This is a genomic window from Nocardia asteroides (genome assembly GCF_021183625.1).
Lineage (GTDB): Bacteria > Actinomycetota > Actinomycetes > Mycobacteriales > Mycobacteriaceae > Nocardia > Nocardia asteroides_A.
In genome coordinates, this window is the sequence record NZ_CP089214.1 from 6,838,579 (window position 1) to 6,891,241 (window position 52,663).

Consider the following 52,663-nt stretch of genomic DNA (forward strand, 5'->3'; position numbering starts at 1 on the left):
GATCTCGGCCTGCTCGCCGACCGCGATCGGCTCCAGCCGCTGCACCAACCCCGTTGTCGCGGTCAGCAAGCGGCTCAGCGCGGCCTGGCGGGCATTGATCTGCTGGAGCAGGGTGCGGCCCTCGCCGACGACGGCGGCGAGATCGGCCTGCTGCCGGTCGATGACCGCCCCGACCTCGCCGGTGCTGGTGAGCAGCGCGCCGATCTGGTCGCGGCGCTGGGCGATGATGCCGGAGAGCGCGCGGACGTCGCGCAGCACGCCGGGGATCAGCGCGGGCACGCCGTCGAGTTCGCGGGAGAGCGTCGTCATGGACTCGGCGATCCGGTCGGCGTCGATGCCGTCGAAGGTGGTGGTGACGTCCTGCAGCGCGGTCTCCAGGTCGTAGGGGACGGTGGTCTGCGACACCGGGATCCGGTTGCCGGGCAGCGTGCCCGCGCCGGAGGAGGTGAGCTCGAGGTAGCGGGAGCCGAGCAGGGTGGTGAGCTTGATCGCGGCGTGCGTGTCGGCGCCGAGGGCAACGGCGTCGTCCTCGATCTGGATCGTCACCTCGACGTGGTCGCCTGCCAGCCGGGTGTCGGTGACCGTGCCCACCGGGATGCCCGCCCAGGTCACGGCGTCACCGGCGCTGATCCCGGCGGCCTGGGCGAAGTCGGCGCGGTAGGTGCGGGCGCCGATGTGCAGCGTGCCGAGTACCACCAGCGCGGTGAGCGCCACAGCCAGCGCCGCGACGGCGATGATCCCGACCCGCAGCGGGGAGTCGATCTCGGGGCGTGAGCTTTTCATGGTTCACCTACAGATCGGGGAGTGCTGGGGGCGGCCGGTGGGTGAGGAGCCGGCCAGGACCTGGGCGATCACCGGGTCGATGCCGGGTATCAGGCTGAAGCCGATGTCGCAGACGTAGGCGTTGACGAAGGCGCCGCTGTCGACGGCGCGCACCATGGCCTGCAGCAGCGGCGGGAGGTTGTAGCCGAGGTAGGCGAAGCGGTCGCTGCCCTCGACGAAGTGGTGCGCGAATCCCGGTTCGCGGCCGACGAACTCGGTCAGCGCGGGGGCGGCGCCCTCGACGACGGTGGCGGCGTCGGCGACAACGGTGGCGATCCGGTCGGTCTGGTCGAGCAGGGCGTCGCGGTGCGCGGCGAGGCCGTCGAGCAGGGCGCGGGTCTGGGCGAGGGTGTCCTGCAGGTTGGTGCTCTGGGCGGCCAGGGTGGTCATCACCGACGCGAGGTTGTCGATCAGGGTGCCGAGGATCTGGTCCGGGCCGGCGAAGGTCTGGGCGAGGGCGGCGGTCCTGGCGATCAGGGCGGTGACGGCGCCGTCGTCGCCCTGCAGCGCGCGGATCAGCGCGGAGGTCAGGTTGTCGACGTCGGCGGGGTCGAGCGTGCTGAACAGCGGCTGGAAGCCGTTCAGCAGCCCGGAGATGTCGAAGGAGGGCTGGGTGTGCTCGCGCGGGATGCGGGCGCCGGGGGCGAGCGGTGCGGGGTCGCCGAAGTCGGCGCGGCTCAGCCCGAGGTAGCGCTGGCCGATCAGGTTCTGGTAGGTGACCGAGGCGAGGGTGTCGCCGTGCAGGGTCTGGTCGCGGTGCACCCGGAAGGTGACCTCGGCCTCCCGGCCGTGCACGGCGATGGCGTCCACCCGGCCCACCTGCACCCCGGCCACCCGGACGTCGTCGCCGACGCGCAGCCCGGAGACGTCGCTGAAGAGCGCCGAGTAGGTGTCGGTCTCGCCGGTGACGTCGCGCTGCAGGGTGACGTGCACCATCCAGGTCAGCACGGCGGCGACGAGCAGGAACGCGGTCAGCCCGATCAGGTCGCGGCGGTGGGTCATCGTGGCTCCTCCGGGGACGGTGCGACACCCAACAGCTCGGCGAGCGCGCCGGATTCGGGGGGGAGGCCGAGCAGCTCGGTGCGTTCGAGCCGCTGCTCGGGGCTGTCGAGGGAGTCGATCACCGAGGGGCCGGCGGCGGGGCCCGCGGTGCAGCTCGGGGCGGTCAGCTCGCCGTAGCGGGGACAGTCGGTGCGGGTGTACTCCTTGTGCGGGGTGAGCTCCACGATCACCTTGGCGGTGCCGCTCTGGTCCTCGGCGTTCCAGAACTCGTTCGTGAAGACGTGCGCGACCCGGGTCTGCGAGGTGGTCATCTGCACGAAGTTGCCGCTGCCCGCGGCCAGCAGCTGCAACACCGGCCCCATCCGGCTGTTCATCCCGATGAGGGTGTCGCCGTGGTTGATCAGCGCGGTGCCGAGGGTGGAGGTGGTGGTGCCCGCACCGGTCAGCAGGGCGGTCAGGTCGGTGCGCTTCGCCGCGACGGTCTGCAGCGGGACGACCGCCTCGTGCAGGGCGGTGAGCAGATCGGGCGACGACTGCTGCAGCCCGGTCACCGCCTCCAGAAGCGCTGCCAGATAGGGGGGTCGCCCGGGTGCGGTCGCCTCGGCCTGATAGGTGCGCACGATCCGTTCCAGCTGGCTCGCGGCGGCGAGCGCCTCGTCGCCGCGGCCGCGGGTGGCGCGCTCCACGGTCTCCAGGATGCCGACGGTGGGGTCGTTGCCCGGCCGCCCGACGGCGGCGGCGAGCTCGCTGAGCGCGGTGAGCGAGGTCTGCAGCTGCACGCCCGCCCGGCTGTGGTCCTCCGGAATCCGTGCGCCCCCGGTCAGCGCGGGGCCCGGGCCGTTGTCGATGAGCTGCACCGAAGGGACGGCGAAGACATTGCTCGGGACGACGCGGGCGGTCACCGTCGCCGGGATCCCGCCCGCGTGCGCGGGGAGCAGGTCGATACGCACCGCGTTGCCCGCGTCCGCCCGCACCACCTCCCGGACGCTGCCGACCAGCACGCCGCGGTACTTGACGTCGGAGCGGGCGGGCAGCCCGTCGCCGACATCGCTCAGCACCGCGGTGACCTCGACGGTGCGCGCGAAGGCCCCCTCGGAGCGGGCGATCATCGCGGTGGCCGTGGCGGCGATGACGGCGAGCACGGCGAGGCCGCGCACGAAGAGCCCGGCATTGGAGAGATTCCGGTCGTCGGATTCGAAAACGATCGCCATGTGTCTACCCACTGATCCTGGAGCCGGCGTCGAAACCCCACAGCGCCAGCGTCATGAGCAGGTTCACCGTGATCATCACGGTGATGCTCGCGCGCATCGCGCGCCCGGCCGCGATGCCGACGCCCTGGGGCCCGCCGCGCGCGTAGTAGCCGTAGTAGCACTGGATGGTGGTCGTGACGATGACGAAGACGATGGCCTTGAGCAGCGAGTAGACGATGTCGGTTCCGCTCAGCACCAGGTCGAAGTAGTGGTCGTAGGTGCCGAAGGACTGGCCGCCCGCGATCCCGACGAAGAGCTTCACCGCCAGGTAGTCGGCGGCGAGCGCGGCCAGGAAGAGGGGGATCATCGCCACCACGGCGGCGACCAGCCTGGTGGTGACGAGGAAGGGCACCGGGCGGATCGCGATCGAGTCGAGCGCGTCGATCTCCTCGGCGATCCGCATGGCGCCGAGCTGCGCGGTGAACCGGCAGCCCGCCTGCGCGGCGAAGGCGATCGAGGCCATGATCGGGGCCAGCTCGCGGGTGGCGGCGGTGGCCGCGATCATGCCGGTGGCGGGCTGCATGCCGAGCAGTTTCAGCGCGTTGAACCCCTCGATGCCGACGATGCCACCCGCCGCCGCGCCCAGGATGATCATGATCCCCGCGGTGCCGCCGCCGACGATGAGCGAGCCGTTGCCCCAGGTGACGTCGGAGATGATGCGCAGCGTCTCGCGCCGGTAGTGCCGCAGCGTCAGCGGGATCGCCAGCACCGCGCGGGTGAAGAAGGTGACCATGTGCCCGAGCCGGATGATCCCCTGCGACGGCGGCCCGGCCACCGCGACCACCGTGCGCACGCCCGGCGGGCGGTAGACGCTGGCCATTACAGCGTCGTCCTCGGGAAGAGCATGGTGTAGAGCTGGGTGAAGCCCAGGTTCACCACCATGAGCACGACGATCGAGGCGACAACGGCCGCGTTCACCGAGTTCGCCACCCCGCCAGGCCCGCCCTTCGTGTTCAGCCCCTTCTCGCAGGCGACCACCACCACGATCACCCCGAACACGGCGCCCTTCACCATCGCCAGGTACAGGTCGCCCGAGGTCGCGAAGGAGGAGAAGGTGGCCAGGTAGCTGCCGGGCGTCCCGTCCTGGACGTAGACGTTGAACAGGTAGCCGGCCAGGAACCCGACGAAGCAGCTCACCCCCGTCAGCGCCATGGCGACGATGACGCCCGCCGCCAGCCGCGGCACCACGAGCCTGCGCAGCACCGAGATGCCCATGACCTCCAGCGCGTCGATCTCGTCCCGGATCTTGCGCGAGCCGAGATCGGCGCAGAGCGCGGAGCCCACCGCCGCCGCGAGCAGGATCGCGGTGACCAGCGGCGCGGACTGCCGGATCACGGCGAGCCCGCTCGCCGCCCCGGCCAGCGCGGTCGCGCCGACCTGGCCGGCGAGCAGCCCGAACTGGATCGACAGCGTCGCGCTGATCGGCAGCGCGACCGCCACCGTCGGCAGCAGCGAGGTCTTGACCATGAAGGCCGCCTGCGCGATGAACTCGGCGAACGGGAACCGCCGGGTGGCGATATCGGTGACGAGGTGCCGGACGGCGCGCTGCCCGAGCGTGACCTGCCTGCCGACGGTCTGCAGCGCGGCGACGGGGTGCCTGCGGGCGTACCCGCGGGCCCAGTCGGTGATCTCGGTGGCGGGGGAAATCGGGACCGGATCGGTGGTCATTCCGGGCCTCCCTTGTCGTTGGTCGGTCAGCGGGAGACGGCGAGTTCGCGGAGCGCGGAGAGGAACAGTTCGTCCATGCGCGGGCTGAGCTCGCCCAGGGTGGTGGCACTGGCGTGCCCGGCCGAGCCGAAGACCCGCGCGAGGGCGTCGTCGGTGGTCGTCGCGCCGATGGTCAGGCAGAGGCAGGCGACGCCGTCGGCGCGCAGCTCCTCCAGCGCCTTGTGCGCGTCGGCCTCGGCGTAGCGGCCCTCGTACCCCTCGTCGTAGGGGTGCCCGTCGGAGAGCACCACCAGCAGCCGGTTCTGCGTTCCGGCCTGGTTCTTCAGGATGTCGCCCGCACCGCGGATGCCCGCCCCCAGCCGGGTGTAGCTGGCGGGCTGGAGCTGGTTGAGCCTGGCCCGCCCGGCCGCGCCGAAGCGCTGGTCGAAGGTCTTGATCGCGGGCAGGTGCACGGCGTGGCGGCCCTGGGAGCGGAAGGCGTAGACGGCGACCCGGTCGCCGAGCTCCTCCAGCGTGTGCGCCATGGTGGCGGCCGCGCGGCGCTGGTGGTCGTGCACCGCGAGGCCGTCGGTGTCGGTGTCGGTGGCCGAGCCGGAGGCGTCGAGCAGGATCAGCACCCCGAGGTTGCGCTCCAGTTTGCGGCGTTCGAGGTAGATGTTCTCCGCGGGGGAGTGGCCGGAGCGCAGGTCGATGACGAGGTCGATCAGCGCCTCGAGGTCGAGCTCGTCGCCCTCGGGGCGGCTGCGCAGCACCTTGGGGCCGAGCCCGATCCGGGAGAGGCGGCGGCGCAGGACGTCGTCGTCGGCGACGCCGGAGGCGGCGATGTCGGCGTCGATCGTCAGCGGGAAGTCGAGCACCCGGCACCAGTCCGGCTTGTACCGCTGGCCGTGCACGTCCCACTCCGGGTGCAGCGCGCCGCCGATCCCGAGCGCCGCGCCCGGCTTCCCGTCGTCGGTGAACTGGATCCTGGTCGGCAGCGGCTGCGCGTTGGCGCCCACCCGCTGCACCTTGCGCACCGCGCGCACCTGCATCTCCGCCCCCGCGGGGCCGTCGCCTGCCGAGCGCGAGTTGCCGAAGAGCTTGCGCAGCTGGTCGGAGAGGGCGCGGGAGTTGAAGAGCGGGTTCTCGAACAGCTTCAGGATCTTGCTGCCGCCGACCTGGTCGCCGCCGTCGTCGTCGTCCTCCTCGCCCTCTGGCATGTCGATCGGGTCGAATTCGAGCCGCAGCTCCTTGGCGGTCGCCTTCCCGCCCGCCCCCGGCTGCCGGGTCAGCAGCTTGGACGGTTTGATCGCGCCGAACCACTCCGGCGGGTCGGGCACCGGCTCCCGGCCGGTGGCGAGCGCGAGCGACGCCGCGGTGCTGGCGGTGCTCGCCCCGGTGGCCAGCCCGGCGGCGAGCGGCAGCGACTCGCCGAGCGCGGCGAGCACCCGGCGCCCCTCCAGCGCCAGGTAGCGCCGCGCCACCGCGGGCCGGGCCCGGAGCGGGCGCACGGCATCGGGGTCGAGGCTGCCCGCGCCGAGCAGCGCGGCCTGCACCAGCACCTCCCTGCGCTGCTCGGCCGCGGTCCGGCCGGCCGAGACGAAGATCGCGCGGCCGTCGGTGAACGCCGCCTCGCCCGCCGGGGCCGAAGCGACCTCGACGCTCCGGCCCGCGACGAACGACGCCAGCAGCCGGAAGCGGTCGGTGCCGGTCATGACCGGGGCAGCACGGCGTCGACGAGTTCGCCGAGCGCCCGCACGACGTCCGCGTCGTCGGAGAGCGTCCGCACCACGGCCGACTGCACGGCGGCGCGCAGCGGCAGCCCCTCGGCGACCAGCCCACCGGCCAGGATCAGCAGCCGGGTGGAGGCCGCCTCGCGCAGCGGCGACCCCTCGATGCGGCGGATGGCCTGGCCGAGCCGCACCAGCGTGGCCGCCGTCTCGGCGTCGATCCCCGCCTCGTAGGCGACCACGTCGGTCTCGATCTCGGCAGGCGGGAAGTCCAGCTCGATGGCGACGAAGCGCTGCCTGGTCGACTCCTTGAGGCTCTTCAGGACGCTCTGGTAGCCGGGGTTGTAGGAGATCACCAGCTGGAAGCCGGGGGCGGCGGGGACGCTGGTGCCGAGCCGATCGATCGGGAGTTCGCGCCGGTGGTCGGCGAGCGGATGGATCACCACCGTGGTGTCCTGCCTGGCCTCCACCACCTCGTCCAGGTAGAAGATCGCGCCCGAGCGCACCGCGCGGGTCAGCGGGCCGTCGACCCAGACCGTCTCCCCGCCCTGCAGCAGGAACCGGCCGACCAGGTCGGCCGCGGTCATGTCCTCGTGCCCGGCGGCGGTGATCAGCTCGCGGCCCAGCTCGTGCGCCATGGCCTCCACGAAGCGGGTCTTGCCGCAGCCGGTCGGGCCCTTGAGCAGGACCGGGGAGCCGCGGCGCGCGGCGGCGCGGAAGACCTCGGTCTCGTCGCCGACCGAGCGGTAGAACGGGGTGCGGGTGATACGCGGTTCGGTGGTCAGGGTCATCTCAGTTACCTCGCTCGTGGGGGACGATCTTCGGCAGCTCGACGCCGTCGGGGAGGACGAGCTTGCCGTCGGGGTCGATGTAGGCGGTGTCCCGGCCGGGGATGGGCAGCGCCGGGTCGGGGCAGAGCCTGCCGGTGCCGTCGCCGCAGACGCCCATGTCGAAGTAGGAGCGCTTCTGGATGTCCTCCGGCCACGGGTCGGCGTTCATCGCGAACCACTGCGCGGGCAGGTTGTAGCAGACGAAGAAGAAGATGCTGCACGCGGCGAAGATGGCGAGGAACCTGGTGCCCTGCTGCCGGACGAAGCCGCCGCCGGTGCGCTCCAGCCCGCGCTCGACGAAGGTGCGGCCGCGGTCGTCGGTGAAGTAGCGCAGCGCGCAGAGCCCCGCCTGCACCCCGCCCCACATGAGCCCCTCGTAGATCGGCCACTGGTAGTAGGTGCCCGCGTTGATCGAGAGCGACTGGATGGCGCCGGGGTAGGTGAAGAGCCCCATCGGCATCAGGAACAGCCCCTCGATGACCAGGTCGAAGAAGAACGTCCAGGCGATCAGGATGCCGATCAGCCCGTAGTTGTTGATGCTCGGCCACTTCTTCTTCGCCTGCCGCATGATGAAGCAGCCGAGGATGGTGCAGAGCAGCACGCCGTAGGAGTAGCCCGCCGCGTTCATCAGCAGCGGCTCGGCCATCATGGCGCCCGGCTCGGCGTAGGAGCGCCAGCCCGGGATCTCCGCGACCCAGGAGCCGCGGTTGAACATCCAGGTGTTGTAGGTGCTCCACGTATTGAAGTAGTTGAGCAGCGGATCCTGGAAGAACAGCAGCCCGCAGGCGACCAGGAGCATGCCGTCCAGGGTGATCCGGCGCTCGCGGCGCCACGGCCGGACGATGAACCACCAGACGCCGACCGGCCAGCCGGCCAGGATGACGGTGGTCCAGGTGCCCAGGATGATCTTCATCCAGGTGGGCGGGTCGCTGGGCCCGGTCGGTACCCGCTCGAAGTGCGGCCCGATGGCCCAGCTGGCCCAGATGTAGATCTGGAAGGCGAGGATCAGCCCGCCGATGATCGCCCAGATCACCACCGGTCTGGACGCGGATGGTGCTTTCGATCCCAGATCCGCTGTCGCGCCGACTGATTCGGTGACAGTGGTGGGTTTCTTGTTCTCTGCTGGTGCGCTCATCGCAGGACCCCTAAGTTGGTGACTCAGCAGTTCTCAAGATACCAATGAGTATCTGGATAGGGGAAGAGTTTCTGAGATCCGATGGCATACTCGCTGCTATGGCGGAACGATGGACCAGGGAGCGGCGGCTCGAGCACACGCGCGGTCTGCTGCTGGAGGCCGCCCAGGAGGTCTTCGCCGAGAAAGGCTTCACCGCCGCGACCCTCGACGACATCGCCTATGCCGCCGGATACACGAAAGGCGCCATCTACAAGCACTTCTCGACCAAGGAGGAGCTCTTCCTCGCGGTCAACGAGTGGTACTGGCAGCGCTACTTCGACACCTTCACCGAGGTGGTGTCGGCGGCTCAGGTCGGCGCGCACGAGCTGGACCGGATCGCGGAGCTCTGGCAGCGGCTCAGCGACGACCGGGGCGCCGAGCACGCCGCGCTCGGCATGGAGTTCACGCTGTACCTGCTGCGGAATCCGGAGGCGAGGGAGCGGGTGGCGGCCAGGCGGGAGCAAGTGGTCGAGGCGCTGGCCCGCTTCATCACCGAAGGCATGGCGCAGGTCGGCGCGACCCTGACCATCCCGCCGCTGACCTTCGCGCGAATCCTGGTGCACACCACCGACTCGGTGGTGCTCGGCACCAAGCTCGATGACGTCGACCTTCATCGGCCGGTGCTGGAGATGTACATGTCGGTGATCAAGCTGCCCTGAGCGTCATCGCCGGGGCAGCCCGAGCACGCGCTGGGCGATGATGGTGCGCTGGATCTCCGAGGTGCCGCCGGCGATGGTGTGCGCGAAGGTCCTGGTGTAGCGCTCGAACCAGCCGCTGGCGAAGTGGCCGATGGTGTGCGCGCCCGGGGGTGCGCTGAGCGCGGGGTGGATCAGGCCGTCGGCGCCCATGCTGGACAGGGCCTGCTCGGTGCCCGCCTGCACCGCCTCGGAGCCCATCACCTTGAGCACGGAGAGCGCGGCGACGTCCGGTTCGCCGCGCGCGGCGCGGGCAAGGGCGGCGGAGCCGAGGAGTTTCAGGGCGTGCAGGTCCATGACGCTGGTGGCGTAGGCGTCGCGGTCGTGCTCGGTCTGCGGGGTGAAGTCGCGGACGAGGTCGGCCAGGCGGTCGGCGTGGCTGAGCCACAGCAGGTTCCGCTCGTGGCCGAGGGAGCCGTTGGCGACCGTCCAGCCACCGTTCTCCGGCCCGATCCGGTTCGCGGCGGGGACGCGGACACCCTCGAAGTAGACCTCGTTGAAGTCCAGGTCGTCCGGGGCGCAGATCGAGGGGAAGGGGCGGCGGGTGACGCCGGGGCTGTCGGTCGGAATCAGCAGGACGCTGATGCCCTTGTGCTTCGGGGCGGCGGGGTCGGTGCGGACGAAGGTGAGCAGGACGTCGGCGTCGTGCGCGCCTGAGGTCCAGACCTTCTGGCCGTCCACCACGTACTCGTCGCCCTCGCGGACCGCCCTCGTGCGCAGTCCGGCCAGGTCCGAGCCCGCGCCCGGTTCGCTCATGCCGAGCGACGCGGTGATCTCGGCCCGCAGGATCGGCACCGCCCACCGGTGCTTCTGCTCCTCGGTGCCGAAGGAGAGCAGCGAGGCGGCGATGATGCCGACGCCCTGCGGGTTGAAGGAGTGGTAGATCCGCCGCTTGGACAGCTCTTCCAGGTGCACATATTGCTGGAGCACCGAGGCGTTGCGGCCGCCGAACTCCGGCGGGTTGGCAGGTAGCAGCCAGCCGTTGTCGAAGAGCAGCCGCTGCCAGCGCCGGGCCCACTCGGGGACGTCCGCACTGGACTTCGAGCGCTCCTCCGGCGCCTCGGGCAGGTTCGCGTCCAGGAAGGCCGCGAACTCGGCGCGGAAGGCCTCCACCTCGGGGCCGAACGACAACTGCACAGTGTCTCCTCTAGATTCCGGACACGGATTTGGTGGTGAGGTAGCCGGCCAGCCCCTCGCGGCCGAACTCGCGGCCGATCCCGCTGGCCTTGACGCCGCCGAAGGGGGCGACCGGATCCATGCTGTAGGCGGCGTTGATCCCGACGGTGCCGCTGCGGATCCGGCGTGCCACCGCCAGCGCCCGCTGCGGGTCGGCCGACCAGACCGAGCCGGAGAGGCCGTACTCGGTGGCATCGGCCAGTGCGACGGCGTCGTCGTCGCCGTCGTGCGCGAGCACGGTGATCACCGGGCCGAAGATCTCCTCGGTCGCGATCCGCATCCCGGGCTCGACCTCGGTGAAGAGCGTCGGCCGGACGTACCAGCCGCGCTCGCAGCCGGGCGGCGCGCCGGTTCCGCCGACCACGGCCTTGGCGCCCTCGCGGAGCCCGGCCTCGAGGTAGCCGTGCACGCGGTCGCGCTGCCTGGCCGAGACCAGCGGGCCGATGTCGGTGGCCTCGTCGGCCGGGTCGCCGACGCGCAGCTTCCAGACCATCTCGCTCAGCGCCTCGACGTGTTCGCGGTAGCGGTGGCGCGGCACCAGGATCCGGGTCTGCGCGACGCAGGCCTGGCCGCCGTTCATCAGCGCGGCCACCTGGGCGCCGGTGGCGACCTGCTCGGGGTCGGCGTCGTCGAGCACCACCGCGGCGGATTTGCCGCCCAGCTCCAGGCTCACCTTGCGCAGTGCGGGGGCGCAGGCCGCGGCCACCCTTCGGCCCGCCGCGGTGGAGCCGGTGAACGACACCTTGTCCACGCCGGGGTGCGCCACCAGGTGGGCGCCGAGTTCGCCGTCGCCGGGCAGGATGGAGACGACGCCGGGCGGAATCCGGCTGTCCGACAGCAGCTCCGCCATGAGGTAGGCGTCGAGCGGGGTCTCCGGTGACGGCTTGAGGACGACGCTGCACCCCGCGAGCAGCGCCGGGATCAGCTTGGCGACGGTGAGGAAGACCGGCATGTTCCACGGGACGACGGCGGCGACCACCCCGACCGGCTCGTGCGTGACCAGCACGTCGGCGCCGAGGTAGCCGGGGCGGGTCTCCTCCCACGGGAAGGTCGCCGCCACGTCGGCCAGCGCGCGCATCATGAACCCGGGCAGTTTGGCGTGCGCGGAGCGGGCGAAGCGGGTGGGCGCGCCCATCTCCGCGGTGACCACGCCGGCGATCTCCGCTTCGCGGGCCGTGTAGCGGTCGGCCAGATCACGGATTGCCGCGACCCGCTCGGCGACCGGGGTGTGCCGCCACGGGCCGTGGTCGAAGGACTCGCGGGCGGCGAGCACGGCGGCGTCGACATCGTCGAACCCGGGCGCGGCGAGCCGGGCGATCACCGCCTCGGTGTGCGGCGAGACGACCTCGATGACGCCGTCGCCGGTGGGCGGCCGCCACCGCCCGCCGATGTACAGCCGGTCGTGGAAGGTCCCGGTATCCTGCTGACCGGAGTGCCGGGAGTACCCCGGCCGCTCAGGGTGCTCCGCGTGCGCGGGTTGCCCGGGGGTCGGCGATTGCACGGCCACCTCAGGGCCGGAAGGAGGCGATGTCGCGGAGCAGCCGGACGGTCGGCGGCGGGTCGGTGCGCAGCCCCACCGGCGGCGACATCTGCCCGGAGCGCGACGCGGCGCCGAGCCCGGCGCGCACGGCGTCCAGGTCGTCGGCCTCGATCTCGTAGAGCGCCACGAAGCTGTCCTCGCCGACCACGGCGAGCCTGCGCGCGGCGACCACGCCGTCCAGCTTGCACATCTCGGCCAGGTGCGTGTTCTCGTACCAGTCGTGGTAGGCGGCGGCCTCGTCCGCGGACTTGGGGCTGGACTCGACGAAGAGGATTCCGGTCGGCATGGTGACTCCTGTCAGGCGGTGGTGTTCTTGTGCACCACGCCGCCCTTCATGACGAAGGCGACGTGCTGGGTGCGGGTGATGTCGGTGGTGGGGTCGCCGGGCACGGCGATGATGTCGGCGAGCAGCCCGGGCTCGAGCTTCCCGCGGTCGGTGACGCCGAGCAGCTCGGCGCTCACCACGGTGGCCGCGCGCAGCGCCTGCGCGGGGGTCATCCCGCGGTCGACCAGCGCCCACAGCTCCTTGGCGTTGTCGCCGTGCGGGACGGCGGGCGCGTCGGTGCCGCAGGCGATCTTCACCCCGGCCGCGATCGCCTTCCCGAGCATCCGCCTGGCCTGCGGGAAGACCACGGCGGCCTTCTCCTGCAGGGCCGGTGGCGCCTTCGACACGTCGAGCCCCTCGGAGAGGTAGCTGGTCGGCACCAGGTAGGTGCCGTGCTCGACCATCATGGCGATGGTGTCGTCGCTGGCCAGTGAGCCGTGCTCGATGCAGTCGACCCCGGCGCGGATGCAGGCGCGGATCCCGGCGTCGCCGTGCGCGTGCGCGGCCACGTGCAGCCCGGCCCGGTGCGCCTCGTCCACGATGGCGGCCAGCTCCTCGTCCGAGTACTGCTGGATGCCGGGCGCGGTGCTGTGCGACATCACCCCGCCCGAGGCGGAGACCTTGATCAGCTGCGCGCCGTACTTGATCTGGTAGCGCACCGCGTGCCGCACCTGGTCGACGCCGTTGGCGATCCCCTCCTCCACCGCCAGCGGCATGATGTGCGGGGCGAGGCGCTGGAACATGGTGGGGTCCAGGTGCCCGCCGGTGGGGGTGATGGCGTGGCCGGCGGAGTGGATGCGCGGGCCGGGGAACCAGCCCTGCTCGATGGCGCGGTGCAGGTCGACATCGAGCAGGTAGCCGCCGGTCTTCACCATCAGCCCGAGGTTGCGGACCGTGGTGAAACCGGCCTCCAGCGTGATCCGCGCGTTCACGGTGGCGCGCAGCGTGCGGTAGACCGGGTCGTCCTGCACGCCGTGCATGGGCAGCGGCAGCCCGGTCGGGGTCTCCGGGCCGCCGATGAGCAGGTTGATCTCCATGTCCATCAACCCGGGCAGCAGCGTGACGTCACCGAGGTCGTGCACCACCGCGCCGTCCGGGACGACGTCGGGGTCCACCGCCGCGATGTGCTCGCCGCGCACCACGAGCACGGCGGGCGAGTGCAGCTCCCCGGTCTCCACGTCCAGCCACCGGGCGGCGCGCAGAACGACCGTCACGAGCGCGGCTCCAGCACGCAGTGCAGCGCGGCCGCACCGGAATCCGGCACCCGCGGCTGGCTCCACACCTCGACCGGGAAGGAGACCATGATCATCGAGTGCAGCAGCCACATCAGCCTGCGGGCATCGTCGGGCAGGTCGTCGAGGGTGTACCGGTCCAGGTAGGTCAGGGCGGCCTCGGAGCGCGGGGTGATCGCGTCGTAGAAGCCCTGCATCTCCGGCATCGAACTGGCCATCCGGCGGTCGTAGCGCTCGGGTTCGGTCGCCAGGGACCAGGTCTCGGCCCACGGCTCCAGGTCGGCGAACTCGGCGGGCAGCAGCGCGCTCATCGGACCGCCTCGCTCCGGTACTCGCCGACCCACTCGCCGGCGACCTTGTGCAGGTGCCGCAGCAGGATCTCCTGGTCGTTGAGCGGGAAGCGCCGCACCGCACGGGATTCCAGCGAGATCTGGGTGGCCTCCAGGGTGTTGGAGTCCTGCAGCGCGTACTCCTTGAAGGTCACCGCCGCCATCTCCAGCGCCACCCGCTCGCGCGGGGTCTTGGCCGGGACGAAGTACAGGTTGCCCTCGAAGATGTGCCGGTTGTAGGCGGTCGGCCAGTAGTGGTAGGTCAGGTACCAGCCCGCGGACCAGATCAGGATGGTGAAGTTCGGGAAGAGCTGGAACGAATCCAGCCCCCACGGGTCGCACTTCGCCGGGTTCAGCCCGCTCGGCATCTCGCCGAGCTCCGGCTGCTGCCACGGGCCGAAGAGCCCGCTGCGGGTGATGTCCTCCATCGGCTTGCGCATGCTGGGGTCGAGCTCCCAGGTCACCACGCCCGAGGTGCTGACCAGCCGGTGCGGCCCCTCCAGCTGGTAGTGCGGCGCCTCGAAACCGGCCGTCTGGGCGGCGGTGGCGTAGTTGTCCGGCGACTGGCTCGCGTGCAGTACCGGCGCGTGGTAGAACTCCTGGAACGCGTCCATGTAGAGCTTCCAGTTCGCGCCGACCTCGGCCCGGTAGGTGAAGCGGTCGGTCATCCGGTCGAAGGGGTAGCCCTCCAGATCGGTGACCATCGGGCCGAGGAATTCGCGCAGCGTCTGCGCCGGTTCGGCGGCGAGATTGATGAAGATGAACCCGGACCAGACCTCGCAGTGCACCGGCGCCAGCCCGTAGGCGCTCTTGTCCAGGTCGAAGAACTCGCCCTCCTGCTGGACGAAGTTCAGCCCGCCGTCCAGGCCGTAGCGCCAGCCGTGGTACTTGCAGGTGAACTGGCGGCAGGTGCCGGAGGTCTCTTCGCGCGGGAACTCGTTCCACACCAGCTTGTTGCCGCGGTGGCGGCAGACATTGTGGAAGGCGCGGACCTGCTTCTCCCGGTCCCGCACGATGATCACCGAGCTGCGCGCGGCGTCGATCTCCTTGGTGTAGTAGCTGCCCACCTTCGGCAGCTGCTCCACCCGGCCGACATTGAGCCAGGCCCGCTCGAAGATGGCCTTGCGCTCCAGCTCGTAGAACTCGGGGGAGATGGAGTCCTCGTAGGACATGGGGTCGGTACCGAGGTCCGAGTAGTGCTCGGTCCAGCTGCCCTCGGGGGGCTTGGGCCAACGCGGCATGGTCGTACTCCTTACTGAATCGGTTCGTCGCCGAGCACGGTGGTGCGCAACATCTCGCGCGGCGACCCGGCGTCGTAGGGGGCTGCCCGGTGGATGACGCCGCGGTTGTCCCAGATCACGGTGTCGCCGACGGTCCACTCGTGCCGGTACACCCGCTCCGGCGTGGTGCTGCGCTCCAGCAGCCCGTCGAGCAGGGCCCGGCTCTGCTCGGCATCCAGCCCGACCACCTCGCCCGCCGAGGCGCCGAGCACCAGCGAGCGCCGCCCGGAGCGGTGCGTCCAGACGATCGGGTGCTCGCGCACCGGCCGCCGCCGCCAGGCCGCGAGCTGCTCCGGGGTCGGGTCGGGGGTGAGCCGGCGCTGCGAGGCCTCCAGCGAGTGCACCACCCGCAGCCCGGCCAGGTGCCGCTGCTCGGCGGGGTCGAGATCGTCGTAGGCCGAATACGTGCTGGCGAATTCGGTCTCGCCGCCGGACTCGGCCACCGCCTTGGCGGAGAGCATGGTCGCCATCTGCGGGTAGGCGTCGTCCTCGGGCGTGCAGCCGTCGATATGCCAGTCGAAGGTCGCCCGCAGGTAGCTCGCCGAGGAGTTCTTGGCGGTGTCCAGGCTGACCCGGTAGATGCCATCGACCGGGTGGTGGCCGGGGGAGGTGTCGATCGGGCCCAGGGTGCGGCAGAACTCCACCTGGGTCTCCGGGTCCAGGTGCAGGCCGCGGAAGACCAGTACCCCGTTGTCCTCCAGCGCCTGCCGGATCGCCGCGGGTACGCCGGGGTCACCGAGCAGCCGCTCCGGGGTGAGCCCGATGATCTCGGCGCCGACCTCGCGGCCCAGCTTCTCGACGGTGAGTGTCGTCATGGTCGTCTCCGTTCAGGGGGTCGGCTCGCCGACCCGGTCGAGATAGGCGTCGGCGCTGTCCACCGGGGCGGGCTGGGAGAAGATCTCCACCGCCATCGCGGCCTGGACCAGCGAGTACACGAGGTACAGCAGGTTCAGCGCGTCGTCGGGCAGGTCGTCGAGCGGGAACTTGTCGCAGTAGACGATGGCGTCGTCCAGCCGCGGGAAGAAGGCGTCGTAGAAGTCGGTCAGCTCGGCCATGGTGCTGGCCAGGCGCTTGTTCCAGCGCTCGGACTCGGTGGGCAGGCACCAGATCGGCGCGAAGCGCTCGAACTCGGCGAAGGCCGCGGGCAGCATCGGCATCAGCGCGCCGCCGCCCCGTGGAAGGCGCCGACCCAGTCCGCGACGGCCCGGTGGAAGTGGCGCACCAGGATCTCCTGGTCGTTCACCGGGTAGTCGGTGATCCCGGCGGTGCGGTACGCCTGCTCCAGCGCGGTCTGGGTGCCGGTGAGCATGCCGGCGTCCTGCAGCGCGAACTCCTTGAACACCACCGAGGAGACCTCGTGCTCGACCCGCTTGCGCACCGAGTCGGCCGGCTGGTAGCAGAGCGTGCCCTCGAAGGTGTGCGTGTTGTGCGAGGTCGGCCAGTAGCGGTAGATCAGGTACCAGCCGCGGTAGAAGAGGATCTCGACGTTCGGGAAGATCTGGAAGTTGTCGATGCCCCACGGCTCGATGCGGCCGGGGTTGATGCCGGGCGGCAGCTCCCCGATGTCCGGCGATTCCCACGGCCCGACCAGGCCGCTGCGGGTGACCCGCTCGATCGGGTACATGAACTCCGGCGGCAGCGTCCAGCGGCGCGCGCCGCCGGTGCTCACCATCCGGTGCGGGCCGTCCAATTGGTAATGGGCGCAGGTGAATCCGGAGTCCGGCTGGCGCACAGCGCCCGGCACCTGCTGCGAGTGCAGCCCCGGCACGTGGTAGTACTCCTGGAAGGCGTCGGCGAAGAGCTTCCAGTTGCTCGCGTTCTCCGCCTTGAAGTCGTAGCGCTCGGTCATCCGGTCGAACGGGTAGTCGGCGAGCGCGCCGACCATCGGGCCGAGGAACTCGGTGAGCGTCTGCGGCGGCTCCGGCGCCAGGTTGATGTAGACGAACCCGGCCCAGATCTCGCAGTGCACCGGGACCAGCCCGAACTCGCCCTTGTCCAGCCCGAAGAACTCGCCCTCCTGCTGCACGAAGTTCAAGCCGCCGTCCAGGCCGTAGCGCCAGCCGTGGTACTTGCAGGTGAACTGGCGGCAGGTGCCGGAGACCTCCTCGCGCGGGAACTCGCTCCACACCAGCTTGTTGCCGCGGTGGCGGCAGACATTGTGGAACGCCCGCACCTCCTGGTCACGCCCGCGCACCACCAGGATCGAGGTGCGCGCGATGGCGATCTCCTTGGTGAAGTAGCTGCCGACGCGCGGCAGCTGCTCCACCCGGCCGATATTGAGCCAGGCGCGTTCGAAGATCGCGGTGCGCTCGAGTTCGTAGAACTCCGGGGAGACCGAGTCCTCGAAGGACATCGGCCCGGTCCCCAGGTCCGGGTAGTGCTCGGTCCAGCTGCCCGCCGCGGGCTTGGGCCAATCGGTCATCGCGGTACTCCTTCGTCGGGTCAGATGACGGTGCCGCCGTTGACGCCGACCACCTGGCCGGTGATGTAGCGGGCATCGTCGGAGCAGAGGAACGCACAGGCCGCGGCGATGTCGTCGCCGGTGCCGAGGAAGCCGACCGGGATCGCGTTCGCCATCGTGGCGCTGTCCGGTAGATGGCCCGCGGCCTGCGAGGAGCGCGACATCGGGGTGTCGATCCCGGACGGCGGAATGGTGTTCACCGTGATGCCGCGCGCGGCGTACTCGCGCGCCAGCCCCTTGGTCATGGCGATCACCGCGCCCTTCGAGGCGGTGTAGTGCACCATGCCCGGCGAGCCGCGCTGCGCGCTGGAGGAGGAGATCGTGACGATCCGGCCCCAGCTCTGAGCCAGCATGTCCGGCAGCACCGCCTGCACGCAGTGGAACGTGCCGGTGAGGTTCACCGCGAGCACCCGGTTCCAGGACTCGAGCGAGATCTCGGTGAAGGGCTGGAAGGCGACCAGCCCGGCGCTGGTGACCAGGATGTCGACCGGGCCGTAGGTCTCGCGGGTCGCGGCCAGCGCGGCGTCGACGGCGGCGCGGTCGGTGACGTCGGCGGCGAAACCCGCCGCGGTGTCACCCTTGTCGCGGATCTCGGCGGCGGCGCGCTCGGCGCCGGCGCCGTCCAGGTCCAGGATCGCCACCCGGTCGCCGCGGGCGGCGAGGCGCTGCGCGATGGCCAGCCCCATGCCGGAGGCGCCGCCGGTGACGACGGCGGTGTGGGATGAGGGCATCGGTTGGCTCCTAATCGTCGTAGTCGACCCGCAGCAGCGGGGTCGTCGGCACGGCCTGGCAGGTGAGCACCCAGCCCTCGGCCACCTCGTCCTCGGTCAGCGCGTCGTTGACGCGCATGACCGCGCTGCCCTCCGTCACCCGCGCGATGCAGGTGGCGCAGTTGCCCATCTCACAGGAGGAGGGCGGGTTCAGCCCGAGGATGCGGGCGATCTGCAGCACCGTGTTGCCGTCCCGGTGCTCGCCGGTGGCGGTGCGCCTGCCGCAGCGGACGGTCACCGTGGCCGGTAGGTCGGATGCCATGGCGTCCTCCGATCGGCGAGAGAGTTTGAGCACCCGGTTAAATTGATCGGGTGGTTAAAGTTATAAGGTGGGCCCGATCCCGATGTCAAGGGCCGATGGAGGTGGCGATGAAGACCGAGCGGGCGAGCAGGGCCGATGGCGCGGCCACCCGGGTCGCGCTGCTGGACGCGGCCGAGCAGATCATGCTCGACGAGGGCTACGCGGCGGTGAGTTCGCGGCGCCTCGCCGCGCGGGCCGGGGTGAACCCGGGGCTGGTGTACTACTACTACGACACCATGGACAACCTCTTCGTCGAGCTGTTCCGGCGCGGCGCCGAGCGCAGCTACCAGCACCAGCGCGAGGTGTTCGAGGACGCGCAGCCGCTGTGGGGGCTGTGGGAGGCCGTGCACGGGCAGTCGCAGACCGCGCTCACCATGGAGTTCATCTCGATGGCCGTGCACCGCAGGACTGTTCGCGCCGAGATCGCGGAGTCCTCCCGGCGCTTCCGCGAGCTGCAGCTCGAGGAGGTCGGGCGGATCCTGGCCGGCTACCGCGACGTGCCGCCGCCGTGGACCGCGACCACCGTGGTCATGCTCATGTCGAGCGTCTCCCGGCTGCTGCGGATGGAGGAGTTCTTCGACATCGACACCGGGCACGCCGAGACGGTGGCGGTGATCGAGGAATTCCTGCGCACGGTCGAGGGGGAGCGGGTGACGCTTCCCGCGGACCGGCCTCTGCCGCTACGCTGAGCGGGTGCACAGCGAGCCACGGCTGCCCCCGCTGCCGATCGAGAAGTGGGACGACGACGCCCGCGAACTGTTCCGCGGCAAGGTCGGCATGGCCGACCGCTACCTCTCCGGCGCCCCGGATGCCCCGCCGTTGCCGAACATCCTCGGCGTGCTCGGCCACCACCCCGAGCTCGCCGCCGCCTGGCTCGGCTACAACGGGCTGCTGCTCGAGCGCGGCACCATCGAGCCGCGCGCCCGCGAGCTGCTGATTCTGCGCGTGGCCTGGCGCACCGGCTGCCGCTACGAGTGGGAGCAGCACGTGCGAATCGCGTTGCGGCACGGCTTTCCCCCCGAGGAGGTGGCCGCCGTGCGGCACGGCCCGGACGCGGCGCTCTGGCCGCGCGAGGAGAGCCTGCTGCTGCGCGCCGCCGACGAGCTGCTCGCCGGGCACCGGGTCCGCGACGACACCTGGCGCGAGCTCGCCGCGCACCGCAGCGCCGCCGAGTTGCTGGAGCTGCTCTTCGTGGCCGGCTCCTATCTCTGCCTCGCCCTCGTCGCCAACAGCGCCGACCTGCGCCCCGACCCCGCCGCCGAGCCGCTGCCCGCCGGGCTGGAGTTCGACGGGCCGGAGTTCGACGGCGGATGAAGCCGCGCGCCCGGCTGATCAGCCCGAGGTGATGTCGCCTGCGAGCGGCGCGACCGCCGCGATGATCTCCTCGGTCAGCTCCCGCGACACCCCGGCGTCGGTGAGCGCGTCCGCGAGGTAGCCGGCCACCAGCCCGAAGTGGGCGAGCGTGATGCCGCGCCCCTGGTGCACCTGCTTCATCGGCGCGCCGGTGTACGGGTCGGGGCCGCCGAGCGCGGTGGCGAAGAACTCGACCTGTCTGCCGCGCAGCCGATTCAGGTTCACGCCGGTGAAGAACCCGGCCAGCCGGTCGTCGGCGAGCACCCGGATATAGAAGTCGGCGACGACTGCCTCTAGTGCCTCGTAACCGCCGATCCGGTCGAAGATGTTGTCGGGAGATCCGATGGAAGCTGGCATGAGAACATGCTCCGATCACGAAGAACAGGTCGAAAATCTGGGTAATAAGTTACCGTTGATTCTGCCTCGACGTCGAGAGTGGAGAACTGATGTACCCGAGCCGCTTCCCGTTCGTCAGCTTTCCGCACTGCTCGGGCAGGCACGTGTCGACGCTGCCGCAGGCCTTCCAGGCCACCGCCGCGATGCGCCCGGAGGCGGTCGCGCTGCGCGGGCTTGACCCGGCCCGCAGCTACACCTGGGCGCAGTACCGCACGGCCGTGCGCGCGATCGCGGGCGGGCTGGCCGCGCTGCGGGTGGCGCGCGGCGAGACCATCGCGCTGCTGCTCGCCAACCGCCCGGAGTTCCACCTGGTCGACACCGCCGCGCTGCACCTGGGCGCGGTGCCGTTCTCGCTCTACAACACCGCGGCGCCGGAGCAGATCGCCGAGGTCTGCGGCAATGCGGGCAACCGCGTGGTGATCACCGAGCGCGCGCTGCTGCCCCGGCTGACCCGCACCGGGCTGCACTTCGCCGCCGTCGTCTGCGTCGACGAGCCGGGGCCTGGCGCGATCTCGCTGGCGCAGCTGATCGAGAACGGCGACCCGGACTTCGACTTCGACACCCGCTGGCAGCAGGTGCGCCCGGACGACCTGGCAACCCTCACCTACACCGCGGGCACCACCGGCTCACCCAAGGGCGTCGAGCTGACGCACTCCAACATCCTGGCCCAGCTGGTCGCGCTCGGCGAGCACCTGCCCGCCGACTTCGACGACCGCATCGTCTCCTACCTGCCGGCCGCGCACATCGCCGACCGGATCACCGCGCACTACGCGGGCATGACCCGCGGCATCCAGGTGACCTCGCTGGCCGACCCGGCCCGGATGGGCGAGGTGCTGACCGAGGTGCGGCCGACCGTGCTCTTCGGCGTGCCCCGGGTGTGGCAGAAGGCGCGGGCCGGGATCGAGAGCGCCATCGAGGCCGAGCCGCGCCGGGCGAAGCGCGCGGTGGCGGGATGGGCGCTGCGCACCGGCAGCGCGCACGCCAGGGTCGAGCTGGCGGGCGGGCGGCCGGGCCCGGTGCTGCGGCTGCGGCTGCGGATCGCGGACCGGCTGGTGCTGCGCACGATCCGCGCCGGGATCGGGCTCGACCACATCCGCTTCGCGGCCTCCGGCGCGGCGCCCATCGCGGCGGAGGTGCTGGCGTACTTCCACGGCCTCGGCATCCGGCTCACCGAGGTCTGGGGGCTCTCCGAGGCGGCCGGGGTCACGACGACGACCACCGCCGACAACCCCGGGCTCGGCACCGTCGGCGCGCCGCTGCGCGGAGCCGAGGTGCGGCTGGCCGCCGACGGCGAGCTGCTGGTGCGCGGCCCGATGGTGATGCGCGGCTACCACCGCGACCCGGACCGCACCCGCCGCGCCTTCTACCGCGGCGACTGGCTGCGCACCGGCGACCTCGGCGAGCGCGACGAGGCCGGCAACTACCGCATCGTCGGCCGCCGCAGCGACATGATCATCAACGACTCCGGCAAGAACATCGCGCCGTCCCGGATCGAGAACGCGGTGCGCGCGGCCTCGTTCCTGGTCGGCAACGTGGTGGTCTTCGGTGAGCAGCAGCCGTTCCTGACCGCGCTGATCACCCTGGACACCAGCGCCATCGCCGCGGACGCCGCGAGCAACGGGGTGGTGGCGGCCGACGTCGCGATCCTGGCCGGGCGCCCCGCCATCCGGCAGCGGATCACCGAGGCGGTGCGCGAGGGCAATGCCAGGGTGTCGCGGCCGGAGCAGATCAAGCGCTTCGTCCTGCTCGACCACGTCTGGGAGCCGGGCAGCCCCGAGCTCACCCCGAAGCTCACCGTGCGCCGCGACGTGGTGGCGAAGCGCTACGCCGAGCTGCTGGAATCGCTCTACACCGAGGCGCCGGACCGGCACCTGGTGACCGAGGTCCCCGCCCCGGCGGAGCCGCGCCCGCGACGCTCCGGCATCCGGCGGCTGCCGCGCTCGGCGTGACTACGGCTCCGGCGTGTCGCGGGCGCGCGCCCACCGCAGCCGGTGGCTGGCCGCCGGCTCCGGATCCGGTTGCGCGGCCGTGGGTTCGGTGTCGTATCCGGGGTGGTCACCGCAGGGGTCGACGCGGCCGACCAGGATCATCGGAATCTCCAGTGCTGTGCTCATCGGGTTCAGCACAACACATTTCGAGCCGCGCCGTTGCGCGCTTCGCAGCCTTCGCAGCAAATCCTTTTGTCGCGCCGACTGGTCGGTCCGAACTGTGCAAATGCACTTACATCCGAAATCCGGCAATTTCCTAGCGATGTTCGGTGGGCGCCCGCTCGGGCGGCCGTGCCGAGGCCGAGCCCCCGCGGTCAGCCGCCCCACGGCCCCTCGGTCTGCACGCAGCGCAGCCCCTGTACGTCATCGGGCAGCCGTACCACGCCCTCCTTGCAGGTGAAAACGGTGCGCGCGGCCGGAAACTCGAGCCGCAGTGGCTGCCGGACCGACCCCGACGGCGCGCCGTCGGAGGCGCTGCAGTTCTCCCGGCCGGTGGTGACCCCGGTGATGTTCTGGTCGAGTAGCCGGCAGCTGTAGGTCGGCACGATCAGTGGCTCGGCCCCCGCGGGCGCCACCACCAGCCCGCCGCCGATCACGGCCCCGAACACCAACGCCGCCGCTCGATCGCGCCACCACATCGCCACCACCTCCCGGGACGGAAACACCCGCCCGCATACTCGTCGTTACCGGGTACCCCGTGCGCCGGTCCGGTAAGCGGTGACCCCGCTCTCGCCGAACCCGGACCCGGCTCCGAGGTTCGCTCTCGGCCCGGCGGTAACCCGTTGACCAGGCGGAAGACCTTTCGCAGACTACGCAGATTCACCGAATCGCCTCCGCAAAATACGCGCTGTGCGACGTATTCTCCGGTACCGCCTCCGCTTGTAGCGTTCGGCTCGAAGCGATTTTCCCGCGACGACCGGAGGCATCGGCCCGTGCAGAATCATCTCGTCCGCACCCACCCTTCCGCGGCGGACTTCCCCCGCGAACAGCACCTGGCGTGGCGGATCGCGGAGGTAGCCGCCGACCCCGTCGCGGTCGCCCCGGAGACCGAGGAGATGATCGTCAACCGGATCATCGACAACGCCGCGGTCTCGGTGGCGGCGCTCACCCGGCGCCCGGTCGCCAACGCCCGCGCCCAGGCGCTGGCGCACCCCTACTCCCCGGGCGCGACCGTCTTCGGCGCGGACGGCCGCTACTCCCCGGAGTGGGCGGCCTGGGCCAACGGCGTCGCGGTGCGCGAGCTCGACTTCCACGACACCTTCCTGGCCGCCGAGTACTCGCACCCCGGCGACAACATCCCGCCGATCCTGGCGGTGGCCCAGCACGCGGGGCGCTCCGGCCGCGACCTGATCCGCGGCCTCGCCACCGGCTACGAGATCCAGATCGACCTGGTCCGCGCCATCTGCCTGCACCGGCACAAGATCGACCATGTGGCGCACCTGGGTCCATCGGCGGCGGCGGGCATCGGCACGCTGCTCGGGCTGGACACCGCGACGATCCACCAGGCCATCGGCCAGGCGCTGCACACCACCACCGCCACGCGCCAGTCGCGCAAGGGCGAGATCTCCAGCTGGAAGGCGTACGCCCCCGCCTTCGCCGGGAAGATGGCGGTCGAGGCGGTGGACCGGGCGCTGCGCGGCGAGGGCGCCCCCGCCCCGATCTGGGAGGGCGAGGACGGCGTGATCGCCCGGCTGCTCGGCGGCCCGGACATCGAGTACTCGGTGCCGCTGCCCGGCCCCGGCGAGCCCAAGCGCGCGATCCTGGACTCCTACACCAAGGAGCACTCCGCCGAGTACCAGAGCCAGGCCCCGATCGACCTGGCCAGGCGCATGCGCGGGCGGATCGGCGACCTGGACCGGATCGCCTCGATCGTGCTGCACACCAGCCACCACACGCACGTGGTGATCGGCACTGGCTCCGGCGACCCGCAGAAGTTCGACCCGACCGCCTCGCGCGAGACCCTCGACCACTCGGTGCCCTACATCTTCGCGGTCGCGCTGGAGGACGGCACCTGGCACCACGAGCACTCCTACACCCCCGAGCGCGCGCAACGCCCGTCCACGGTCGACCTCTGGCACAAGATCTCCACCGCCGAGGACCCGGAGTGGACCCGCCGGTACCACTCGACCGACCCGGCCGAGAAGGCGTTCGGCGCGCGCGCCGAAATCACGCTGACGAGCGGCGAGGTGCTCACCGACGAGCTCGCGGTCGCCGACGCGCACCCGCTCGGTGCCAGGCCCTTCGCCCGCGAGCAGTACATCGCCAAGTTCCGCACCCTTGCCGATGGGGTGGTGGAGCCCGCCGAGCAGGATCGTTTCCTCGAGGTGGCGCAGCGCACGGGCGAGCTCGCCGCGAGCGAGCTGTCGGAGCTCACCTTCACCGTCTCGGCGGATGTGCTCGCCCGCGCGCCCCGCTCCCCGAAGGGCCTCTTCCGATGACGGGGCTGCCGGTAGCGGCCACCTCGGCCGCCGACAAGCGGATCGCGTTCCGCACCGGGCTGACCTCCGGGACGATCCAGCGGCTCCCCGGCGCCTTCAACCCGCTGGTGGCGAAGCTGATCCAGGAGATCGGGTTCGAGGGCGTCTACGTCTCCGGCGCCGTGCTCGCCGCGGAGCTCGGGCTGCCCGACATCGGGCTCACCACGCTCACCGAGGTGGCCGGGCGCGGGCAGCAGGTGGCCGGGGTCACCGACCTGCCGGTGCTCATCGACGCCGACACCGGCTTCGGCGAGCCCATGAGCGCCGCCCGCACGGTCACCGTGCTCGAGGACGCCGGTATCGCCGGGCTGCACCTGGAGGACCAGGTCAACCCCAAGCGCTGCGGGCACCTGGACGGCAAGGCGGTCGTCCCGGTCGAGGAGATGCTGCGCCGGCTCACCGCCGCGGTCTCCGCCCGCCGGGACCCGAACTTCGTGATCTGCGCGCGCACCGACGCCGCCGGGATCGAGGGCGTCGATGCCGCCATCGATCGTGCGAAGGCATACGCCGAGGCGGGCGCGGACCTGATCTTCACCGAGGCGCTGCACACCGTCGCCGATTTCGAGAAGTTCCGGGCGGCGGTCGGAATCCCGCTGCTGGCGAACATGACCGAGTTCGGCAAATCCGAGCTGATCCCGGCCCCGGTGCTGGAGCGGATCGGCTACAACGCGGTCATCTACCCGGTGACCACGCTGCGGCTGGCCATGTTCGCCGCCGAGCGGGGGTTGCGCGAGATCTTCGCCGAGGGAACGCAATCGGGGCTGCTCGACCGCATGCAGCACCGCTCCCGGCTCTACGAACTGCTGCAGTACGAGCGCTACAACGAATTCGACTCCGCCATCGTCGACTTCACTCTCGGAAGGAACCCCTGATGCCGGATATTCACAAGGGCCTGGCGGGCGTCGTCGTCGACACCACCGCCATCTCCAAGGTGGTGCCCGAGACCAACTCGCTGACCTACCGCGGCTACGCCGTGCAGGAGCTGGCCGCCACCTGCTCCTTCGAAGAGGTCGCCTACCTGCTCTGGAACGGCGAACTCCCCGGCCACGCCGAACTGGAACGCTTCCAGCAGCAGGAGCGCGCCGCCCGCCGGGTCGACCGCTCGCTGCTCTCGCTGGTCACGAAGATGCCCGACACCTGCCACCCGATGGACGTGGTCCGCACCGCCATCAGCTACCTCGGCGCGGAAGACACCGCCGCCGAGGACAACTCGCCGCGGGCCAACCGGGCCAAGGCGCTGCGCATGTTCGCCGTGCTGCCCACCATCGTCGCCGCCGACCACCGGCGCCGCCACGGCCGGGACCCGATCGCCCCGCACTCGCATCTGGGGTACGCGGAGAACTTCCTGAACATGTGCTTCGGGAAGGTCCCCGCGCGGGAGCTGGTCGCGGCGTTCGAGGTCTCGCTGATCCTCTACGCCGAGCACAGCTTCAACGCCTCGACCTTCGCCGCGCGGGTGGTCACCTCGACGCTGTCGGACATCTACAGCGCGGTCACCGCGGGGATCGGCGCACTGAAGGGCCCCCTGCACGGCGGGGCGAACGAGGCCGTCATGCACCACATGCTCGAGATCGACGACCCGGCCCGCGCCGCGGAGTGGCTGCGCGCCAAACTCGCCCACAAGGAGAAGGTGATGGGCTTCGGCCACCGGGTCTACAAGAACGGCGACTCCCGGGTGCCGACCATGAAGCGGGCGTTCCTCGATATCGCCGCCGCGACCGACGGGCAGAAGTGGGTGCGCATGTACGACATCCTCGAACGCGCCATGGGCGAGGCCACCGGGATCGAGCCGAACCTCGACTTCCCGACCGGCCCCGCCTACTACCTGCTCGGCTTCGACATCGAGATCTTCACCCCGATCTTCGTCATGAGCCGGATCACCGGCTGGACCGCGCACATCATCGAGCAGGGCGAGTCCAACGCGCTCATCCGGCCGCTGAGCGAATATATCGGCGTGCCGCAGCGCCCGGTCGTGGCGTAGTCAGCGCAACCGGTGCCTCGCCAGCAGTTCGTAGTCCCCGAGCACGTCGCCGATCGCCCCGTCGGCGACGATCCTGCCCCCGTCCAGGATCACCGCGCGGGAGCAGACCCGCTCGGCGTACGGCAGGTCGTGGGTGACCAGCAGCAGCGTGGCCGGCAGCGTCGCCAGGATCTCGGCGAGCTCGCGGCGCGCGACCGGGTCGAGGTTGGCGGCCGGCTCGTCGAGGACGAGCACCTCGGGGCGGCAGGCGAGCACGGTGGCCAGCGCGGCGCGGCGGCGCTCGCCGAGTGAGAGCCGGGTGGGGGAGCGGTCGGCGCGGCCGGTCATGCCGACGGCCCGCAGCGCGAATTCGACCGCTTCGGCGAGTTCGGTGCCGCGGACGCCGAAGTTGTGCGGCCCGAAGGCGACGTCCTGGGCGACGGTCGGCATGAAGAGCTGGTCGTCCGGGTCCTGGAACACCACCCCGACCCGCCTGCGGAGCTCCCGCACGGTCCCGCGCTCCAGCCGGGTGCCGCCGATCACGACCTCGCCCGCGCTCGCCGTGAGCACCCCGTTCAGGTGCAGCATGAGCGTGGACTTCCCGGCCCCGTTCGGGCCGAGCACAGCGACCCGCTCGCCCGCCCGCACGGTGAGCGAGAGCCCGTCCAACGCCCGGGTGCCGTCCGGGTAGGCGAAGGTCAGGCCGGTGAGGCGTACCGCGGGTTCGGTGCTCACCGGGCCAACCACGCGCAGGCGCAGACACCGGCGGCGGCCAGCACCAGCGCGCCCGCCGCCAGCCAGTCGCGCGGCGCGGCGGGCCGGGCGCCGAGCGCGGGGACGCTGCCGGTGAAGCCACGCGAGAGCATGGCCAGGTGCACCCGCTCGCCGCGCTCGTAGGAGCGCAGGAACAGCGCCCCGACGCCGCGCGCGGTCGCCGCGACCTGGGCGAGCGAGCGCGGGTCGTCGCCGCGCGAGATCCGGGCCAGCCGCATGCGGGCTGCCTCGTCCGCGATCACGTCGACGTAGCGCAGCATGAGCACCACGATGGTCACGATCAGCCCGGGCACCCGCAGCCTGGTCAGCCCGCCCGGCAGCTCGCGCACCGCGGTCGTGGCCGCCAGCGTCAGCGAGATGCCGACGCCGAGCGTCCCTTTCGCCACGATGCCCCAGCCGGCCCAGAGCCCGGCCGTGGAGAGCGACAGCCCGAGCAGCGCGGTCCGCGGCTCCCCGGCGGCGAAGGGCAGCAGCAGCGCCAGCACCAGGAACGGCAGCTCGATCAGCATCCGCGGCGCGATCCAGCGCAGCGGGATGCGCGCCGCCGCCCACAGCGCGAGCAGCCCGGCCGCGAAGAGGGCGTACGGCCAGACCGTCTCGCGCGGCGTCGCCACCACGGCCACCACCAGCAGCACCGCCCCGGCGATCTTCACCTCGGCGGGCGCCAGGTGCAGCGCGGAGGCGCCGGGCAGGTAGAGCCGGTCCGCCCTCACCCGGCCCGGCTCCGGCTCGGCCGCGCCGCGAGCAGGACCCGGACCAGCGCGAACAGCGCGGCGAAGGTGGCCGCCGCCCCGAGGATTCCGGCGAGGCCGGTCAGCGTGGAGTCACCCCCGATGGTGTAGTCGGCCAGCGGGGAGCCGGCGAGCCCGTGGTCCTCGGCGCGCTGCGCGATGCACTCGCCCTCCAGCTGCTCGGCGACCACCGTGCAGCCGCGCTGGGTGGTGGCGTCCAGCCCGTCCGGCTGCGAGCTGGCCAGGTACGACAGCGCCCCGGCCACCAGCACGGCGGCCGCGGCGAAGCCGAACAGGAAGGCGTTCAGCGAGACCCTGGGCGCGCTCGTGCTGCGCAGCAGGTACACCAGATCCGGCCTGGCCTTCGCCACCGCGACCACCGTGACCGCGGTGATCAGCCCCTCCCCGATACCGATGAGCGCATGCGTGACCAGCATGTATCCGGTGACCGCGCCGAGCGTCGACCCGGCGGCCCCGCCGATCGCGTACTCCAGCACGAAGCCGAGCGCCGCGCACAGCGTTCCGGCGAGCGCCGCGACGAACGCGACCACCCCGATACCCCCGCGCCGCGCGAACACCGGCAGCAGCCCGCGCGCCACCAGGTACCCGGCACCCACCCCGATCAGCGCCATATTGGTGATGTTGGTGCCGAGCGCGCTGAGCCCGCCGTCGGCGAAGAGCAGCGCCTGCACCACCAGCACGATCGCCACGCAGAGCGCGCCGACGCAGGGGCCGGCCAGGATGGCGGCGAGCGCGCCGCCGAGCAGGTGCCCGCTCACCCCCGGCAGGATCGGGAAGTTCACCATCTGCACCGCGAAGATGAAGGCGGCCACCAGCCCCGCCATCGGCGCGGCGCGCTCGTCCAGCTCCGCCCGCGCCCGCCGGGCCGCGAAGCCGAGCCCGGCGACGGCGAGCACGGCGAAGACCGCGGAGGTGGGGGCGTCGACGATGCCATCGCTCATGTGCATGGCGGAGGTGCTGACGTTCACCCGCCGGAACATTACTCGGAATATCTGAACATGCAGACCGATATTTGGAGCGGGCTGGCCTCGCCGCCCCCTGACCGGCAGAGTGGAGCCGTGCCCGCCCCCACCTCGCTCGGCCACGAGCCCGCCGTCCCCGGCCTCGACGTCACCGGGATCGCGGGCTGGGCGCAGCGCTTCGAGCTGCTGGCCGACGCCAACCGGCTGCGGCTGCTGGTGTGCCTGCACCACACCCCGGACCAGAACGTCACCGAGCTCGCCGCCGCCGTCGGCATGAGCGCCACCGCCGCCTCGCATGCCCTGCGCATCCTGCGGCACCAGGGCTGGGTGACCTCGACCAGGACCGGGCGGATCGTGCGCTACCGGCTCACCGACGAGATCATCCACCGGTTGCTGCACTGGATCGGCGCCCCGCACGCCCCCGCCCCGCGCCCGGACTGAACCGGCGAGGCTTCCCCCTCCGCCCCGGATCACACCTCGGTTCTCGTCACGACATGGCCGGGTGCACCGCGGGTAGTGCGCGCAGCGATTCATCCGCAACCAGCGCGTAACGAGGTCGAGCACATGACGGGTACCACCACACCGCAGCAGGTCATCGCCTCCTTCAACGACTACCCCCCGGCGCAGGAGCTGGTCGAGCGGCTCGCCGACGGCGGCTTCCCGGCCGAGCAGGCGCAGATCGTCGGGAAGGGGCTGCGCACCGTCGAACAGGTCACCGGCCGGACGACCGCCGCCCGCGCGACCGGCGCCGGCGCGGCGGCCGGGGCCTGGATCGGGGTGCTGCTCGCGCTGCTGACCGTGGCCTTCGCCGCGGCCCCCGCCTGGCAGGCGCTCGCCCTCGCGGTGCCGGCCGCCGCGCTGTGGGGCGCGATCGCCGGCGCCGTCGGGTACCGCGCCACCAGGAACCGCCGCGAGCTGACCGGCGTGCACACCCTGGTCGCGCACAGCTACGACGTCCGCGTCCCCGAGGAGCGCGCCGACGAGGTGACGCGCAGCCTGCGATCGGGCGGCCGATGAATTCGTTTCGCCGGGGCCCGCACGGGTAGCGCGGGTCCGACCCCGACCCCGATGAGGAGAGCCATGCGAGCGATGGTGTACCGCGGTCCCTACAAGGTCCGCGTCGAAGAGAAGGACATGCCCGCGATCGAACACCCCAACGACGCGATCGTGCGGGTGCAGCGCGCCGCCATCTGCGGCTCGGACCTGCACCTCTACCACGGGATGATGCCGGACACCAGGGTCGGCACCACCTTCGGCCACGAGTTCATCGGCGTGGTCGAGCAGGTCGGCGGCTCGGTCCGCTCGCTGGTCCCCGGCGACCGGGTGATGGTCCCGTTCAACATCTACTGCGGCTCGTGCTGGTTCTGCGCGAACGGGCTGTACTCCAACTGCCACAACGTCAACCCGAACGCCACCGCGGTCGGCGGCATCTACGGCTACTCGCACACCTGCGGTGGCTACGACGGCGGGCAGGCCGAGTTCGTGCGGGTGCCCTTCGCCGACGTCGGCCCGTCAAAAATCCCGGACTGGCTCGACGACGAGGACGCGCTGCTGTGCACCGACGCCCTCGCCACCGGCTACTTCGGCGCGCAGCTCGGCGACATCCGCGAGGGCGACGTGGTCGCGGTCTTCGGCGCGGGCCCGGTCGGGCTCTTCGCGGCGCAGTCGGCCTGGCTGATGGGGGCGGGCCGGGTGATCGTCGTCGACCACCTCGAGTACCGGCTGGAGAAGGCGAAGCAGATGGCGCACGCGGAGGTCGTCAACATCGCCGACTGCGCCGACGTCGTGGTCGAGATGAAGCGCAGCACCGGGTATCTCGGCGCCGACGTCGCCATCGACGCGGTCGGCGCCGAGGCCGACGGCAACCTGCTCATGCACGTCACCTCGGCGAAGCTGAAGCTGCAGGGCGGCTCCCCGGTCGCGCTGAACTGGGCCATCGACTCGGTGCGCAAGGGCGGCACGGTCTCGGTGATGGGCGCCTACGGCCCGATCTTCAGCGCGGTGAAGTTCGGCGACGCCATGAACAAGGGGCTCACCATCAACACCAACCAGTGCCCGGTGAAACGGCAGTGGCCGCGGCTCTTCTCCCACATCCGCAACGGCTACCTGAACCCGAAGGAGATCATCACCCACCGCATCCCGCTGGAGCACATCGCCGAGGGATACCACATCTTCTCCGCCAAACTCGACAACTGCCTCAAGCCGGTCATCGTGCCCGACGCCGCCTGAAGGAGCCCCCCGTGACCTACACCAGCGAGCACCCACCCGTCCCGAGCGCCGACGAACTGCGCGCCCGCATCCCCGGCTGGGGCGCCGACCTCGACCCGGGAGATCGGCCTGCCGTGCCCAAACTGCGCACCGAGGACACCGGCGCGCACTGGGACTTCCCGGAGCGCCAGCCCGAGACCACCCCGCGCGAACGCTCCATCGAGCACGCCTTCCTCACCCCGGTCTTCGGCACCTCGGCGCCGCTGCGCGGGCTCTCCGGGCAGCTCCGGCGGCACGCCTACCGGCGCTACAGCGAGGGGAGGGCCGCGCACTGGCTGCTGCTCGTCCTCGCCGACCGGGTCGACGCCTGGGAGAGCCACCTGCGCTCGTTCGCCACCGCCCGCCCCGACAACCCCGTCACCGAGACCGGCATCCGCGCCGAGTTCACCCACGGTGGCGTGCGCTCGCGCACCGGCACCTCCCGCATCGACCGCAACCACCAGTGGCTGGATCCGATCCTGGTCGCCGGGCCGTGGATCGCGGGCGGGGTGGTCGCCGCGCGCACCGCCCGCGCGGTCGGGCGGCGGGTCCGGTTGAGAAAGTGATCCGGGGGTACTGCACGGAAGCGCCCGGGCCGCGGTGAAGTACGTCGATATCACGATCGTCCGGACGTGGTGCGTCGTCCGTGGGCGGGTCCAGCAGCGCGGCTCGTCTCGGGCGGCGCTCGCGCACGTCACGGCGCGGCCGCGCTACGGCCGCGAGTCGCCCGCGGCCTCGGCGGCGATCCGCGGGAACTCCGCGCCCATCCGCACCGGCTCGAGCGCGGCCGGGCTGGTGAACACCACGTCGTCGAGCAGTTCTTCGATGGCGGCGGTGTCGCGGGCTTCGACGGCCGCGCGGAATGGGTGCATCGGACCTCCTCGTTTGGGTCGGTCGAGGGTAGACACAAAGTACGGCAGCGGCGCCGTTGACTACGTTTACGCCCCTTAAACTATATTAAGGGGCGCGCTGTTCGCGTTTGTGTCGGTCGAGAGGAGGCGCCGTGAGCTGGCCGCCGCACCGCACCGAGACCAGGGAGTGGAACCCGCGCACCCGGCAGGGCTCGCGCGCCGACCGGACGCTGAAGACCGTGGAGGTCTCCGTTCCGCCGCTGATCGGCGCCCTGCCTGTGGATCTCACCCGCGGAGTCGCCCGCGTGCACGAGGAGGCGATCATCGCCGTCGTCCGCCTGGAAGCGGGCTGCGGCGAGCACCTGGCGCCGCTCTCCGACTTCCTGCTGCGCAGCGAATCGGTCGCCTCCTCGAAGATCGAGCACATCGACGCGGGCTGGCGGGCATTCGGCAGGGCGCTGGCCGGTGGGAAGGCCAGCGACGAGGCCAGGTCCCAGCTCGCCGCCGTGCAGGCGCTGATCGCGATGGTCGACGCGGCGGGCGACGGCGCCATCGAACTCGGCGCACTTCTCGAGGCGCACCGCTTGCTCATGGCCCCGGATTTCTACACCGCCCGTGCTTCCGGCACCTTCCGGGAGGTGCAGAATTGGATCGGCGGCAGCGACTACACCCCGATCGACGCGCTCTACGTGCCCCCGCCACCGGAATCCGTCGACGAGCTGATGACGGACCTGCTGACCTTCGCGAACCGCACCGACCTGCCCGTCCTCGCCCAGGCCGCGATCGCGCACGCCCAGTTCGAGTCCATCCACCCGTTCACCGACGGCAACGGCCGCATCGGCCGGGCACTGATCAGCGCGATCCTGCGTCGCCGCGGCCTGACGCGGCGCGTCACCGTTCCGATGGCCTCGGTCATGCTCGCCGACGTCCGCCGCTACTTCGACCGGCTGACCCGGTACCGGGCCGGTGACGCGGAGGGGTTCGTCGACTACGTCGCGCGCGCCGCGATCGTCTCCAGCGAGGCCGCGCGCGACTCCGCCGGTGCGCTGGCGGAGCTCCCCGGCCGCTGGCGCGAGATGGCGCGGCCGCGGGGGAATTCCGCGGATGAGAAGATCATCGACGCCCTGCTCGACACGCCGATCCTGAATGCCGACACAGCTCAGCGGATCACCGCGACCAGCGATGCCAGCGTTTATCGGGCGCTGGACAGGCTCGTGGAGGCGCGGGTGCTCGAACCGCTCTCGGCGAGTAAGCGCGATCGGATCTGGGCCGCCACCGACGTGCTCGCGGAGCTCGACGCGCTGAGCGCGGCCATCGGTAAGCGCACGGCCGAGCATCTCTGATCCCGGATCAGCCCCGCTCCACCGTGGACAGCCGGTGCACCCCGTCGAACCCCTTCAGCGCGACCTCCCGCGTCCCGGTCACCGCGATTCCGGGCAGCGCCGCCACCTCGTCCCGCACGGCGGCGCTGACCAGCACCTCCGCCCCGCCCGCTGCTCCGGCGACCCGCGCGGCCATCGCCACGTTGCGGCCGAAGAGGTCGTCGCCGCGGCGCACCGAGCGGCCGGTGTGGATGCCGATCCGGACCCGGACCCGCTCCTCGGCCTCGGTGCCGCGGGCGAGCGCGGCCTGGATGTCGAGCCCGCAGCGCACCGCCTGCCCGGCCTCGGCGAAGGCGATCATGAAGCCGTCGCCCTGGCTCTTGATCACGTGCCCGCCGTGCGCGGCGACCTGCTTGCCGACCAGCCGCTCGTGCCTGGCGAGCAGCCGCACGAAGGCGCGGTCGCCGAGCCGTTCGTTGAGCGCGGTCGAGCCCTCGATGTCGGAGAAGGCGATGGCGACGTGGCCGTCCGGGGCGAGCGTCGCCAGATCCGGCCGCTCGACCTGCGCCCACCCGGCCAGATCCTCGATCGAGCTGAGCAGCGCGCCACGGAAACCCTTGCGGCGCAGCAGGCTCGCCGCACTCCAGACCGTCTTCACGGCCTCGCGCCCGCCGCTCACCCACGCCTGCCTGGCATCGACCCGCCGCCGCGCCTCCGCGAGCTCGCGGCGGGTGCGGGCCAGCGCGACGCCGAGCGCGATCAGCCCGGCCGCCTCCAGGGCGGCGATCAGCACGAGCAGGAGTTCGAGCGACACGGGCAACCGCCGAGGGGTCGAGGTGGGCGCGGACCTCACCGACCCTAGCGGCGATTCCCTGCGCTCCCCGCCTCCGGCAGACCGGCCCGGCCAAGAGCCCCGTTTTCCCGCCGTTTCGGGTCCGCGGTTGGTGACGACCGTGTGCAATGGGGGGCATGAGCAGAGTGGCAGTCGTCCTCGGTGCGTGTGTCTTCGCGACGGTGTCGGTGGTGGTCGCGCCAACGGCGCAGGCCGCCCCGGTCTGCGCGGGCGCCGGCCAGCCGACGCTGCCCGCCGCCTCGATCGCCGGCGCGCTGGAGGGGCTCACCGTCGACGCCCGCGGGCGCGCCTTCACCACCGATATCGCGACCGGCCGGGTCTTCCGGATCGATGCGCCCGGCGCCGCCCCCGTCCCCATCGGCACCGTGCCGAGCGGTGGCGGCGGCGCGCTGGCCTGGACCCCGGACGGCGGGCTGCTCGTCGGCTACGGCGCCGACGCCAGGGCGCTCGCCGGTGACGTGCTGCGCGCCGCGGGCATCGTCCGCATGGACCCCGACACCGGCGCCACCACCCCGGTCGCCGCCGGGCTCAGCGCCGCCAACGGCCTGGCGGTCGCCGGCGACGGAACCATCTACGCCACCAACGATTTCGGCAGCCTCGTCGGCCGCGTGGCCCCCGGCGGCGCCGTGCAGGCGGACTGGGCGAGCCTGCCGAGCGCGAACGGCGCCGTCCTCGACCGCGCGGACGAATACCTCTACGTCGGCCGCACGTTCAGCAACCCCGGTGTGAGCCGCATCCCGCTGGCGAACCCGGGCGCCCCGCAGTCCCTGCTCGACCTCGGCGGCGCCGACGCGCTCGCCGCGCCCGACGGGCTGACCCTGGACTCCGCGCAGCGCCCGATCGTCCCGTTCAACACCGCGGGCCAGGTGGTCCGGGTCGACGCACCCCAGCGGTACTGCGTGCTGAGCAGCGGAAACCCGTCCACCAGCGTCGTCACCTACGGTCGCGGAGCGAGCGGCTTCGCGGCGGGCAGGCTCTTCGCCGCGACCTTCACCGGCTCGATCTACGAGATCCCCGGCGGCTTCGACCCGGCCGCCACCACCGCCGCGCCCTGATCCGGGTCCGGCCGGCCGCGACGCCGCTCGGCGGTGGTGCGCCCGTGCTTCTCGAGCGCGGCGGGGCAGTGCCCGCAGGTCCGGACCGCTACCGAGGAGCATCCGGCGGCTCGAACCCCAACTGCTCGGCGTAGCGCGCGCTGAGCTCGGCCCAGCCGTGCTCGAGCGCCGCCGGGCCCGTGATCGGCCCGACCGGGGTGCCCGCGAGCAGCAGCTCGACCACGTCGAGGCAGACGTGCCAGCCCGCGGCCACCATGGGCGACGTCGCCCGGTCGGTGAGCCGGTGCGTGAGCCGCAGCCGGGTGCCGTCGCCCGCGGCGGTGAGCTCCCAGCGCAGGACGTCGGTGTCCCAGGTGAACTCGAGCAGCGCGGGCGGGTCGGCGGCGGTGATCTCGCCGGGCATCTCCCGTTCTTCGCCGTCGTCGATGGCGATCAGGGTGACCGGGCCGGTGGCGGTGAGCGGGCGGTCGGCGGTGTAGGGGGCCCACTGCCGCAGCTCGTCCGGGTCGGTCAGCGCCGCCCAGACCGCGGCGGGCGGCTGCGGGAAGTCACGGGTGAAGACCAGTGCCCACCTGTCACCGCTGCGGGTGACCTCGGCGTGCCGGAGCGGGCCTGGCTGGTAGGAATTCGTGGTCACGGTGGCGGGTCCTTCCGGTCGAGATGCCGGGCGAGGGCATCGAGGTGGTTGTCCCAGAGCCGCAGATACGGCGTCAGCCAGCCCTCGAACTGCTGGAAGGGGGCGGCGGCGAGCCGGTAGATCCGCCGCTGCCCGGCCACCTCGACGGTGACGAAGCCGGAATCGCGCAGCACGCGCAGGTGTTTCGAGACCGCGGGTTGCGGCAGCTCCAGGTGTTCGACGAGCTCGCCGACGGTCGCCTCGCCCGTCCGCAGCCGCTCCAGGATGCGGCGGCGCTGGGGTTCGGCCACCACCGAGAACGGGTCACTCGTCACCGCTCAAACATACCTCTAGAGGCATATGCCTGGCAAGGCATATATAGCCGTTGGGCGTGGCTGGTGGTTGTGCTGGTCGCCGCGCCGGTGGGCATTGCCCCGGTGCGACGCTGGACGCAGCCGAGAGCGGCCCGGCTCGATGCGAGCCGGGCCGCTGCGGACCGTCTGCGGGGGTGAACTACTGGCTGGGCTGCGGGACGTCGATATCGCAGTCCGCCTTCGGGTTCGCGCCGAGGTAGTTCAGCGGGCCCGCGATGATGGTGAGCGCGATGGTGCCGGTGCTGGCGCAGTTGGTCGGCGCGCTGTCGTAGTAGTTGCGCTGCGCTCCGGCGATCACACCGATGAGCAGCCAGACCAGCACGATCACACCGATCAGGCTGGTATTGCGGGTAGCGGGGCGGCGGCGGGCGAAGGTGGGCATCTCGACTCCTGAGCTGGGGTGGACTGATTCGGCAATGCCCGATCCGCGCCGCGGGAAACGCTGTCCCGCCGGAGTTTCCGCCGCGGTCGGTGCCCACACCCGGGTGGTCGGCGGCGACGACGTCAGTAGGAGTTCTTGATGACGAAGTAGGAGCCGCGGATCGTCCCCGCCAGCTTCGACTTCTGCCGCGCGAACTTGAACGCGCCGAGCTCGTCCGGGATCTCCATCCCGTCCGAGAGCTTGAACCCCACCGCGCGCTTCCCGCCCTCCGCCAGCGTGTACAGCACGTTGACCGCCAGCCCGTCCGCGTAGAAGACGTAGGTGAACCGGATGCCTGCCACCTCGAACGCGGTGGCCTGCAGCGGCGGGGCGGCGATGGTGATCCCGCGCTCCTCGGCCAGGATCCGGCGCACGTACTCGACGGCCGCGCGCGCCTCGGCCGCCGGTTCGACGGTGAAGACGTGGTCGTACTTGTTCCGGAAGTAGCGGGCCTCGTTGGCGCGCAACCCGGCGAGCGCCGCCGCGACCGGCGAGCTCTCCAGCCCCGCGGTCGAGACGGTGCCGAAATCAACGGTGTCGGCCATGGTGAACTCCTCGATCCCTCGGCGAAGTCACTGCGCACCGGACTCTAACAGCGGAGCGGCCGCCGACCCGGGGGATCGGCGGCCGCTCCGATGGATGTCAGGAGATCTTGCGGCGGTAGGTGCGCATGGCGAACAGGTAGGCCAGCGCGAGGATGCCGAGGCACCAGCCCAGCGCGATCCAGATATCGGTGCCGACCGGCTGCTCGGCGAAGAGCGCCCGGACCGCGTCGATGATCGAGGTGACCGGCTGGTGGTCGGCGAAGGCGCGCAGCGGCGCCGGCATGGTGTCGGTGGGTACGAAGGCCGAGCTGATGAAGGGCAGGAAGATCAGCGGGTAGGAGAAGGCGCTCGCCCCGTCCGCGGTCTTGGCCGAGAGCCCCGGAATGACCGCCACCCAGGTGAGCGCCAGGGTGAACAGGGTCAGGATGCCGAGCACCGCGAGCCAGGCCAGCGGGCTCGCCCCCGACCGGAACCCCATGAGCAGCGCAACCAGCACCACCACCGTGAGCGAGATGAGGTTCGCGACCAGCGAGGTCAGCACGTGCGCCCACAGCACCGACGAGCGCGCGATCGGCATGGACTGGAAGCGCTCGAAGATGCCGCTCTTCATGTCGAGGAAGAGCCGGAACGCGGTGTAGGCGATGCCGGAGGCGACCGTGATGAGCAGGATGCCGGGCAGCAGGTACTGCACGTAGGAGTCCGACCCCGACTCGATCGCGCCGCCGAAGACGTAGACGAACAGCAGCATGAAGGCGATCGGCAGCACCGTCGTGGTGACCACGGTGTCGACGCTGCGCGCGATGTGCCGCAGCGAGCGCCCGAGCAGCAGGGCGGTGTCGGCGAAGAAATACCTGGTCATCACTTGTCCTCGGAGATGGTTTCGGTGCCGACGAGTGCGAAGAAGACGTCCTCGAGGCTGGGTTGTTTCTCGACGTACTCGATCTCGGCGGGCGGCAGCAGCGCCTTCAGCTCGGTGAGCGTGCCGTCGACGATGATCTCGCCGCGGTGCAGGATCGCGATCCGGTCGGCGAGCTGCTCGGCCTCCTCCAGGTACTGGGTGGTGAGCAGCACCGTGGTGCCGCCCGCGGCGAGCTCCTTGACGGCATCCCAAACCTCGATGCGGGCCTGCGGGTCGAGCCCGGTGGTCGGCTCGTCCAGGAAGATGACCGGCGGGTTCCCGATCAGGCTCATGGCTATGTCCAGGCGGCGGCGCATGCCGCCGGAGCAGGTCGCCACCCGGCGCGCCCCGGCGTCGGTGAGCGAGAACCGCGCGAGCAGGTCGTCGGCGATTTCGGCGGCGCCCTTCAGGTGGCGCAGCTTCGCGATCAGCACCAGGTTCTCCCGGCCGGTCAGGATCTCGTCGACGGCCGCGAACTGGCCGGTGAGGCTGATGGATTCGCGCACCTCGGCGGGGTCGGCGGCGGCGTCGAAGCCGTTGACGCTCGCGGTGCCCGCGTCGGCGCGGAGCAGGGTGGAGAGGATCTTCACGACCGTGGTCTTGCCCGCGCCGTTCGAGCCGAGCAGGGCGAAGATGCTGCCGCGGGCGACCTCGAAGTCCACGCCGCGCAGGACCTCCAGCTCTCCGTAGGACTTGCGCAGGCCGTGGACCCGGATGGCCGGGGGGTGTTGTGTCGTCATAGGACGCTCCGCTTTCCCGAAGTGATTCTATAAGTAGATGTATACGCACATCGCCTGCGGCAACTGTACGTAGACGCATACTCATATGCAACCCCTCGGGTGGATTGCGGTTGCGGCGCTGGTCAGCTGTTGCCGGCCACCACACCGTCGCTGTGCCTGGCCAGCGCGGCCACGGCCTCGCCGCGGGTGCGCAGCCCCAGCCTGCGCGCGAACTCGCGGAGCTGGTCGCCGACGAACCAGGTGGGGCCGTTCGGCAGATTCGCGATGGCCTCGGCGACGACCTCGGCCGCGGTCGCGGCGCCGGGCAGCGGCGCGGTATCCGCGGGGTCCAGCGCGCCGCGGCGCACGAGGGCCCGGCGCAGCGCGGGGGTGTCGGTGGTGCCGAGCACCAGCGCGAGCACATCGACCCCGTGCGGCCGCAGCTCCGCCCAGAGGGCCTCGGTCAGCACCAGGTCGAACGCCTTGGTGGCCGCGTAGGCGGCCATGTTCGGGGCCCCGTACAGCCCCGCGACCGAGGTGAGCACCACGATCCCGCCGCGCCCGCGCTCCACCATGGGGCCGGCGAAGTGGTGGCACAGGTGCAGCGGCGTCGCGCAGTTGCGCTGCAGCAGCGCCAGCGCGGGCTCGACCGGCCCGGAGAGCAGCGGCGTGTAATCCGGATCCGCTCCCGCGCAGTACAGCAGCATGCCGACCGCGAGGCCGTCGGTCACCGCGCGGATGCTCGCCACCGCGTCCGGCTCGGCGAGATCGACGGCGAGCACCCGCACCTCGACGCCGGTGTCCGCGCGGAGCTCGGCGGCCAGCTCGTCGAGCGCGGCGCGGCGGCGGGCAAGCAGCACCAGGTCGAGGCCGCGCTCGGCCATCGCGCGGGCGTAGTGGGCGCCGATCCCCTCCGAGGCGCCCGCGATCACCGCCCAGCGGCCGTAGCGCTCGCGGAAGCCGCTCACGCGAACGGCTCCTCGCCCTCGAGCTTCGTCCGGTGCAGCAGCCGCCCCGACTCCGGGTCGTAGGGCCTGGCCCGGTGCATGGTACCGGTGTTGTCCCAGATGACCAGATCGCCGACCGACCAGGTGTGCCGGTAGACGAACTGCGGACCGGTGGCCCAATCCCGCAGCCGGACGAGCAGATTCACGCTCTCCCGGAAATCGGCGTCGACGATGTGGCGCGCGGTGCAGCCGAGCACCAGCGATTTGCGCCCGGAGCGGTGCGTCCACACCAGCGGCAGCTCGCGGTCGCCGATCGCCATCATCCGGCGCAGGGTCCGGTGGTCGGGCTCGGGGTCGTAGTAGAACAGGGTGTTCCAGGCCGAGTGCATGACCCGCAGCTGCTCCAGCCGCTGCTTGTCGTCCGCGGAGAGGTCGTCGTAGGCGGCGTAGGTGTTGCAGAACTCGGTCTCGCCGCCGGTGGGCGCCAGCACCTTCGACGACAGCAGCGAGGCCCGGATGGGCACGTCGTTCATGGTGCCGTCGATATGCCAGAACAGCGAACCCTTCAGGTACTCGGCCTGCCGGTTCACCGAGGAGTCGAGGGTGACGCTGTAGACCTCCTCGCCACTGCGTTCGGGGGCGAAGGTGCCGAGGGTCCGGGTGAAGGCGACGTGCTCGTCGTCGGTGAAGCCGATGCGGGGGAAGACCAGGACGCCGCGCTGTTCGAGTAGGTCGCGCAGTGCGGTGGCGTGCGCGCCGCTGAGCAGCGCGTCCTTGTCCGCGTGCACCGCGGAGGCGATGCGGGGGGTCAGCTCGGTGGTTTCCAGCAGCGCGTTCGGCATGCGGTAACTATACATCGATGTCTAGTTATTGGGGGCGGCCTAGAGTCGGAGCGTGACGTCGAACGGAGCGCCGCGCCGCGGCGGCCGCCCCACCCGGGCCGAGGCGGCGGCCCTGCACCAGCGGCTGCGCGCCGCCGCCGTCCGGACCTTCCTCGCCAATGGCTACGACGGGACGACCATGGTCGCGATCGCGGAGGCGGCCGAGGTCGCCAAGGCCACCGTCTACGCGCGCTACCCCGACAAGCGCGCGGTCTTCCTCGACGTCATCCCGTGGGCGCTGAGCCGCGCCGTCCACCCCGCGGCCGAGCCGGACGACGGCGACGGCGACCTGCGCGCCACCCTGCTCGCCATCGGCCGTGCCGCCATCGAGCACGCGCTCGACGCCGATATCGTCCAGCTGCACCGCATCGCCGGCGCCGAGGCGCACCGCTTTCCCGAATTCGCCTCTGCCGCCGGGTCGTTCGGCTGGGCGGGACGTCAGCAGCAGGTCATGGCGGTGCTGCGCAGGCACGCCGAGGCGGGCGCGCTCGCCATCGACGACCTCGAGCTCACCGCCGAGCACTTCATCGCGATGGTGGAGATCCTGCCCGCCCGCCTCGCCGACTTCGGCGTCTACCGCAGCCCGCGCGATCAGCAGCGGCACCTGACGCACGCGGTCGACCTGTTCCTGCGGGGTGTGCTGGCGCGGTAGGCCGGAGAGCGGCCGGTTGTCCGGCGCGGCCGCGGTGTCGTCAGTCGGCCCTGCGGTTCGGGCAGCGTAGGGGCGTTCCACTCAGGAGGTGGTCGTGAACCGCACGGTGGCCTCGACGATGCCGTCCAGCAGCTGCTCGCGGACAGGGGCCGGCTCCTCGGCGAGCCCGGGGGGCGGATCGTGCATGAAGGTGAAGTGGCCCGCCTCCGGTAGGACGCGCACTTCGACGTCGGCGGGCGCGGTTCGCAGGTGTAGCGCCTGCTCCGGCGGGGTGACGGTGTCCCGGCCGCCGGCGTAGACCAGCAGCGGGATGGTGAGTTCGTCGAGCGCGCCGGGAGCGGTGAACCACCCGGCGGCCGGGGTGTAGAGGACCGCACGGCGGATGCGCGGTTCCGCCGGTGGGCGCAGCGGCGTGCCGTCCGGCCCCCGCGCGACCGCGCCCGCCAGGCAGAGCGTGGCCCACGCGCCGATCGAGTGCCCGATCGCCACCACCTCGGCGCCGGGATCCGCGTGCCGGGCCAGGGCGTCGACGAGCCCGAGCGGACGGGCGAGCAGCTCGGAGCCGGACGGCTCACCGGGGACGCGGAACTGCGCGAAGTGCGGGGCGATCACCCGGCAGCCCGCAGCCGACAGGCGTTCCAGCAGCGGACGGTAGCGGCGGGGATCGCCGCCCGCGCCGGTGGCGAACAGGACGGCGAGGCGCGCGGATTCCGGACCGAGGGTCAGAGTGTCCACCGCCGTGACGGTACGGCATTCCCGCTACCGTGGCGCGCGCCCGGGAAGCAGCCTGCGCCGGTACCCCAGCCGGACGGCGAGCCGGGCCGCTCCGCCGAGGACCACGCGTTGCAGCCACTCCGGCGGCCCCGCGAGGTAGCCGTCCTGGAGTTGCCAGAGCAGAGCCAGGGCGAGGGGGTCGCGCGGGATGCCGGAGCGGCCCGTGCGGCCCGTGCGGTCCAGTGCGCTCCACAGCCGGAACATGTCGAGATGCCGGAGGGGGGGCCGGATCTCGTGGTCGAGCTCGGTGCCGGGGTCGAGGCTCTCGAAGGCGTGCACCGCGCCGGGCGGGGCGTGCACGGTGTCGCCCGGCCCGGCGACGGTCGCGGTGCCGTCGATGACGAAGCGGAGCCGGCCGCGGGTGACCGTCCAGGTTTCGGCGAGGACCGGGTGCCGGTGCGGGCCCGCCTGTCTGCCCGGGGCGGGGAGGGTGTGCCGGAGCCGCAGCACCTCCGGGAGATCGGCGACGACCTCGACGCGGTGGCCGTTGCGGAACTCCAGTACCACGGTGAGATCCTGCGTCCGGCGCACTTCGCCGTCTTCCGCTACCTCGAGCCCGACGGGTCGCGGATCGGGGCGCTGGCCGAGGCGGCGGGGATGACGCAGCAGTCGATGGGGGAGCTGGTCGGCCACTTGGAGCGGGCGGGGTTGCTGCGGCGCGAGGTCGATCCGGCGGATCGGCGGGCGCGGTTGGCGGTGCCGACCGAGGCCGGGCGGGCGGCGTTGCGGATCGCCGCGGATCGGCTCGCCGCGCTGGAGCATCGGGTGATCGGGGCCGTCGGCGCGGACGGTGTCGCCGAGCTGCGGCGGCTGCTCACCGCGGCCGGGACCGCGGTGCGGGAGTGCTGACCGGATCGGCCCGATCGGTCAGTCGTCGGGTGCTGCCCGGCGGTTGCGCTTGGTGACGCCGCGCCGCTTCTTCGCGGAGATGCGCCGCTCGGTCGCACCGCGCGAGGGCTTGGTGGCGCGGCGCACCGGCGGCGGGGCGGCGGCGGCCGCGCGCAGCAGCGCGGCCAGGCGCTCGCGGGCGGCCGCGCGGTTCTGCAGCTGCGCGCGCTGCTCGGACGCGGCGATCGTGAGCACCCCGTCGACCAGCTTGGAACCGAGCCGCTCCAGCATCCGGGCGCGCAACCGCTCCGGCACCGAGGGCGAGCCGGCGAGGTCGAAGGAGAGCTCCACCCGGCTGTCGGTGGTGTTGACGCCCTGCCCGCCGGGGCCGGACGAGCGGGAGAACCGCTCGCGCAGCTCGGACGCGGGGATGACCAGCGCCCGCGTCACCGCCAGGTCCACCGCCATCGTCCGCCTCCTTTCCGCTCCGGGTCTCCCGGAAAACGGTGGCAGCCGCCGACGGGACGCGCAAGCCCATTTCGGAGCAGTCCGCGGCGGTGCGCGTAGCCGGCGGCCCGGGTGTGGCCGCGGACGCCGAGCCGGTTCAGGATGCTCGAGACGAGGGCGGTCACCGCAGGTTGTGGCCGGAAAGTGGAATGGACACCTGTCTGGACGACCGGCCATCCCTTCGGTAGCGTGATCGGAACCTCAATCGCGAGAGCAAGGACGCTTATCTCGATGCCGAACACGCACTCGATCCCGTCCGGTCCGCAGGACATCACCGCGCGCTGGCTCGCCGACGTGCTCGGCGTGGCCGTCGACGACGTCCGCGTGGAGCCGATCGGCACCGGCCAGACCGGCGCCACCTACCGGGTGACCCCGACCGCCCCGCCGGAGTCGAAGCTCCCGCCGACCCTGGTGGCGAAGCTGCCTGCGCTCGACCCGGCCATCCGCGAGCGCTGCGCGCTCGGCTACCGCTCCGAGTGCGCCTTCTACGCCGAGGTCGCCGGCTCGGTCGCGGTCCCGCTGCCCACCGTGTACCACGGCGACATCACCGAGAGCGCTACCGATTTCGTGCTGCTGCTCGAGGATCTCGCCCCGGCGGCCCAGGGCGATCAGCTCGCCGGATGCACCCCCGAGCAGGCCGAACCCGCGGTCACCGCGCTCGCCGGGCTGCACGGCCCCCGCTGGTGCGACCCGGCCTGGCTGACCTTCACCGGCACCGCCATGCCGAAACCGGACGCGAACCTGGCCGCCGGGCTCGCCGGGATCACCCGCACCGCGCTCGACATCACCCTGGACAAGCTCGGCGACCGGCTCGGCGCCGAGAACCGCGCGACGCTCGCGCAAGTGGCCGAGCTGACCGAGCCCTGGCTGCTCTACGCACCGGAGCGGTTCTCGGTGCTGCACGGCGACTTCCGCGTCGACAACCTGCTGTTCCACCCGGACGATTCCCGGATCACGGTGGTCGACTGGCAGACCGTGAGCGTGGGCCTGCCCGCGCGCGACCTGGCGTACTTCCTCGGCACCAGCCTGCTGCCCCCGGTGCGCGCCGAGCGCGAACGCGAACTCGTCGCCCGCTACCACCGCGATCTCGCCGAGTACGGCGTCACCGGCTACCCGGCGGAGACCTGCTGGCAGGATTACCGGATCGGGATGCTGCAGATCCCGGTGCTGACCGCGCTCGGCTTCGCCTTCTCCGCCTCCACCGACCGCGGTGACGACATGGTCGTCACCATGCTCGACCGCGGCTGCCGCGCCATCCGCGAACTCGGCACCCTCGACCTGATCACCGCCGGATGAGCCCGGCGCGCAGCCCCCGCGAGGTGGTCGAGGCGTACAACCTGGGCGCGTGGAACGAACGCGACCTCGGCCTCGCCGCGGAGCTGCTCGGCGAGCGGGTGGTCCGGCACGGGGTCGGGTCGGTGCAGATCCTCACCAACGAGCAGGCGGTGCAGCGGATCAGCGACACCTGGAACCTCTGCTCGGCGCTGCGGTTCCGCATTCCGCTGCTGTCGGCCGGCGCGGACGGCGAGCACGTCACCATCGCCTACGAGGCGGCCATGACGCTCACCGACGGCACCGAGGTGACGATCGGCAGCATCGAGATCTTCCGCGTGCTCGACGGCCGCATCGTCGAGGTCTACAACTGCGGACACGAGCAAGGAGCATGGGCGTGAGCAGCACCTTCGACGAACTCGGCTACTACCTGCTGGCCGGCGCGGGCGACCCGCGCACCCTGGTCGAGGAGGCCCGCCACGGCGAGGCGCTCGGCCTCGGCACCGCCTTCATCTCCGAGCGGTGGAACGTCAAGGAGGCGTCGTCGCTGGTCGGCGCGGCCTGCGCGGTCACCGAGCGGATGCGGATCGCCACCGCCGCGACGAACCACAACACCAGGCACCCGCTGATCACCGGGGCGTGGGCGACGACCATGCACCGGCTCTCCGGCGGGCGCTTCACCCTCGGCATCGGGCGCGGCATCGCCGCCATCTACAACGCCTTCGGCGTGCCCGCGGTCACCACCGCGCAGATGGAGGACTTCGCCGGGGTCATGCGCAGGCTGTGGCAGGGCGAGGTGATCATCGACCACACCGGCCCGATCGGCGACTACCCGGTGCTGATGCTCGATCCCGACTTCCGCGAGGACATCCGGCTGGCGCTGGTCGCCTTCGGCCCGCAGACCCTGGCCCTCGGCGGGCGCGCCTTCGACGACGTCGTCCTGCACACCTTCTTCACCCCGGACACCCTGCGGCGCAGCGTGCGGATCGTGAAGGAGGCCGCGGAGCAGGCCGGGCGGAACCCCGACGACGTCCGGGTCTGGTCGTGCTTCGCGACCGTCGGCGACCACCTCCCCGAACAGCTGCGGCTGCGCAAGACCGTGGCCAGGCTCGCCACCTACCTGCAGGGCTACGGCGACCTCATGGTGCGCACCAACGACTGGGACCCCGCCGTGCTCGCCCGCTTCCGGCAGGACCCGATCGTGACCTCGGTGCCCGGCGGTATCGACCACAAAGCGACCCCGGACCAGATCGAGCACATCGCCGGGCTCATCCCCGACGAATGGCTCGAGCCCGCCGCCACCGGCAGCCCCGCGCAGTGCGTGGCGCGGATCCGGCAGGAGTTCGAGTACGGCGCCGACCGGGTCATCCTGCACGGCGCCACGCCCGGCGAGCTGGAGCCGATCCTGGCCGAGTACGGCACCGCCTCCTAGATCACACTGCCGCGGTTCAGCGGCGACGCTCCAGTGGCAGCCCGGCATCCCGCCAGGCGGCGATCCCGCCCGCCAGGCTGTACGCGTCGTACCCGGCCCGGCGGGTGAGCGCGGCGAAGTGCTGCGAGACCCGCCCGACCGGGCAGACGAAGACCAGCGGGCGGGACCGGCAGAACGGCAGCTGGTCGGGGGTGAGGCCGCCGAGCAGGTCGTCGCGCAGGTTGATCGAGCCGGGGATGTGCGCGACGCGGTAGGCCATGGCGCCGCGGGTGTCGACGACGGTGCTGGGCCGGTCGCGGTCCAGCTCGGCCAGGTGCTCGGGGGTGAGCCGGGGGACGGCGGCGAGCTCGGCGGGGTGCGGCGGGGCCGGACGGGCCGGGTCGTCGAAGAGCCCGGGGCGGCGGGCCCGCAGGTAGGACAGGTACGGCTCGAGCCGGTCGCAGACGATGAGCACGGCGACCAGATCCGGGTCACCCGGCCGCAATTCGGCCGCGGCGGGGCGGAGGACGTCGAGCGCCGCGGCGTAGGCGGCGCCGGAGGTCGGCCCGGCGAGCACGCCGTAGCGGTGTGCGAGCAGCAGCGTGGCGCTGACCGCGTGCTCGGCGGCGACGGCGACGATCCGGTGGTAGAAGTCCGGCTGGAAGAGCCCGACGTCCCACATCTCGGTCTCCGAGCGGATGCCGGGGATGAAGTCGTCGCGCGCCGACACCACGCCGACGGTGCGCAGCCCCGGATTGTGCTCGGCGAGCGCGGTGGCGGTGCCGCGGGTGGAGCCGGTGGTGCCGAGCCCGCCGATCACGTAGTCCACCCGCTCGATCCCGCTCCCGGCGAGCGCATCGCGGATCTCCCGGCCGGTGCCGCGGTAGTGCGCCTCGACATTGCGCTCGTTGGTGTACTGCGAGGGGTGGTACCACTTCCCCGGCTCGCGGGCCATGGTCGCGGCGATGACGGCGGCGACGTCGTCGGGGGCGGTGGGGTCGGGGCACTCGGAGAGCCCGGGCAGCTCGACGATCTCGGTGCCGAGCAGCCGCAGCGTGTCGCGCACCTCGTCGACCTTGATCCGGTTGGTCACCGCGCGCAGCCCGATGCCGTGCCTGGCGCCGAGCACGCGCAGCGCCTTGGCGGTGTTGCCGCTGGAGGCCTCCAGGAAGCCGCGGCCGCGCAGCTCGGGCAGGTCGTCGCGGATCATGCCCCAGGCGGCGCGGTCCTTCACCGAGCCGAAGGGGTTGTGCGACTCCAGCTTCGCGAAGAGCTGCAGCCGCTCGATGCCGTGCACGGCGGCGTCGAGGCGGAGCAGGGGGGTGTCGCCGATCAGTTCGGTGATGTCGTCGTAGGCGCGCACGGGCCCTCCTCGGCGGGGCGGTGGCCGGCGTCGGGGCCGGCGGTGAAGGTGGAGCGGTCTCGGGTGACGGCGAGTCGGCGCGGCAGCGGGTGCATGGCCGCGGTGCCCGCGGAGAGGTCGGAGTGGTAGCCGGCGGTGTTGGGGAAGACCAGCAGGTCGCCGGGGCGGGGGCGGAAGGGGAGCCGGATCGCGCGGTTGCTGATCATGTCGCGCTCCAGGCAGAGGCGGCCGGCGAGGAACACGCCGAGTGGTTCGGGGTGCTCCGGGGGTGGCTGCGCGGGGACGAGGAGCGGGTCGACCAGTGCTTCCTGGTCCGCCGGGGTCACCTGGTCCCGGCTGAGGTCGAGGTTGACGAGGACCGTCCCGTCGGGCAGATCCTTGGTGAACTCCACCGACGCCACGGTGATTCCGGCGTGGTCGGCGAGCGCCTTGCCGGGTTCGAGCCAGAGCCGCAGCAGGTTGTCGGTGAGGATCGCGGCCAGCGGGCGGTGCTGGCCGGGGATCTCGGCGTCGAGCAGGGCCGCCAGCGCGGCGGTGGCGGGCACGGTGTTGGCGTACTTGTGGAAAACCGGGATGCCGTGCACCGACCCGTCGCCGACCCGGTAACCGAAGGTGGCTCCCGCCCAGGTCAGGGGCGGGCCGTCGCCGAGCAGGGCGGTGCGAAGGGCGCGGGTGTAGGTGTCGTAGGCGGCGGGGTCGGCGGTGAAGACCTGGCGCAGCCCGCCGCCGATGTCGAGCACGTCGGGGGAGAGGCCGGCGCTCCAGGCGCTCTCCAGCAGGGCCAGGCAGGTCGTCACGGCGCGCAGCCGGTCGCGGTGCTCGCCGGTGTCGAGGTGGAAGGACAAACCGCGCAGCGCTACTCGGTCGTGATTGGCGGCCAGGAGCGGCCAGAGCGCATCGACTTCGTCGGCCGGGATGCCGAAGCGGCTCACGGCGGTGCCGGGAAATCCGCTGACCCGCAGCAGGATCGGGACGGGGTGTTCGGCGAGGGCGATGATCCGGTCGAGCTCCCAGCGGTTGTCGACATTGATCGTGACGCCATCGGCCAGCAGCCGGCGCAGGAGGCGCTCGCCCTTGGGGCCGGTGGCCTCGATGCGGGCAGGCGGGAAGCCCGCGCCGAGCGCGCTGTCCAATTCCCCGGCCGAGGCGATATCGATGTCGAGGCCCAGGTGCTGGGTTTCGCGCACGAAGGCGTGCGACCGGTTGACCTTGTGCGCGTAGCAGAGGCGGTGCTCGACGCCGCGTGCCGACAGCACGCCCCGCAGTGCCGCGGCATTGCGCGCGAAGACCTGCGGGAACACCAGGTGCAGGGGAGTGCCGTGCCGGGCGGCGACCGCGACGAGGGCGGTGTCGACGAACTCGCGCACGAGCGGGTCGAGGAGCGCGGGGACGGCAGGCGGGGTCACCGGGGTCGCCCGGTGCGGGGTGGACAGGTGGAATCAGGCGGATTCATGGCGCATTCCTCGGTTCGGCGACGCGCGGCAGTGCCGGGCGCGAGCACCCGCGCCTCGGCTGGGCAACGCACACCGCTGCCGAAACCGGCGCGGTGCGCTGCGCTCACCGGCCCGGGCGGAACTACCTCAGCGGACGGCGAGCTTTGGGAACGACTCGTCGCGCACCGGCGGCCCGCGCCGCGACATCGCGTGCCGCAGCCGCACCCCGCGCGGCGGCGCCGGATACTCCACCGGCACGGGACCTGGCGTCGCGGTGACCGCGGTCAGCACGGGAAGAACGACCCGGGTGAACAGCGTGCGCACGAGCGCGAACAGCGCGCGCTCCCCGCGCCACAGCCACAGCCCGCAGACCGCCGCGGCCAGCGCGTGCGCGGCGAGCATGCCCGCCCCACCGCCGTGCGCACCGTGCTCGACCCCGAACCACAGGTGCAGCACCGCCTGCCCGCCGAGCAGCCCCCCGCCGATGGCGACCGGCCCGCGCTCCCGATCGGCCACCACCCAGGCCACCGCCGCCACCGCGAGCAGCGCCGAGACCAGCGTGGCCCCGGAGACAGCGGCACCGGCGGCGCAGGCGTGCCCGGCTGCGGCGAGCGCGACGCAGAGCAGCGCGAAAACCGCCGCGCGGCAGAGCCGTACGGCGGGCAGCGCTCCCGCGCCGAGCGTCATCGCCGCATCCACCCCCTGCCGGACGGTCTTCGTGCCGGACAGCGTAGGCGGGTGCGATCCGGCGGGGTTGCGCAGGGGGCCGCGCGACGGCTACGCCCCGTGGCGTAATCGGCCGCGGGGGCGATGATCTCGTCGGCCGGCCGCTCGATCACCCACTGCCGCTGCCCGCCGGGGAACGGGCGCGCTGGATAATAGAGCGAGTGCTCTGTTATCGTGTAGGCATGCCCCGCCCCCGCCTGCACGACCTCGACGAGCTGATGGACGTCGCCGAGCGCATGGCCGTGGAATCTGGCCCCGCCGCGGTCACCGTGCGCGCCCTGTCGCAGACCGCCGGGGTCTCGAACGGTGCGATCTACCACGCCTTCGGCTCCCGGACCGCGCTGCTCGGCCGGGTGTGGCTGCGCGCGGCGCAGCGCTTCCTCGCGCTGCAGCGGGAGGCCGTGCGCGGGGCGTCGGGCGACGCGGTGGAGGCGGTCGTCGCCGCTGCCGACGCGCCCGCGGAATTCCTGGTGCAGCAACCGGTTTCGGCGCGGTTCCTGCTCGCCGTCGCACGGGAGGAGCTGCTCGGCTCCGGCGACATCCCCGCCGACCTCGCCGCGGAGCTCCGCCACCTCGACCGGGTCCTGACCGAGCTGTTCGGCACCCTGTCCGGCGACGTCTTCGCCCGCCGCGACCGCGAAGCCGTCGCGGTCGTCCGCGACTGCGTGGTCGAACTGCCCACCGCCCTGCTCCTGCGCGGCAACCGCACCCCGGACCCGCCGGTCCGCGCACGCCTCGCCGCCGCCGTCCGCGCGGTCCTCGCCCTGCCTCCGCCCCCACCGACCTGAAGGAACCCCCATGCCCGCGACCCTGCGCTACGAGGGCGACATCGCCGTCCTCACCCTCGGCACCGACGAGAACCGCTTCTCCCCGGACTGGCTGGACGCCGTCGGCACCCACCTCGACGCCGTCGAGCGCGACGCCCGCGGCCTGATCACCATCGGCACCGGCAAGTTCTACTCCAACGGCCTCGACCTGGAGTGGCTGCTGGCCAACGGCGACCACGCCGAGGAGTACGTCGCCCGCGTCCAGGAGCTCTTCGCCCGCGTCCTGACCTTCCCGATGCCGACCGTCGCCGCGGTCAACGGCCACAGCTTCGGCGCGGGCGCCATGCTCGGCATCGCGCACGACTACCGGCTCATGCGCGCCGACCGCGGCTACTACTGCTTCCCCGAGGTCGACATCGACATCACCTTCACCCCCGGCATGGCCGCGCTCATCCAGGCCAAGCTCACCCCGCGGGCAGCGCTCACCGCCATGACGACCGGCCGCCGCTTCGGCGCGGACGACGCCCTCGCGGCCGGGCTCGTCGACGGCACCGCCGCCGAACCCGAGCTGCTCACCGCGGCGCTGGCCCGGCTCGCGCCGCTCACCGGCAAGAACCCCGCGACCGTCGCCAGGATCAAGGCCACCATGTTCGGCAGCGTCACCGCGGCCCTGCGCTGAGTACGGTGGGCGCATGGAGATCCGCGCCGTCCTGCCCGGCGACCGGGCCGAACTGCTCGCGCTCGGCAGCCGCGCCGGGGCGGGCTCGCCGACCGAATCGATCTGGGGCCACGCCGAATCCGAGGCCGCGGTGTATCTCACCCCGTACTTCGAGCTGGAGCCGGAGTCGCTGTTCGTCGCCGTGTCCGGCGGGGAACTGGTCGGGTACCTGGCCGGCTGCGTCGACACCGCCACGTTCCCGAGCGAGGAGCAGCGGATGCGCCGGGCGATCACCGACCACCGGCTGTTCTTCCGGCGCACACCACTGACGTTCTTCGCGCGCGCCGCCATCGATGCCCTGCGGCCCGGTCCGGCCGCGGGTGAACTGGACGACCCGCGCTACCCGGCGCACCTGCACATCAACCTCGTGCCCGAGGCGCGCGGGACCGGCGCCGCTCGTCCCCGGCCTGCGTTACCGGGGTGCGCGGGTGCGTCAGCGCACGATGGTCCGCGCGTCGCGCTGATCGCGGCGGCGGCGCAGGCGGCGGACGACGAACCAGCCGCAGGCGAGCACGACGGCGGCGATCACCCCGTACTGGAAGACGGCGGTGTACGGCTCGACCCGATGCCAGTTCGCGCCGAGCGCGTACCCGGCCAGTACGAAGACCGTGTTCCAGATCAGGCTGCCCGCGGCGGTGAGCACGCTGAAGTACAGGAAGTTCATCCGCTCGACCCCGGCCGGGATGGAGATGAAGCTGCGGAACATCGGGATCATCCGGCCGAAGAAAACGGCCTTGCCGCCGTGCCTGCCGAACCAGGCGGCCGAGCGGTCGACGTCATCGGCGTCGAGCAGCGGGATACGGCCCGCGATGCGGCGCAGCCGCTCGTGCCCGAGCCCGGCGCCGAGGCCGTAGAGCAGCCAGGCGCCGAGCAGCGAGCCGATCGTGGTCCACACGATCGCCGACACCAGCGAGAAGTCGCCGAGCCGCGCGGCGAAACCGGCCAGCGGCAGGATGACCTCGCTCGGCAGCGGCGGGAAGAGGTTCTCCAGGAAGATGGCGAGCCCCGCTCCGGGGCCGCCGAGCCGTTCCATCAGGTTGACGGCCCAGCCTGCCAGGCCGTCGGGCGGTGCGGTTTCGATGGGGGGCTCCTTCCGTCGCGGGCGGCGGGGAAACCGCCCGTTTCGGACATTCCCCGTCGGCGCGCCTGGACACCTCCGCCGGGGTCGGCGCCGTCGGGGTCAGTGTCGCAGCGCGGCGGTGAGCAGCTCGACGGTCTGGATGCGGCCGGTGCTCTCGTCGAGCGGCTCGGACTCGA

General features: G+C 72.1%; 63 protein-coding genes and 2 pseudogenes (2 of these 65 running past the window's edge). 20 read left to right on the top strand and 45 right to left on the bottom strand.

Features of this window, described 5'->3' with window-relative positions; all coding sequences use genetic code 11:
* The 8 genes in view from LTT61_RS31755 to LTT61_RS31790 are tightly spaced (at most 26 nt apart) and all read right to left on the bottom strand, a layout consistent with a single transcriptional unit that may run on beyond the window.
* Positions 1 to 783 carry the 5' portion of an MCE family protein gene (locus LTT61_RS31755; protein ID WP_233017685.1) on the bottom strand. The gene continues 240 nt to the left of window position 1, outside the view, so only the first 783 of its 1,023 coding nucleotides appear in the window; its start codon is at positions 781 to 783; the stop codon falls past the left edge of the window.
* A 3-nt stretch (positions 784 to 786) separates the two neighbouring features.
* Positions 787 to 1,824, bottom strand: coding sequence for an MlaD family protein (locus tag LTT61_RS31760; RefSeq protein WP_233017686.1), 1,038 nt, complete (start codon positions 1,822 to 1,824; stop codon positions 787 to 789).
* Positions 1,821 to 3,035: an MlaD family protein gene (locus LTT61_RS31765; RefSeq protein WP_233017687.1), complete on the bottom strand. Its 1,215-nt coding sequence runs from the start codon at positions 3,033 to 3,035 to the stop codon at positions 1,821 to 1,823. Before LTT61_RS31765 ends, LTT61_RS31760 begins: the two co-directional genes overlap by 4 nt.
* Before the next feature lie 4 nt (positions 3,036 to 3,039).
* Positions 3,040 to 3,894, bottom strand: coding sequence for an ABC transporter permease (locus tag LTT61_RS31770; RefSeq protein ID WP_233017688.1), 855 nt, complete (start codon positions 3,892 to 3,894; stop codon positions 3,040 to 3,042).
* The gene (locus LTT61_RS31775) at positions 3,894 to 4,742 is read right to left on the bottom strand and encodes an MlaE family ABC transporter permease (RefSeq protein ID WP_233017689.1); all 849 of its coding nucleotides are present in this window, start codon (positions 4,740 to 4,742) and stop codon (positions 3,894 to 3,896) included. The genes LTT61_RS31770 and LTT61_RS31775 overlap by 1 nt, the downstream gene beginning before the upstream one ends.
* 26 nt (positions 4,743 to 4,768) lie before the next feature.
* Complete coding sequence (locus LTT61_RS31780; protein WP_233017690.1) at positions 4,769 to 6,436, bottom strand: nitric oxide reductase activation protein NorD; 1,668 nt, start codon at positions 6,434 to 6,436, stop codon at positions 4,769 to 4,771.
* Positions 6,433 to 7,242, bottom strand: a complete 810-nt coding sequence (locus LTT61_RS31785) for a CbbQ/NirQ/NorQ/GpvN family protein (protein ID WP_233017691.1) — start codon at positions 7,240 to 7,242, stop codon at positions 6,433 to 6,435. The genes LTT61_RS31780 and LTT61_RS31785 overlap by 4 nt, the downstream gene beginning before the upstream one ends.
* Position 7,243: 1 nt before the next feature.
* Positions 7,244 to 8,416 carry a spirocyclase AveC family protein gene (locus tag LTT61_RS31790; protein ID WP_233017692.1) on the bottom strand — a complete coding sequence of 391 codons (1,173 nt, stop codon included), beginning with the start codon at positions 8,414 to 8,416 and terminating at the stop codon, positions 7,244 to 7,246.
* Between the two features lie 98 nt (positions 8,417 to 8,514).
* Here LTT61_RS31790 and LTT61_RS31795 point away from each other — a divergent pair, with 98 nt between their 5' ends.
* A complete protein-coding gene (locus LTT61_RS31795; RefSeq protein ID WP_233017693.1) occupies positions 8,515 to 9,114 on the top strand; it encodes a TetR/AcrR family transcriptional regulator in 600 nt (199 codons plus the stop codon).
* A gap of 3 nt (positions 9,115 to 9,117) precedes the next feature.
* On the opposite strand, the gene LTT61_RS31800 is transcribed toward LTT61_RS31795, so the two are convergent.
* The 11 genes from LTT61_RS31800 to LTT61_RS31850 form a co-directional block, all read right to left on the bottom strand.
* Positions 9,118 to 10,287 carry an acyl-CoA dehydrogenase family protein gene (locus LTT61_RS31800; RefSeq protein WP_233017694.1) on the bottom strand — a complete coding sequence of 390 codons (1,170 nt, stop codon included), beginning with the start codon at positions 10,285 to 10,287 and terminating at the stop codon, positions 9,118 to 9,120.
* A 10-nt stretch (positions 10,288 to 10,297) separates the two neighbouring features.
* Positions 10,298 to 11,722 (bottom strand): aldehyde dehydrogenase, encoded by a 1,425-nt coding sequence (locus LTT61_RS31805; protein WP_233021274.1) that lies wholly within the window; start codon positions 11,720 to 11,722, stop codon positions 10,298 to 10,300.
* 112 nt (positions 11,723 to 11,834) lie between these two features.
* Complete coding sequence (locus LTT61_RS31810) at positions 11,835 to 12,152, bottom strand: hypothetical protein (protein ID WP_233017695.1); 318 nt, start codon at positions 12,150 to 12,152, stop codon at positions 11,835 to 11,837.
* A gap of 11 nt (positions 12,153 to 12,163) precedes the next feature.
* Positions 12,164 to 13,405, bottom strand: coding sequence for a metal-dependent hydrolase family protein (locus tag LTT61_RS31815; RefSeq protein WP_233017696.1), 1,242 nt, complete (start codon positions 13,403 to 13,405; stop codon positions 12,164 to 12,166).
* Positions 13,402 to 13,734: a hypothetical protein gene (locus LTT61_RS31820; RefSeq protein WP_233017697.1), complete on the bottom strand. Its 333-nt coding sequence runs from the start codon at positions 13,732 to 13,734 to the stop codon at positions 13,402 to 13,404. Before LTT61_RS31820 ends, LTT61_RS31815 begins: the two co-directional genes overlap by 4 nt.
* Positions 13,731 to 14,993, bottom strand: coding sequence for an aromatic ring-hydroxylating oxygenase subunit alpha (locus LTT61_RS31825; RefSeq protein WP_233017698.1), 1,263 nt, complete (start codon positions 14,991 to 14,993; stop codon positions 13,731 to 13,733). Before LTT61_RS31825 ends, LTT61_RS31820 begins: the two co-directional genes overlap by 4 nt.
* An 11-nt stretch (positions 14,994 to 15,004) precedes the next feature.
* Positions 15,005 to 15,847 carry a TauD/TfdA dioxygenase family protein gene (locus LTT61_RS31830; RefSeq protein WP_233017699.1) on the bottom strand — a complete coding sequence of 281 codons (843 nt, stop codon included), beginning with the start codon at positions 15,845 to 15,847 and terminating at the stop codon, positions 15,005 to 15,007.
* Positions 15,848 to 15,859: 12 nt separating this feature from the next.
* A complete protein-coding gene (locus LTT61_RS31835) occupies positions 15,860 to 16,189 on the bottom strand; it encodes a hypothetical protein (protein WP_233017700.1) in 330 nt (109 codons plus the stop codon).
* The gene (locus LTT61_RS31840) at positions 16,189 to 17,454 is read right to left on the bottom strand and encodes an aromatic ring-hydroxylating oxygenase subunit alpha (protein WP_233017701.1); all 1,266 of its coding nucleotides are present in this window, start codon (positions 17,452 to 17,454) and stop codon (positions 16,189 to 16,191) included. Before LTT61_RS31840 ends, LTT61_RS31835 begins: the two co-directional genes overlap by 1 nt.
* A gap of 20 nt (positions 17,455 to 17,474) precedes the next feature.
* Positions 17,475 to 18,224, bottom strand: a complete 750-nt coding sequence (locus tag LTT61_RS31845; RefSeq protein ID WP_233017702.1) for an SDR family NAD(P)-dependent oxidoreductase — start codon at positions 18,222 to 18,224, stop codon at positions 17,475 to 17,477.
* Positions 18,225 to 18,234: 10 nt separating this feature from the next.
* Entirely contained in the window at positions 18,235 to 18,525 is a 291-nt protein-coding gene (locus tag LTT61_RS31850; RefSeq protein ID WP_233017703.1) for a 2Fe-2S iron-sulfur cluster-binding protein, read from the bottom strand.
* Positions 18,526 to 18,632: 107 nt separating this feature from the next.
* On the opposite strand from LTT61_RS31850, the gene LTT61_RS31855 reads away from it, so the two are divergent.
* Positions 18,633 to 19,253 (top strand): TetR/AcrR family transcriptional regulator, encoded by a 621-nt coding sequence (locus tag LTT61_RS31855; protein WP_233017704.1) that lies wholly within the window; start codon positions 18,633 to 18,635, stop codon positions 19,251 to 19,253.
* Positions 19,254 to 19,257: 4 nt separating this feature from the next.
* A complete protein-coding gene (locus LTT61_RS31860) occupies positions 19,258 to 19,878 on the top strand; it encodes a carboxymuconolactone decarboxylase family protein (protein ID WP_233017705.1) in 621 nt (206 codons plus the stop codon).
* A gap of 18 nt (positions 19,879 to 19,896) precedes the next feature.
* Here the strand turns inward: LTT61_RS31860 and LTT61_RS31865 are convergent, their stop codons facing one another.
* The gene (locus LTT61_RS31865) at positions 19,897 to 20,274 is read right to left on the bottom strand and encodes a group I truncated hemoglobin (protein ID WP_233017706.1); all 378 of its coding nucleotides are present in this window, start codon (positions 20,272 to 20,274) and stop codon (positions 19,897 to 19,899) included.
* Positions 20,275 to 20,363: 89 nt separating this feature from the next.
* Here LTT61_RS31865 and LTT61_RS31870 point away from each other — a divergent pair, with 89 nt between their 5' ends.
* Positions 20,364 to 22,262, top strand: a complete 1,899-nt coding sequence (locus LTT61_RS31870; RefSeq protein WP_233017707.1) for an AMP-dependent synthetase/ligase — start codon at positions 20,364 to 20,366, stop codon at positions 22,260 to 22,262.
* Here the strand turns inward: LTT61_RS31870 and LTT61_RS31875 are convergent, their stop codons facing one another.
* Both LTT61_RS31875 and LTT61_RS31880 read right to left on the bottom strand, forming a co-directional pair.
* Complete coding sequence (locus LTT61_RS31875; RefSeq protein WP_233017708.1) at positions 22,263 to 22,427, bottom strand: hypothetical protein; 165 nt, start codon at positions 22,425 to 22,427, stop codon at positions 22,263 to 22,265.
* Positions 22,428 to 22,615: 188 nt separating this feature from the next.
* Complete coding sequence (locus LTT61_RS31880; protein ID WP_233017709.1) at positions 22,616 to 22,966, bottom strand: hypothetical protein; 351 nt, start codon at positions 22,964 to 22,966, stop codon at positions 22,616 to 22,618.
* 267 nt (positions 22,967 to 23,233) lie between these two features.
* Between LTT61_RS31880 and prpD the strand changes: the two genes are divergently transcribed.
* Genes prpD through LTT61_RS31895 form a run of 3 tightly spaced genes read left to right on the top strand, consistent with a single transcriptional unit; the run spans position 23,234 to position 26,759 of the window.
* Positions 23,234 to 24,739, top strand: a complete 1,506-nt coding sequence (gene prpD, locus LTT61_RS31885; protein ID WP_233017710.1) for a 2-methylcitrate dehydratase PrpD — start codon at positions 23,234 to 23,236, stop codon at positions 24,737 to 24,739.
* Positions 24,736 to 25,650, top strand: a complete 915-nt coding sequence (gene prpB, locus LTT61_RS31890; RefSeq protein WP_233017711.1) for a methylisocitrate lyase — start codon at positions 24,736 to 24,738, stop codon at positions 25,648 to 25,650. Before prpD ends, prpB begins: the two co-directional genes overlap by 4 nt.
* Complete coding sequence (locus tag LTT61_RS31895) at positions 25,650 to 26,759, top strand: bifunctional 2-methylcitrate synthase/citrate synthase (RefSeq protein ID WP_233017712.1); 1,110 nt, start codon at positions 25,650 to 25,652, stop codon at positions 26,757 to 26,759. The genes prpB and LTT61_RS31895 overlap by 1 nt, the downstream gene beginning before the upstream one ends.
* Here the strand turns inward: LTT61_RS31895 and LTT61_RS31900 are convergent, their stop codons facing one another.
* From LTT61_RS31900 to LTT61_RS31915, 4 genes and pseudogenes are all read right to left on the bottom strand, one after another.
* A complete protein-coding gene (locus LTT61_RS31900) occupies positions 26,760 to 27,473 on the bottom strand; it encodes an energy-coupling factor ABC transporter ATP-binding protein (RefSeq protein ID WP_233017713.1) in 714 nt (237 codons plus the stop codon).
* Positions 27,470 to 28,225: a cobalt ECF transporter T component CbiQ gene (gene cbiQ / locus LTT61_RS31905; RefSeq protein WP_233017714.1), complete on the bottom strand. Its 756-nt coding sequence runs from the start codon at positions 28,223 to 28,225 to the stop codon at positions 27,470 to 27,472. The genes LTT61_RS31900 and cbiQ overlap by 4 nt, the downstream gene beginning before the upstream one ends.
* Positions 28,222 to 28,590 carry a PDGLE domain-containing protein gene (locus LTT61_RS31910; RefSeq protein ID WP_233021275.1) on the bottom strand — a complete coding sequence of 123 codons (369 nt, stop codon included), beginning with the start codon at positions 28,588 to 28,590 and terminating at the stop codon, positions 28,222 to 28,224. The genes cbiQ and LTT61_RS31910 overlap by 4 nt, the downstream gene beginning before the upstream one ends.
* Positions 28,564 to 29,211 (bottom strand): annotated as a pseudogene (locus LTT61_RS31915) (energy-coupling factor ABC transporter permease); the annotation flags it as partial. The gene LTT61_RS31910 and the pseudogene LTT61_RS31915, both read right to left, overlap by 27 nt.
* Positions 29,212 to 29,262: 51 nt before the next feature.
* Between LTT61_RS31915 and LTT61_RS31920 the strand changes: the two are divergent.
* The 4 genes from LTT61_RS31920 (at position 29,263) to LTT61_RS31935 (ending at position 32,039) form a co-directional block, all read left to right on the top strand.
* The gene (locus LTT61_RS31920) at positions 29,263 to 29,667 is read left to right on the top strand and encodes an ArsR/SmtB family transcription factor (protein WP_233017715.1); all 405 of its coding nucleotides are present in this window, start codon (positions 29,263 to 29,265) and stop codon (positions 29,665 to 29,667) included.
* Between the two features lie 123 nt (positions 29,668 to 29,790).
* On the top strand, positions 29,791 to 30,243 hold the full coding sequence (locus tag LTT61_RS31925) for a general stress protein (RefSeq protein ID WP_233017716.1): 453 nt from the start codon (positions 29,791 to 29,793) through the stop codon (positions 30,241 to 30,243).
* A gap of 63 nt (positions 30,244 to 30,306) precedes the next feature.
* Positions 30,307 to 31,455: a zinc-dependent alcohol dehydrogenase gene (locus LTT61_RS31930; RefSeq protein WP_233017717.1), complete on the top strand. Its 1,149-nt coding sequence runs from the start codon at positions 30,307 to 30,309 to the stop codon at positions 31,453 to 31,455.
* Positions 31,456 to 31,466: 11 nt separating this feature from the next.
* The gene (locus LTT61_RS31935; RefSeq protein ID WP_233017718.1) at positions 31,467 to 32,039 is read left to right on the top strand and encodes a hypothetical protein; all 573 of its coding nucleotides are present in this window, start codon (positions 31,467 to 31,469) and stop codon (positions 32,037 to 32,039) included.
* Positions 32,040 to 32,246: 207 nt separating this feature from the next.
* Here the strand turns inward: LTT61_RS31935 and LTT61_RS31940 are convergent.
* Positions 32,247 to 32,345, bottom strand: a pseudogene (locus LTT61_RS31940) (nuclear transport factor 2 family protein); the annotation flags it as partial.
* Between the two features lie 131 nt (positions 32,346 to 32,476).
* Between LTT61_RS31940 and LTT61_RS31945 the strand changes: the two are divergent.
* On the top strand, positions 32,477 to 33,667 hold the full coding sequence (locus tag LTT61_RS31945; protein ID WP_233017719.1) for a Fic family protein: 1,191 nt from the start codon (positions 32,477 to 32,479) through the stop codon (positions 33,665 to 33,667).
* Positions 33,668 to 33,674: 7 nt separating this feature from the next.
* On the opposite strand, the gene LTT61_RS31950 is transcribed toward LTT61_RS31945, so the two are convergent.
* A complete protein-coding gene (locus tag LTT61_RS31950; protein WP_233017720.1) occupies positions 33,675 to 34,460 on the bottom strand; it encodes an adenylate/guanylate cyclase domain-containing protein in 786 nt (261 codons plus the stop codon).
* Positions 34,461 to 34,615: 155 nt separating this feature from the next.
* Here LTT61_RS31950 and LTT61_RS31955 point away from each other — a divergent pair, with 155 nt between their 5' ends.
* Positions 34,616 to 35,554 (top strand): SMP-30/gluconolactonase/LRE family protein, encoded by a 939-nt coding sequence (locus tag LTT61_RS31955; RefSeq protein WP_233017721.1) that lies wholly within the window; start codon positions 34,616 to 34,618, stop codon positions 35,552 to 35,554.
* A gap of 88 nt (positions 35,555 to 35,642) precedes the next feature.
* On the opposite strand, the gene LTT61_RS31960 is transcribed toward LTT61_RS31955, so the two are convergent.
* The 8 genes from LTT61_RS31960 to LTT61_RS31995 all read right to left on the bottom strand — a co-directional run bounded on the left by LTT61_RS31960 (position 35,643) and on the right by LTT61_RS31995 (position 40,916).
* On the bottom strand, positions 35,643 to 36,191 hold the full coding sequence (locus LTT61_RS31960; RefSeq protein ID WP_233017722.1) for an SRPBCC family protein: 549 nt from the start codon (positions 36,189 to 36,191) through the stop codon (positions 35,643 to 35,645).
* On the bottom strand, positions 36,188 to 36,505 hold the full coding sequence (locus LTT61_RS31965; protein ID WP_233017723.1) for an ArsR/SmtB family transcription factor: 318 nt from the start codon (positions 36,503 to 36,505) through the stop codon (positions 36,188 to 36,190). The genes LTT61_RS31960 and LTT61_RS31965 overlap by 4 nt, the downstream gene beginning before the upstream one ends.
* Before the next feature lie 178 nt (positions 36,506 to 36,683).
* On the bottom strand, positions 36,684 to 36,926 hold the full coding sequence (locus LTT61_RS31970) for a hypothetical protein (RefSeq protein WP_233017724.1): 243 nt from the start codon (positions 36,924 to 36,926) through the stop codon (positions 36,684 to 36,686).
* A 122-nt stretch (positions 36,927 to 37,048) separates the two neighbouring features.
* Positions 37,049 to 37,510, bottom strand: coding sequence for a phage tail protein (locus LTT61_RS31975; protein WP_233017725.1), 462 nt, complete (start codon positions 37,508 to 37,510; stop codon positions 37,049 to 37,051).
* A 97-nt stretch (positions 37,511 to 37,607) separates the two neighbouring features.
* Positions 37,608 to 38,369 (bottom strand): ABC transporter permease, encoded by a 762-nt coding sequence (locus LTT61_RS31980; protein WP_233017726.1) that lies wholly within the window; start codon positions 38,367 to 38,369, stop codon positions 37,608 to 37,610.
* Positions 38,369 to 39,148 carry an ABC transporter ATP-binding protein gene (locus tag LTT61_RS31985; RefSeq protein WP_233017727.1) on the bottom strand — a complete coding sequence of 260 codons (780 nt, stop codon included), beginning with the start codon at positions 39,146 to 39,148 and terminating at the stop codon, positions 38,369 to 38,371. The genes LTT61_RS31980 and LTT61_RS31985 overlap by 1 nt, the downstream gene beginning before the upstream one ends.
* 122 nt (positions 39,149 to 39,270) lie before the next feature.
* Positions 39,271 to 40,095, bottom strand: a complete 825-nt coding sequence (locus LTT61_RS31990) for an SDR family NAD(P)-dependent oxidoreductase (protein WP_233017728.1) — start codon at positions 40,093 to 40,095, stop codon at positions 39,271 to 39,273.
* Positions 40,092 to 40,916, bottom strand: a complete 825-nt coding sequence (locus LTT61_RS31995; protein WP_233017729.1) for a TauD/TfdA dioxygenase family protein — start codon at positions 40,914 to 40,916, stop codon at positions 40,092 to 40,094. Before LTT61_RS31995 ends, LTT61_RS31990 begins: the two co-directional genes overlap by 4 nt.
* A 52-nt stretch (positions 40,917 to 40,968) precedes the next feature.
* Between LTT61_RS31995 and LTT61_RS32000 the strand changes: the two genes are divergently transcribed.
* On the top strand, positions 40,969 to 41,607 hold the full coding sequence (locus LTT61_RS32000; protein ID WP_233017730.1) for a TetR/AcrR family transcriptional regulator C-terminal domain-containing protein: 639 nt from the start codon (positions 40,969 to 40,971) through the stop codon (positions 41,605 to 41,607).
* A gap of 81 nt (positions 41,608 to 41,688) precedes the next feature.
* On the opposite strand, the gene LTT61_RS32005 is transcribed toward LTT61_RS32000, so the two are convergent.
* A complete protein-coding gene (locus tag LTT61_RS32005) occupies positions 41,689 to 42,342 on the bottom strand; it encodes an alpha/beta hydrolase family protein (protein ID WP_233017731.1) in 654 nt (217 codons plus the stop codon).
* A gap of 24 nt (positions 42,343 to 42,366) precedes the next feature.
* Positions 42,367 to 42,888 (bottom strand): cupin domain-containing protein, encoded by a 522-nt coding sequence (locus LTT61_RS32010; protein ID WP_233017732.1) that lies wholly within the window; start codon positions 42,886 to 42,888, stop codon positions 42,367 to 42,369.
* Between LTT61_RS32010 and LTT61_RS32015 the strand changes: the two genes are divergently transcribed.
* Positions 42,862 to 43,230, top strand: a complete 369-nt coding sequence (locus LTT61_RS32015) for a MarR family winged helix-turn-helix transcriptional regulator (RefSeq protein WP_233017733.1) — start codon at positions 42,862 to 42,864, stop codon at positions 43,228 to 43,230. The two genes, LTT61_RS32010 and LTT61_RS32015, sit on opposite strands and share 27 nt — an antisense overlap.
* An 18-nt stretch (positions 43,231 to 43,248) precedes the next feature.
* Here the strand turns inward: LTT61_RS32015 and arfB are convergent, their stop codons facing one another.
* On the bottom strand, positions 43,249 to 43,677 hold the full coding sequence (gene arfB / locus LTT61_RS32020; RefSeq protein WP_233017734.1) for an alternative ribosome rescue aminoacyl-tRNA hydrolase ArfB: 429 nt from the start codon (positions 43,675 to 43,677) through the stop codon (positions 43,249 to 43,251).
* A 270-nt stretch (positions 43,678 to 43,947) separates the two neighbouring features.
* Here arfB and LTT61_RS32025 point away from each other — a divergent pair, with 270 nt between their 5' ends.
* Genes LTT61_RS32025 through LTT61_RS32035 form a run of 3 tightly spaced genes read left to right on the top strand, consistent with a single transcriptional unit; the run spans position 43,948 to position 46,420 of the window.
* Positions 43,948 to 45,012 carry a phosphotransferase family protein gene (locus LTT61_RS32025; RefSeq protein WP_233017735.1) on the top strand — a complete coding sequence of 355 codons (1,065 nt, stop codon included), beginning with the start codon at positions 43,948 to 43,950 and terminating at the stop codon, positions 45,010 to 45,012.
* The gene (locus LTT61_RS32030; RefSeq protein WP_233017736.1) at positions 45,009 to 45,389 is read left to right on the top strand and encodes a nuclear transport factor 2 family protein; all 381 of its coding nucleotides are present in this window, start codon (positions 45,009 to 45,011) and stop codon (positions 45,387 to 45,389) included. The genes LTT61_RS32025 and LTT61_RS32030 overlap by 4 nt, the downstream gene beginning before the upstream one ends.
* Positions 45,380 to 46,420: a TIGR03857 family LLM class F420-dependent oxidoreductase gene (locus LTT61_RS32035; RefSeq protein WP_233017737.1), complete on the top strand. Its 1,041-nt coding sequence runs from the start codon at positions 45,380 to 45,382 to the stop codon at positions 46,418 to 46,420. Before LTT61_RS32030 ends, LTT61_RS32035 begins: the two co-directional genes overlap by 10 nt.
* Positions 46,421 to 46,436: 16 nt before the next feature.
* Here the strand turns inward: LTT61_RS32035 and LTT61_RS32040 are convergent, their stop codons facing one another.
* The 3 genes from LTT61_RS32040 to LTT61_RS32050 all read right to left on the bottom strand — a co-directional run bounded on the left by LTT61_RS32040 (position 46,437) and on the right by LTT61_RS32050 (position 49,882).
* Positions 46,437 to 47,762 carry a pyridoxal-phosphate dependent enzyme gene (locus LTT61_RS32040; protein WP_233017738.1) on the bottom strand — a complete coding sequence of 442 codons (1,326 nt, stop codon included), beginning with the start codon at positions 47,760 to 47,762 and terminating at the stop codon, positions 46,437 to 46,439.
* Entirely contained in the window at positions 47,732 to 49,168 is a 1,437-nt protein-coding gene (locus LTT61_RS32045) for a decarboxylase (RefSeq protein ID WP_233017739.1), read from the bottom strand. The genes LTT61_RS32040 and LTT61_RS32045 overlap by 31 nt, the downstream gene beginning before the upstream one ends.
* A gap of 174 nt (positions 49,169 to 49,342) precedes the next feature.
* Complete coding sequence (locus LTT61_RS32050; protein ID WP_233017740.1) at positions 49,343 to 49,882, bottom strand: hypothetical protein; 540 nt, start codon at positions 49,880 to 49,882, stop codon at positions 49,343 to 49,345.
* Positions 49,883 to 50,103: 221 nt separating this feature from the next.
* On the opposite strand from LTT61_RS32050, the gene LTT61_RS32055 reads away from it, so the two are divergent.
* On the top strand, positions 50,104 to 50,709 hold the full coding sequence (locus LTT61_RS32055) for a TetR/AcrR family transcriptional regulator (RefSeq protein ID WP_233017741.1): 606 nt from the start codon (positions 50,104 to 50,106) through the stop codon (positions 50,707 to 50,709).
* A 10-nt stretch (positions 50,710 to 50,719) separates the two neighbouring features.
* Entirely contained in the window at positions 50,720 to 51,367 is a 648-nt protein-coding gene (locus tag LTT61_RS32060; protein WP_233017742.1) for an enoyl-CoA hydratase-related protein, read from the top strand.
* On the opposite strand, the gene LTT61_RS32065 is transcribed toward LTT61_RS32060, so the two are convergent.
* The 3 genes from LTT61_RS32065 to LTT61_RS32075 form a co-directional block, all read right to left on the bottom strand.
* Entirely contained in the window at positions 51,348 to 51,764 is a 417-nt protein-coding gene (locus tag LTT61_RS32065; protein ID WP_233017743.1) for a hypothetical protein, read from the bottom strand. The genes LTT61_RS32060 and LTT61_RS32065 overlap by 20 nt on opposite strands.
* A 75-nt stretch (positions 51,765 to 51,839) precedes the next feature.
* A complete protein-coding gene (locus tag LTT61_RS32070) occupies positions 51,840 to 52,439 on the bottom strand; it encodes a DedA family protein (RefSeq protein ID WP_233017744.1) in 600 nt (199 codons plus the stop codon).
* Positions 52,440 to 52,586: 147 nt separating this feature from the next.
* On the bottom strand, positions 52,587 to 52,663 hold the 3' end of the coding sequence (locus LTT61_RS32075; RefSeq protein WP_233017745.1) for an LLM class flavin-dependent oxidoreductase. It continues 967 nt past the right edge of the window; 77 of the gene's 1,044 nt are visible here — the last part of the coding sequence; its start codon lies beyond the right edge, outside the window; it ends in the stop codon at positions 52,587 to 52,589.

Excerpts from the sequence above, each read along its gene's own strand:
- LTT61_RS31760 (WP_233017686.1), bottom strand. The coding sequence starts at position 1,824 with ATGACCCACCGCCGCGACCTGATCGGGCTGACCGCGTTCCTGCTCGTC.
- LTT61_RS31765 (WP_233017687.1), bottom strand. The coding sequence starts at position 3,035 with ATGGCGATCGTTTTCGAATCCGACGACCGGAATCTCTCCAATGCCGGG.
- LTT61_RS31770 (WP_233017688.1), bottom strand. The coding sequence starts at position 3,894 with ATGGCCAGCGTCTACCGCCCGCCGGGCGTGCGCACGGTGGTCGCGGTG.
- LTT61_RS31775 (WP_233017689.1), bottom strand. The coding sequence starts at position 4,742 with ATGACCACCGATCCGGTCCCGATTTCCCCCGCCACCGAGATCACCGAC.
- LTT61_RS31780 (WP_233017690.1), bottom strand. The coding sequence starts at position 6,436 with ATGACCGGCACCGACCGCTTCCGGCTGCTGGCGTCGTTCGTCGCGGGC.
- LTT61_RS31785 (WP_233017691.1), bottom strand. The coding sequence starts at position 7,242 with ATGACCCTGACCACCGAACCGCGTATCACCCGCACCCCGTTCTACCGC.
- LTT61_RS31790 (WP_233017692.1), bottom strand. The coding sequence starts at position 8,416 with ATGAGCGCACCAGCAGAGAACAAGAAACCCACCACTGTCACCGAATCA.
- LTT61_RS31795 (WP_233017693.1), top strand. The coding sequence starts at position 8,515 with ATGGCGGAACGATGGACCAGGGAGCGGCGGCTCGAGCACACGCGCGGT.
- LTT61_RS31810 (WP_233017695.1), bottom strand. The coding sequence starts at position 12,152 with ATGCCGACCGGAATCCTCTTCGTCGAGTCCAGCCCCAAGTCCGCGGAC.
- LTT61_RS31820 (WP_233017697.1), bottom strand. The coding sequence starts at position 13,734 with ATGAGCGCGCTGCTGCCCGCCGAGTTCGCCGACCTGGAGCCGTGGGCC.
- LTT61_RS31825 (WP_233017698.1), bottom strand. The coding sequence starts at position 14,993 with ATGCCGCGTTGGCCCAAGCCCCCCGAGGGCAGCTGGACCGAGCACTAC.
- LTT61_RS31830 (WP_233017699.1), bottom strand. The coding sequence starts at position 15,847 with ATGACGACACTCACCGTCGAGAAGCTGGGCCGCGAGGTCGGCGCCGAG.
- LTT61_RS31835 (WP_233017700.1), bottom strand. The coding sequence starts at position 16,189 with ATGCCGATGCTGCCCGCGGCCTTCGCCGAGTTCGAGCGCTTCGCGCCG.
- LTT61_RS31840 (WP_233017701.1), bottom strand. The coding sequence starts at position 17,454 with ATGACCGATTGGCCCAAGCCCGCGGCGGGCAGCTGGACCGAGCACTAC.
- LTT61_RS31845 (WP_233017702.1), bottom strand. The coding sequence starts at position 18,224 with ATGCCCTCATCCCACACCGCCGTCGTCACCGGCGGCGCCTCCGGCATG.
- LTT61_RS31850 (WP_233017703.1), bottom strand. The coding sequence starts at position 18,525 with ATGGCATCCGACCTACCGGCCACGGTGACCGTCCGCTGCGGCAGGCGC.
- LTT61_RS31855 (WP_233017704.1), top strand. The coding sequence starts at position 18,633 with ATGAAGACCGAGCGGGCGAGCAGGGCCGATGGCGCGGCCACCCGGGTC.
- LTT61_RS31865 (WP_233017706.1), bottom strand. The coding sequence starts at position 20,274 with ATGCCAGCTTCCATCGGATCTCCCGACAACATCTTCGACCGGATCGGC.
- LTT61_RS31870 (WP_233017707.1), top strand. The coding sequence starts at position 20,364 with ATGTACCCGAGCCGCTTCCCGTTCGTCAGCTTTCCGCACTGCTCGGGC.
- LTT61_RS31875 (WP_233017708.1), bottom strand. The coding sequence starts at position 22,427 with ATGAGCACAGCACTGGAGATTCCGATGATCCTGGTCGGCCGCGTCGAC.
- prpB (WP_233017711.1), top strand. The coding sequence starts at position 24,736 with ATGACGGGGCTGCCGGTAGCGGCCACCTCGGCCGCCGACAAGCGGATC.
- LTT61_RS31895 (WP_233017712.1), top strand. The coding sequence starts at position 25,650 with ATGCCGGATATTCACAAGGGCCTGGCGGGCGTCGTCGTCGACACCACC.
- LTT61_RS31920 (WP_233017715.1), top strand. The coding sequence starts at position 29,263 with ATGCAGACCGATATTTGGAGCGGGCTGGCCTCGCCGCCCCCTGACCGG.
- LTT61_RS31925 (WP_233017716.1), top strand. The coding sequence starts at position 29,791 with ATGACGGGTACCACCACACCGCAGCAGGTCATCGCCTCCTTCAACGAC.
- LTT61_RS31930 (WP_233017717.1), top strand. The coding sequence starts at position 30,307 with ATGCGAGCGATGGTGTACCGCGGTCCCTACAAGGTCCGCGTCGAAGAG.
- LTT61_RS31955 (WP_233017721.1), top strand. The coding sequence starts at position 34,616 with ATGAGCAGAGTGGCAGTCGTCCTCGGTGCGTGTGTCTTCGCGACGGTG.
- LTT61_RS31970 (WP_233017724.1), bottom strand. The coding sequence starts at position 36,926 with ATGCCCACCTTCGCCCGCCGCCGCCCCGCTACCCGCAATACCAGCCTG.
- LTT61_RS31975 (WP_233017725.1), bottom strand. The coding sequence starts at position 37,510 with ATGGCCGACACCGTTGATTTCGGCACCGTCTCGACCGCGGGGCTGGAG.
- LTT61_RS31980 (WP_233017726.1), bottom strand. The coding sequence starts at position 38,369 with ATGACCAGGTATTTCTTCGCCGACACCGCCCTGCTGCTCGGGCGCTCG.
- LTT61_RS31985 (WP_233017727.1), bottom strand. The coding sequence starts at position 39,148 with ATGACGACACAACACCCCCCGGCCATCCGGGTCCACGGCCTGCGCAAG.
- LTT61_RS31995 (WP_233017729.1), bottom strand. The coding sequence starts at position 40,916 with ATGCCGAACGCGCTGCTGGAAACCACCGAGCTGACCCCCCGCATCGCC.
- arfB (WP_233017734.1), bottom strand. The coding sequence starts at position 43,677 with ATGGCGGTGGACCTGGCGGTGACGCGGGCGCTGGTCATCCCCGCGTCC.
- LTT61_RS32025 (WP_233017735.1), top strand. The coding sequence starts at position 43,948 with ATGCCGAACACGCACTCGATCCCGTCCGGTCCGCAGGACATCACCGCG.
- LTT61_RS32030 (WP_233017736.1), top strand. The coding sequence starts at position 45,009 with ATGAGCCCGGCGCGCAGCCCCCGCGAGGTGGTCGAGGCGTACAACCTG.
- LTT61_RS32035 (WP_233017737.1), top strand. The coding sequence starts at position 45,380 with ATGGGCGTGAGCAGCACCTTCGACGAACTCGGCTACTACCTGCTGGCC.
- LTT61_RS32050 (WP_233017740.1), bottom strand. The coding sequence starts at position 49,882 with ATGACGCTCGGCGCGGGAGCGCTGCCCGCCGTACGGCTCTGCCGCGCG.
- LTT61_RS32055 (WP_233017741.1), top strand. The coding sequence starts at position 50,104 with ATGCCCCGCCCCCGCCTGCACGACCTCGACGAGCTGATGGACGTCGCC.
- LTT61_RS32060 (WP_233017742.1), top strand. The coding sequence starts at position 50,720 with ATGCCCGCGACCCTGCGCTACGAGGGCGACATCGCCGTCCTCACCCTC.
- LTT61_RS32070 (WP_233017744.1), bottom strand. The coding sequence starts at position 52,439 with ATGGAACGGCTCGGCGGCCCCGGAGCGGGGCTCGCCATCTTCCTGGAG.